Origin of the sequence: Achromobacter sp. ACRQX (assembly GCF_022346505.1) — a bacterium.
GTDB classification, from domain to species: domain Bacteria; phylum Pseudomonadota; class Gammaproteobacteria; order Burkholderiales; family Burkholderiaceae_B; genus Achromobacter; species Achromobacter animicus.
This window is the reverse complement of the sequence record NZ_JAKRML010000025.1, coordinates 1-55,800: the sequence shown is the minus strand read 5'-3', so window position 1 is coordinate 55,800 and position 55,800 is coordinate 1. Positions and strand designations below refer to the sequence as shown.

The 55,800-nt window shown below is 67.0% G+C and carries 51 protein-coding genes (1 of these 51 only partly in view); 22 read left to right on the top strand and 29 right to left on the bottom strand.

All coding sequences use genetic code 11. The features are described from left to right. From MHZ91_RS20440 to MHZ91_RS28295, 3 genes are all read left to right on the top strand, one after another. Positions 1 to 276, top strand: the 3' portion of a protein-coding gene (locus tag MHZ91_RS20440; protein WP_239215414.1) for a bifunctional 4-hydroxy-2-oxoglutarate aldolase/2-dehydro-3-deoxy-phosphogluconate aldolase. It extends 375 nt beyond the left edge of the window; the window shows 276 of its 651 coding nt (coding positions 376-651); its start codon lies off the left edge, out of view; it ends in the stop codon at positions 274 to 276. Next, on the top strand, positions 269 to 1,201 hold the full coding sequence (locus MHZ91_RS20435; protein WP_239215413.1) for a sugar kinase: 933 nt from the start codon (positions 269 to 271) through the stop codon (positions 1,199 to 1,201). The genes MHZ91_RS20440 and MHZ91_RS20435 overlap by 8 nt, the downstream gene beginning before the upstream one ends. A gap of 256 nt (positions 1,202 to 1,457) precedes the next feature. Then, a complete protein-coding gene (locus tag MHZ91_RS28295; RefSeq protein WP_006226408.1) occupies positions 1,458 to 1,586 on the top strand; it encodes a hypothetical protein in 129 nt (42 codons plus the stop codon). A gap of 84 nt (positions 1,587 to 1,670) precedes the next feature. On the opposite strand, the gene MHZ91_RS20430 is transcribed toward MHZ91_RS28295, so the two are convergent. Further along, positions 1,671 to 2,636, bottom strand: a complete 966-nt coding sequence (locus tag MHZ91_RS20430) for a LysR family transcriptional regulator (RefSeq protein WP_175123229.1) — start codon at positions 2,634 to 2,636, stop codon at positions 1,671 to 1,673. 222 nt (positions 2,637 to 2,858) lie between these two features. On the opposite strand from MHZ91_RS20430, the gene MHZ91_RS20425 reads away from it, so the two are divergent. Continuing rightward, positions 2,859 to 3,794 (top strand): glycosyltransferase family A protein, encoded by a 936-nt coding sequence (locus MHZ91_RS20425; protein ID WP_175123228.1) that lies wholly within the window; start codon positions 2,859 to 2,861, stop codon positions 3,792 to 3,794. A 27-nt stretch (positions 3,795 to 3,821) separates the two neighbouring features. Here the strand turns inward: MHZ91_RS20425 and MHZ91_RS20420 are convergent, their stop codons facing one another. The 14 genes from MHZ91_RS20420 to MHZ91_RS20355 all read right to left on the bottom strand — a co-directional run bounded on the left by MHZ91_RS20420 (position 3,822) and on the right by MHZ91_RS20355 (position 21,155). Further along, a complete protein-coding gene (locus MHZ91_RS20420) occupies positions 3,822 to 4,559 on the bottom strand; it encodes an ABC transporter ATP-binding protein (protein WP_175138827.1) in 738 nt (245 codons plus the stop codon). Further along, positions 4,556 to 6,352 (bottom strand): ATP-binding cassette domain-containing protein, encoded by a 1,797-nt coding sequence (locus tag MHZ91_RS20415; RefSeq protein WP_175184094.1) that lies wholly within the window; start codon positions 6,350 to 6,352, stop codon positions 4,556 to 4,558. Before MHZ91_RS20415 ends, MHZ91_RS20420 begins: the two co-directional genes overlap by 4 nt. Next, entirely contained in the window at positions 6,349 to 7,389 is a 1,041-nt protein-coding gene (locus MHZ91_RS20410; RefSeq protein WP_175184095.1) for a branched-chain amino acid ABC transporter permease, read from the bottom strand. The genes MHZ91_RS20415 and MHZ91_RS20410 overlap by 4 nt, the downstream gene beginning before the upstream one ends. Positions 7,390 to 7,554: 165 nt before the next feature. Then, positions 7,555 to 8,706, bottom strand: a complete 1,152-nt coding sequence (locus MHZ91_RS20405; RefSeq protein WP_239215412.1) for an ABC transporter substrate-binding protein — start codon at positions 8,704 to 8,706, stop codon at positions 7,555 to 7,557. Positions 8,707 to 8,872: 166 nt separating this feature from the next. Continuing rightward, positions 8,873 to 9,601: an SDR family NAD(P)-dependent oxidoreductase gene (locus tag MHZ91_RS20400; RefSeq protein ID WP_175184097.1), complete on the bottom strand. Its 729-nt coding sequence runs from the start codon at positions 9,599 to 9,601 to the stop codon at positions 8,873 to 8,875. 37 nt (positions 9,602 to 9,638) lie between these two features. After that, positions 9,639 to 10,424, bottom strand: coding sequence for a cyclase family protein (locus tag MHZ91_RS20395; protein ID WP_152383539.1), 786 nt, complete (start codon positions 10,422 to 10,424; stop codon positions 9,639 to 9,641). Between the two features lie 49 nt (positions 10,425 to 10,473). Further along, a complete protein-coding gene (locus MHZ91_RS20390) occupies positions 10,474 to 11,721 on the bottom strand; it encodes an SDR family NAD(P)-dependent oxidoreductase (RefSeq protein WP_239215411.1) in 1,248 nt (415 codons plus the stop codon). Then, entirely contained in the window at positions 11,718 to 12,887 is a 1,170-nt protein-coding gene (locus tag MHZ91_RS20385) for a thiolase family protein (RefSeq protein WP_175138821.1), read from the bottom strand. The genes MHZ91_RS20390 and MHZ91_RS20385 overlap by 4 nt, the downstream gene beginning before the upstream one ends. Further along, the gene (locus tag MHZ91_RS20380) at positions 12,884 to 14,524 is read right to left on the bottom strand and encodes an AMP-binding protein (protein WP_239215409.1); all 1,641 of its coding nucleotides are present in this window, start codon (positions 14,522 to 14,524) and stop codon (positions 12,884 to 12,886) included. Before MHZ91_RS20380 ends, MHZ91_RS20385 begins: the two co-directional genes overlap by 4 nt. A gap of 9 nt (positions 14,525 to 14,533) precedes the next feature. Next, the gene (locus MHZ91_RS20375; RefSeq protein ID WP_239215407.1) at positions 14,534 to 15,025 is read right to left on the bottom strand and encodes an aromatic-ring-hydroxylating dioxygenase subunit beta; all 492 of its coding nucleotides are present in this window, start codon (positions 15,023 to 15,025) and stop codon (positions 14,534 to 14,536) included. Beyond that, positions 15,022 to 16,341 (bottom strand): aromatic ring-hydroxylating dioxygenase subunit alpha, encoded by a 1,320-nt coding sequence (locus MHZ91_RS20370; RefSeq protein ID WP_239215405.1) that lies wholly within the window; start codon positions 16,339 to 16,341, stop codon positions 15,022 to 15,024. The genes MHZ91_RS20375 and MHZ91_RS20370 overlap by 4 nt, the downstream gene beginning before the upstream one ends. 19 nt (positions 16,342 to 16,360) lie before the next feature. Then, on the bottom strand, positions 16,361 to 17,338 hold the full coding sequence (locus tag MHZ91_RS20365; RefSeq protein WP_239215403.1) for a PDR/VanB family oxidoreductase: 978 nt from the start codon (positions 17,336 to 17,338) through the stop codon (positions 16,361 to 16,363). 27 nt (positions 17,339 to 17,365) lie between these two features. Further along, the gene (locus MHZ91_RS20360; RefSeq protein ID WP_239215401.1) at positions 17,366 to 18,910 is read right to left on the bottom strand and encodes an indolepyruvate oxidoreductase subunit beta family protein; all 1,545 of its coding nucleotides are present in this window, start codon (positions 18,908 to 18,910) and stop codon (positions 17,366 to 17,368) included. Positions 18,911 to 18,923: 13 nt separating this feature from the next. Next, entirely contained in the window at positions 18,924 to 21,155 is a 2,232-nt protein-coding gene (locus tag MHZ91_RS20355; RefSeq protein ID WP_239215400.1) for an indolepyruvate ferredoxin oxidoreductase subunit alpha, read from the bottom strand. A 369-nt stretch (positions 21,156 to 21,524) separates the two neighbouring features. Between MHZ91_RS20355 and MHZ91_RS20350 the strand changes: the two genes are divergently transcribed. The 6 genes from MHZ91_RS20350 (at position 21,525) to MHZ91_RS20325 (ending at position 27,727) form a co-directional block, all read left to right on the top strand. Beyond that, on the top strand, positions 21,525 to 22,022 hold the full coding sequence (locus tag MHZ91_RS20350; RefSeq protein WP_056569521.1) for a MarR family winged helix-turn-helix transcriptional regulator: 498 nt from the start codon (positions 21,525 to 21,527) through the stop codon (positions 22,020 to 22,022). A 187-nt stretch (positions 22,023 to 22,209) separates the two neighbouring features. After that, positions 22,210 to 23,781, top strand: a complete 1,572-nt coding sequence (locus MHZ91_RS20345) for an ABC transporter substrate-binding protein (RefSeq protein ID WP_175138817.1) — start codon at positions 22,210 to 22,212, stop codon at positions 23,779 to 23,781. 58 nt (positions 23,782 to 23,839) lie between these two features. Beyond that, on the top strand, positions 23,840 to 24,826 hold the full coding sequence (locus MHZ91_RS20340; protein WP_105237526.1) for an ABC transporter permease: 987 nt from the start codon (positions 23,840 to 23,842) through the stop codon (positions 24,824 to 24,826). Beyond that, positions 24,826 to 25,740, top strand: coding sequence for an ABC transporter permease (locus tag MHZ91_RS20335; protein ID WP_175123213.1), 915 nt, complete (start codon positions 24,826 to 24,828; stop codon positions 25,738 to 25,740). Before MHZ91_RS20340 ends, MHZ91_RS20335 begins: the two co-directional genes overlap by 1 nt. An 8-nt stretch (positions 25,741 to 25,748) precedes the next feature. Then, on the top strand, positions 25,749 to 26,735 hold the full coding sequence (locus MHZ91_RS20330; RefSeq protein WP_056568892.1) for an ABC transporter ATP-binding protein: 987 nt from the start codon (positions 25,749 to 25,751) through the stop codon (positions 26,733 to 26,735). Continuing rightward, positions 26,732 to 27,727 (top strand): ABC transporter ATP-binding protein, encoded by a 996-nt coding sequence (locus MHZ91_RS20325; protein ID WP_239215399.1) that lies wholly within the window; start codon positions 26,732 to 26,734, stop codon positions 27,725 to 27,727. The genes MHZ91_RS20330 and MHZ91_RS20325 overlap by 4 nt, the downstream gene beginning before the upstream one ends. Before the next feature lie 49 nt (positions 27,728 to 27,776). Here MHZ91_RS20325 and MHZ91_RS20320 read toward each other — a convergent pair whose 3' ends face one another. Then, positions 27,777 to 28,298, bottom strand: a complete 522-nt coding sequence (locus tag MHZ91_RS20320; RefSeq protein ID WP_175138814.1) for a hypothetical protein — start codon at positions 28,296 to 28,298, stop codon at positions 27,777 to 27,779. Between the two features lie 221 nt (positions 28,299 to 28,519). Here MHZ91_RS20320 and MHZ91_RS20315 point away from each other — a divergent pair, with 221 nt between their 5' ends. The 4 genes from MHZ91_RS20315 (at position 28,520) to MHZ91_RS20300 (ending at position 32,444) form a co-directional block, all read left to right on the top strand. Further along, complete coding sequence (locus MHZ91_RS20315; protein WP_175138813.1) at positions 28,520 to 29,440, top strand: DMT family transporter; 921 nt, start codon at positions 28,520 to 28,522, stop codon at positions 29,438 to 29,440. A gap of 115 nt (positions 29,441 to 29,555) precedes the next feature. Next, positions 29,556 to 31,229 (top strand): energy-dependent translational throttle protein EttA, encoded by a 1,674-nt coding sequence (ettA, locus tag MHZ91_RS20310; RefSeq protein ID WP_175123208.1) that lies wholly within the window; start codon positions 29,556 to 29,558, stop codon positions 31,227 to 31,229. A 265-nt stretch (positions 31,230 to 31,494) separates the two neighbouring features. Then, complete coding sequence (locus MHZ91_RS20305) at positions 31,495 to 32,028, top strand: isochorismatase family protein (protein ID WP_239215398.1); 534 nt, start codon at positions 31,495 to 31,497, stop codon at positions 32,026 to 32,028. 191 nt (positions 32,029 to 32,219) lie between these two features. Beyond that, positions 32,220 to 32,444, top strand: coding sequence for a glycine zipper 2TM domain-containing protein (locus tag MHZ91_RS20300; protein ID WP_056321146.1), 225 nt, complete (start codon positions 32,220 to 32,222; stop codon positions 32,442 to 32,444). Positions 32,445 to 32,534: 90 nt separating this feature from the next. Here the strand turns inward: MHZ91_RS20300 and minE are convergent, their stop codons facing one another. The 4 genes from minE to MHZ91_RS20280 all read right to left on the bottom strand — a co-directional run bounded on the left by minE (position 32,535) and on the right by MHZ91_RS20280 (position 36,637). Beyond that, positions 32,535 to 32,792, bottom strand: coding sequence for a cell division topological specificity factor MinE (gene minE, locus MHZ91_RS20295; protein ID WP_006217654.1), 258 nt, complete (start codon positions 32,790 to 32,792; stop codon positions 32,535 to 32,537). 3 nt (positions 32,793 to 32,795) lie between these two features. Then, a complete protein-coding gene (gene minD / locus MHZ91_RS20290) occupies positions 32,796 to 33,611 on the bottom strand; it encodes a septum site-determining protein MinD (protein ID WP_008158705.1) in 816 nt (271 codons plus the stop codon). Between the two features lie 142 nt (positions 33,612 to 33,753). Then, entirely contained in the window at positions 33,754 to 34,710 is a 957-nt protein-coding gene (minC, locus tag MHZ91_RS20285; protein ID WP_239215397.1) for a septum site-determining protein MinC, read from the bottom strand. A 160-nt stretch (positions 34,711 to 34,870) separates the two neighbouring features. Continuing rightward, a complete protein-coding gene (locus MHZ91_RS20280; RefSeq protein ID WP_175123206.1) occupies positions 34,871 to 36,637 on the bottom strand; it encodes a glutamine--tRNA ligase/YqeY domain fusion protein in 1,767 nt (588 codons plus the stop codon). Positions 36,638 to 36,773: 136 nt separating this feature from the next. Between MHZ91_RS20280 and MHZ91_RS20275 the strand changes: the two genes are divergently transcribed. Beyond that, entirely contained in the window at positions 36,774 to 38,117 is a 1,344-nt protein-coding gene (locus MHZ91_RS20275) for a cytochrome ubiquinol oxidase subunit I (RefSeq protein WP_239215396.1), read from the top strand. Next, complete coding sequence (locus tag MHZ91_RS20270; RefSeq protein WP_239215395.1) at positions 38,114 to 39,169, top strand: cytochrome d ubiquinol oxidase subunit II; 1,056 nt, start codon at positions 38,114 to 38,116, stop codon at positions 39,167 to 39,169. Before MHZ91_RS20275 ends, MHZ91_RS20270 begins: the two co-directional genes overlap by 4 nt. Before the next feature lie 65 nt (positions 39,170 to 39,234). On the opposite strand, the gene recQ is transcribed toward MHZ91_RS20270, so the two are convergent. Together recQ and MHZ91_RS20260 are read right to left on the bottom strand one after the other, a co-directional pair. After that, positions 39,235 to 41,064 carry a DNA helicase RecQ gene (gene recQ / locus MHZ91_RS20265; protein WP_175123203.1) on the bottom strand — a complete coding sequence of 610 codons (1,830 nt, stop codon included), beginning with the start codon at positions 41,062 to 41,064 and terminating at the stop codon, positions 39,235 to 39,237. A 92-nt stretch (positions 41,065 to 41,156) separates the two neighbouring features. Further along, positions 41,157 to 42,494, bottom strand: coding sequence for a fimbrial protein (locus tag MHZ91_RS20260; RefSeq protein ID WP_239215394.1), 1,338 nt, complete (start codon positions 42,492 to 42,494; stop codon positions 41,157 to 41,159). A 219-nt stretch (positions 42,495 to 42,713) separates the two neighbouring features. Between MHZ91_RS20260 and MHZ91_RS20255 the strand changes: the two genes are divergently transcribed. From MHZ91_RS20255 to MHZ91_RS20235, 5 genes are all read left to right on the top strand, one after another. Further along, a complete protein-coding gene (locus tag MHZ91_RS20255; protein WP_008158717.1) occupies positions 42,714 to 43,415 on the top strand; it encodes a response regulator in 702 nt (233 codons plus the stop codon). Then, positions 43,415 to 45,004 (top strand): sensor histidine kinase KdpD, encoded by a 1,590-nt coding sequence (locus tag MHZ91_RS20250; protein WP_239215393.1) that lies wholly within the window; start codon positions 43,415 to 43,417, stop codon positions 45,002 to 45,004. The genes MHZ91_RS20255 and MHZ91_RS20250 overlap by 1 nt, the downstream gene beginning before the upstream one ends. 129 nt (positions 45,005 to 45,133) lie before the next feature. Beyond that, positions 45,134 to 46,210 carry a Holliday junction branch migration DNA helicase RuvB gene (gene ruvB / locus MHZ91_RS20245; RefSeq protein ID WP_175123201.1) on the top strand — a complete coding sequence of 359 codons (1,077 nt, stop codon included), beginning with the start codon at positions 45,134 to 45,136 and terminating at the stop codon, positions 46,208 to 46,210. 103 nt (positions 46,211 to 46,313) lie between these two features. Beyond that, positions 46,314 to 47,279 carry a threo-3-hydroxy-L-aspartate ammonia-lyase gene (locus MHZ91_RS20240; RefSeq protein WP_239215392.1) on the top strand — a complete coding sequence of 322 codons (966 nt, stop codon included), beginning with the start codon at positions 46,314 to 46,316 and terminating at the stop codon, positions 47,277 to 47,279. Positions 47,280 to 47,383: 104 nt separating this feature from the next. Next, the gene (locus MHZ91_RS20235) at positions 47,384 to 48,310 is read left to right on the top strand and encodes a complex I NDUFA9 subunit family protein (RefSeq protein WP_175123199.1); all 927 of its coding nucleotides are present in this window, start codon (positions 47,384 to 47,386) and stop codon (positions 48,308 to 48,310) included. 9 nt (positions 48,311 to 48,319) lie between these two features. Here the strand turns inward: MHZ91_RS20235 and ruvA are convergent, their stop codons facing one another. From ruvA to MHZ91_RS20205, 6 genes are all read right to left on the bottom strand, one after another. After that, the gene (ruvA, locus tag MHZ91_RS20230) at positions 48,320 to 48,892 is read right to left on the bottom strand and encodes a Holliday junction branch migration protein RuvA (RefSeq protein ID WP_239215391.1); all 573 of its coding nucleotides are present in this window, start codon (positions 48,890 to 48,892) and stop codon (positions 48,320 to 48,322) included. Between the two features lie 128 nt (positions 48,893 to 49,020). Then, positions 49,021 to 49,569: a crossover junction endodeoxyribonuclease RuvC gene (gene ruvC, locus MHZ91_RS20225; protein ID WP_142050713.1), complete on the bottom strand. Its 549-nt coding sequence runs from the start codon at positions 49,567 to 49,569 to the stop codon at positions 49,021 to 49,023. Then, entirely contained in the window at positions 49,569 to 51,158 is a 1,590-nt protein-coding gene (gene purH, locus MHZ91_RS20220) for a bifunctional phosphoribosylaminoimidazolecarboxamide formyltransferase/IMP cyclohydrolase (protein ID WP_239215390.1), read from the bottom strand. Before purH ends, ruvC begins: the two co-directional genes overlap by 1 nt. A 101-nt stretch (positions 51,159 to 51,259) precedes the next feature. Then, the gene (locus tag MHZ91_RS20215) at positions 51,260 to 51,499 is read right to left on the bottom strand and encodes a helix-turn-helix domain-containing protein (protein WP_006217670.1); all 240 of its coding nucleotides are present in this window, start codon (positions 51,497 to 51,499) and stop codon (positions 51,260 to 51,262) included. 36 nt (positions 51,500 to 51,535) lie between these two features. Continuing rightward, positions 51,536 to 52,561, bottom strand: a complete 1,026-nt coding sequence (gene dusB, locus MHZ91_RS20210) for a tRNA dihydrouridine synthase DusB (protein WP_175184421.1) — start codon at positions 52,559 to 52,561, stop codon at positions 51,536 to 51,538. Positions 52,562 to 52,677: 116 nt separating this feature from the next. Next, entirely contained in the window at positions 52,678 to 53,859 is a 1,182-nt protein-coding gene (locus MHZ91_RS20205) for a UbiH/UbiF/VisC/COQ6 family ubiquinone biosynthesis hydroxylase (RefSeq protein ID WP_239215389.1), read from the bottom strand. A 78-nt stretch (positions 53,860 to 53,937) separates the two neighbouring features. On the opposite strand from MHZ91_RS20205, the gene MHZ91_RS20200 reads away from it, so the two are divergent. Then, positions 53,938 to 54,402 carry an NINE protein gene (locus MHZ91_RS20200; RefSeq protein WP_239215388.1) on the top strand — a complete coding sequence of 155 codons (465 nt, stop codon included), beginning with the start codon at positions 53,938 to 53,940 and terminating at the stop codon, positions 54,400 to 54,402. Positions 54,403 to 54,420: 18 nt separating this feature from the next. On the opposite strand, the gene MHZ91_RS20195 is transcribed toward MHZ91_RS20200, so the two are convergent. Further along, positions 54,421 to 55,734: an aminopeptidase P N-terminal domain-containing protein gene (locus MHZ91_RS20195; protein ID WP_239215441.1), complete on the bottom strand. Its 1,314-nt coding sequence runs from the start codon at positions 55,732 to 55,734 to the stop codon at positions 54,421 to 54,423. Positions 55,735 to 55,800 lie beyond the last annotated feature (66 nt).

Genomic DNA, 55,800 nt, shown 5'->3' with positions numbered 1-55,800 from the left:
CTGGCCGCGCGCCGCGCCGGCGTGGACGTGGTGAAGGTGTTCCCGGCGGACACCGGCGGCCCCAAGCACCTGGCCGCGCTGAAGTCGGTGTACCCGGACACGATCTTCTGCCCCACGGGCGGCATCACGCAGGAAAACATGGGCACGTACTTCGCGGCCGGCGCCGGCCTGGTCGGCATCGGCAGCAACCTCTACGACAAGGCCGCCTTCGCGTCGCGCGACACCGCCGCGCTGGTGGCGCAGATCACCCGGACCCGCGAGGCCGCTCATGGCTGACTTCGACATCGTCGCGCTGGGCGAGCCGCTGGTCGAGCTGAACCAGACGCATGAAGGCCAACGGCAATACCTGCAGGGTTTCGGCGGCGACACCTCCAACGCGGTGATCGCAGCCGCCCGCCAGGGCGCGCGCTGCGCATACCTGACCCGGGTCGGCAATGACGCCTTCGGCAAGCAGTTTCTGGACCTGTGGCAGAACGAGGGCGTCGACACGTCCGGCGTAGAGGTCGACGATGACGCGCACACCGGCCTGTACTTCGTGCAGCACGGACCTGACGGCCATGCTTTCATCTATCTGCGGCGCGGCTCGGCCGCCAGCCTGATGACGCCGGCCAGTCTGGACGCGGGCCTGATCGAACGAACGCGTTTCCTGCACGTGTCGGGCATCAGCATGGCCATCAGCACTACCGCCTGCGACACGGTCTTCGCCGCCATCGAGCGCGCGCATGCCGCTGGCGCGCAGGTCAGCCTGGATTCCAATCTGCGGTTGCGCCTGTGGCCCGTGGACCGCGCCCGCGCCATCCTGCGCGAAGCCATGCGCACGGCGGACGTGTTCCTGCCCAGCATGGACGACTTGCAGCACCTGACCGGCAACGACGACCCGGAGCGCACGCTGGACTGGATCCGCGACGGCGGCGCGCCGGGCGTGGTGGTGCTGAAGCTGGGCAAGGACGGTTCCATCATCGACGACGGCCGCAGCCGCACGGTGATGCCGGCGCTGCGCGTGCAAGCGGTGGACGCGACCGGCGCGGGCGACTGCTTTGCCGGCAGCCTGCTGGCGCGGCGTTGCCAGGGCGATGCCTGGGAAGACGCCGTGCGTTATGCCAATGCGGCGGCGGCGCTGTCCACGCTGGGCTACGGCGCGGTCGATCCGCTGCCGCGGGCGGAGCAGGTGTGGGAACGGCTGAAGGAAACGTCGGGCTGAGCGCGGCAGGGCGGCGGTGCAGCGGGCTGAGACGGACCGCGATCCAGCCATATTGCGCCGCGCCTTGGCGTATCCGCCGCCGATTTGTCCCTGGTTGTCTCAGGCGGTGCGTAAGCCCCGGTTGGCACCCTTGAAATCCGCCCATTGGCGTCCGATTTGGATTTCAGGCTAAAATGCCAAGTTATCCGAATTTTTTCCGCCAGTCCGGTTTCCGGTTGTGCGGGCCACTTTCCGCAAATTCAACAGGAGAATCAACATGGCTGAACGCAAACGCGTGCGTCGTAACACCCTGGAACGCCGTTGCCTGGGCAAGGCTTTCAAGCGCTTGTTCGTCAAGTCGCCCAAGGGCGTGTTCAAGATGCTGGAAAAGATCAAGCGCGTCTAAATGATGCGTTCGGCCGGCAGGTCTCGGACCTGCTTGGCCTGATCAAAGAAAAACCGCAAGGCGCGAGCCCTGCGGTTTTTTTCGTCAGGCCTGCGGGGCCCCGAGCTTGGGCCGGATGAAATCCATGAACGCGCGGGTCTTGGCCGGCTGGATGCTGGAAGGGAAAACCACATAGATCGAGATCGGATCCACCGACCAGCCCGGCAACACGCGCCGCAGCGAGTTGCGCTGGATGATCGGTTCCAGCGCCAGGCAATGCGGCATGCGCGTGATGGCCAGGTCCAGGCCGGCCAGCGTGCCCGCGATGCTCATGTTGTTGGCGGCCAGATGTCCGTGCACGGCCACGCGCTGCGAAATCGCGCCGTTATTCAGCGTCCAGTACGAATGGGCTTCGTCGATGGTCGTGCGCAGGCACTGGTGCTGCGACAGATCGGCCGGCGTCTGCGGCTCGCCATGACGCGCAATATAGCTGTCGGACGCGTACAGATGCGTTTCCAGCGAAACCAGCTCGTGCACCACGGCGCCCTCGATGGCGCGATGCGGCGTGCCGTTGCCATTGCCGTTGTCGGCGGAGGCGCCCGGATAGTCGGCTTCGCGGCCGAACCGCAGCACGATGTCGAACGGCGTGCCCTGTGCGTCGGAGGCCGTCATCATGCTCAGGTCAAATTCGCATTCCACTTCGGGATAGCGATCGGTGAAATCGCTGATGGTCTCGGGCAGCAGCCAGATGGCCAGGCTGTACGGCATGGAGACGCGCAGATTGCCCGACGGACCGCCCGACAATGACAGCAGTTGCTCGTGCGCCAGCCGGGCTTCGTCGATGAGGCCCTGGCACCGGCGCATGTAGGCCGCGCCCGCGTCGGTCAGATCCAGCCGACGCGTGTTGCGGTTGATGAGCCGCAGCCCGATCGCGCGTTCCAGTTCGTTGATCCGGCGCGACAGCGTCGACGTCGGCATGTCCAGCGCGCGCGCGGCCTGGCTGAAGCTCTTGCGCTTGGCAACCTCCACGAACAAGGCGATGTCATTGAGCTGGACGGTCGAGGCTTCCATAGGCGTTCCGAATTGGGCCGCCCGAGTTTACGCCACGATGCCCTGCGGCCAATGCCCCGCGCAGCGCACGGCATCAAAAAAAACCGCACGGTTTGTCAGATTTGATTGCAAATTCCAAAGCCGTGGAATCGGTTCCCCGAGGCATATCCCCTACACTTCAGGCGAAATCATAAGAACCAAGACCGCAGCGGTTTCTGGAAGATCGCAAGGGGCACAGCAGGCATGACCGATACGCCGATTTTTTTCACCGTTCTGACGCCGACCTACAACCGGGCAGGAACCCTGCACCGCGTCTACGAATCGCTCTGCCAGCAGACTTTCCGGGATTTTGAATGGGTGGTGGTGGACGACGGCTCCACCGACAACACGCACGAGTCCATCCTGCATTGGCAATCGCTGGCGGATTTTCCGATCCGCTATGTCTGGCAGAACAATCAGCACAAGAAGACCGCCTTCAATCGTGGCGTGCGCGAGGCGCGCGGCCAGATGATCGTGGGCCTGGATAGCGACGACGAAATGCCGCCGGACGCGCTGGCCATTTTCCATGAGGCCTGGAACGCAATTCCGCCCGCACGCCGCGACTCGTATTTCGCCATTACCGGGCTGTGCGCGCGGCCCGACGGCACCATCGTCGGCGACCGTTATCCGCAGGACGTGTTCGACAGCACCGCCGTCGACGTGTATTTCCGCTACCGCATCAAGGGCGAGAAATTCGGCTGTATGCGCACGGATATCCTGCGCAAATACCCGTTTCCCGAGGACGTGGCGGGCTTCGTGCCCGAAAGCCTGGTGTGGTGGGCGGTGGCGCGTGCGGGCTATCTCAGCCGCTTCATCAACCGCGTAGTGCGCACCTATCACGACACGCCCGGTGGCCTGAGCCAGGGCGCGGTGTCCGTCAGCAACAACGCCCAGGGCTTGTACCTGCTGGCCTGGGACATGTTGCAGCATCACCTGGAATTCTTCCGCTACCGCCCGCGCGAATTCATGATGGCGGCGGCGCGCTACACGCGTTTTCGCCTGCACCTGAAGCATTCCGGCGTGCCGACGGCCGTGCAGGCCTACCGGCTGACCCATCCGGTCGCGACGTTTCTCGTGGCCGTCATGTACCCGCTGGGGTATGCGCTGTACCGCCGCGATCGGCGTCGCGGCGTGGCCTGACCCAGCCGGCCGACCCGGCAGCCTGCGTCACGCAGGCGCGCCGTGCCCCAGTCCCAGATAGACCTCCACGACGCGCGGATCCTGCGCCACCTCGGCCGCCGGACCTTCCAGCGTCACCGTTCCGGTTTCCAGCACATAGGCGTAATCGGCCACCTGCAGCGCGGCGCGCGCGTTCTGTTCGATCAAGAGGATGGACACGCCCATCTCGCGCAGCCGCGCGACGATGCGGAACACTTCGCGCACGATGCGCGGCGCCAGCCCCAGGCTGGGTTCGTCCAGCATCAGCAGGCGGGGTTTGGCCATCAGCGCGCGGCCGACGGCCAGCATCTGGCGCTCGCCGCCGGATAGCGTGCCGGCCAATTGCGCGCGCCGTTCTTGCAGCCGGGGAAACAGTTCAAAGACCTCGGCCAGCGTCTGGTCCTGGTCGCGCAGGCCACGGCGATAGCGGTCGAAGGCGCCTAGCATGAGGTTGTCCTCGACCGTCATTTCCGCGAAAAGCTCGCGTTTTTCGGGCACCAGGTTCATGCCCGCGGCGACCATCTCCTCGATCTCGGCGTGCTCCTGCGCCTTACCGCCGAAGGTGATGCCGCCCTGCGATGGCAGCACGCCCATGATGGCCGACAGCAGCGTGGTCTTGCCCGCGCCGTTGGGACCGATCACGGTCACGATCTGGCCTTCGCCCACTTCCAGGCTGACGCCGGAGACCGCCTCGACCTTGTCGTAGGCCACGCGCAGGTCGCGCACTTGCAGCAGTTTCGCGCTCATTCTTCCACTCCGCCCAGATACGCTTCAAGCACCGCGGGATTCTGCTGGATCTCGGACGGCAGGCCTTCGGCGATCTTTTCGCCGAAGTCCATGACGACCACGCGATCCACCAGCCCCATCACGAAATCCATGTCGTGTTCGACAAGCAGGATGGCCATGCCCTCGGCGCGCAGGCGCTTGAGCAGCTCGGCCAGCTCGCATTTCTCTTGATAGCGCAGGCCGGCCGCGGGTTCGTCCAGCAGCAGGATGCACGGGTCGGACGCCAGCGCGCGCGCGATCTCCAGGATGCGCTGCTGGCCCAGCGCCAGCGAGCCCGCCTCGTCATGCAGATGCTTGCCCAGCCCCACGCGCTCGACCTGGCGCGCGGCTTCGGCCAGCAGGCGCGCCTCTTCGGGCCGGTCCAGCCGCCAGGCGGCCGGCAGCACGCCGCGATGCCCGCGCAGGTGCGCGCCGATGGCCACGTTCTCCAGCACGCTCATGCGGCCCAACAGGCGCACGTGCTGGAACGTGCGCGACAGGCCCAGGCGCGCAATCTTGCGCGCACCCACGCCGGCCACCGGCTGGCCCAGCAGCGTCACCTGTCCCGACGTCGGCGTGTCCACGCCCGAGATCTGGTTGAACATCGTGCTCTTGCCCGCGCCATTCGGGCCGATCAGCGCCAGCACTTCGCCCGCGCGGATCTCCAGGTTCATGGCGTTGTTGGCCACCAGGCCGCCGAACTTGCGCGTCACGTCCACGGCTTTCAGCACCACCTCGCCGCGCGGCGGCATGGTGCGCCGGGGCAGCGGTTCGGCCGTCATGTCGACATGGCGCGGCTTGCGCTTGACGGGCACCCAGCGCGTCAGCACCGGCCACAGGCCGCTGCGGGCGCGGTGCAGCAGCAGCACCATGCCGAAGCCGAAGACGATCACTTCGAAGTTGCCGGTCTGGCCCAGCACCTTGGGCAGCAGGTCCTGCAGCCATTGCTTGAGCACCGTGAAGACGCCCGCGCCGACCAGCGCGCCCCACACCTGTCCGGCGCCGCCGATGACGGTCATGAACAGGTATTCGATGCCCATCTGCAGGCCGAAGGGGTTGGGGTTCACGAAGCGCTGCATGTGCGCGTACAGCCACCCCGACGCGCAGGCCTGCAGCGCCGCGATGACGAAGATCACCATGCGCGAGCGCGCCGTGTCCACGCCCATCGATTCGGCCATTACGCGCCCGCCCTTGAGCGCGCGGATGGCGCGGCCTTCGCGCGAGTCCAGCAGGTTCTGCGTAGACCACACGGCGACCAGCAGGAAAGCCCAGATCAGGTAGTAGATGTTGCCGCCCTGGTTGAGCGTCCAGCCGAACAGGCTGATGGCCGGAATGTCCGGGATGCCGGTGTGGCCGCCCAGCCCTTCGACCGAGCCGAAGACGAAGTACAGCGACAGCCCCCAGGCGATGGTGCCCAGCGGCAGGAAGTGGCCGGACAGCTTCAGCGTGATCGCGCCCAACAGGTAGGCCAGCGCCAGCGTCAGCGCCAGGCCGGCCAGCAGCGTGAGCCAGGGCGATGCGCCCAGCCAGCCGAGCCACGACGGCAGCGTGTCCGCGCGGGTGGTGAGCAGCGCCGTCGTGTAGGCTCCCACGCCCACGAAGGCAGCCTGGCCGAAGCTGGTCAGGCCGCCGACGCCGGTCAGCAGCACCAGGCCCAGCGCGACCAGCGCATACAGGCCGATGTAGTTCAGCAGAGTCACGTAAAACGGCGGCAGCACCAGTGGGCCGAGCGCCAGCAGGGCCAGGAAGGCGAAGAGGATGTGGCGCGGGGTCATTCGTCTTCTTCCTCGACGTGATGGCTGTTGAGTGAACGCCAGAGCAGCACGGGGATGATCAGCGTGAACACGATGATTTCCTTGTAGGCGCTGGCCCAGAACGACGAGAAGGCTTCGATCAGCCCGACCAGCACGGCGCCCGCCGCGGCGAGCGGATAGCTCACCAGCCCGCCGATGATGGCGCCCACAAAGCCTTTCAGGCTGACCATGAAGCCCGAATCGAAATACATGGTGGTGATGGGCGCGATCAGGATGCCCGACACGGTGCCGATCAACGCGGCCAGAAAGAACGTGGCCTTGCCCGCGAACACGGGCGAGATGCCCATCAGGCGCGCGCCGATGCGGTTGAACGCCGCGGCGCGCAGCGCCTTGCCGTACATCGAGCGTTCAAAGAACTGGTACAGCACGACGATCAGCACCACTGACACCGCCACCACCCACAGCGCCTGGCTGTTCACGTTGACCGGGCCGAGCGTCATGCTGGCGTCGCTGAACGGCGCGGTGCGCGCGCCTTCCGCGCCGAACGCCAGCAGGCCCAGGCCGACCAGCGCCAGGTGGACCGCGATCGAGACGATCAGCAGCACCAGCGTCGAGGCCGACGCGATCGGCTGGTAGAACAGGCGATAAAGCTGCGGACCCATCGGCACCAGCAACAGCAGCGTCAGCAGCGCCTGCACCGCCATCGGCAGTTGTGCGAGCGGCAGGCGGTACAGCAGCAGCGCCAGCGCCAGCGGATAGATCACCTTGGCGGCCATGCGCCAGTGGGTGCGGCCGCGCGCGGGGCGCTTGCGGCGCGCCATCAGATCGGCGATGACCTCGGCCAGCGCGAACGCGAGCAGCAGCCACACCAGCAGGATGGGCTTGCCGGCCTGCATGGCGGCCATGGTGAGCGCGCCAAAGGCGACGAACTCGCCCTGCGGGATGAACAGGACGCGGGTGACGGTGAAGACGAGCAGGATGGACAACGCCAGGAGCGCGTAGATGGCGCCATTGGTGATGCCGTCCTGCCCGAGTATCAAGGCAATCTGAGCATTCATGCGAAATTCCAAAAAGCGGATGTCCCCCCCGAAGCGCTGCGCGCTTCCCCCCAGGGGGCATGCCTGCGGACCGGCGGAGCCCGGATCCGCGGCATCCCGATGGGACGCGCAGAGCCTGCTTTCTGGCGACGCCCGCAGCGCATGTGAGCGAGGGGGGAGATCCTTTTACTTGACTAGCGTCCAGTTGCCGTCCTTGACGGTGATGAGCTCGCGGCCGCGTTCGTCAAAGCCGCTGTGGTCGGCGGCGCTCATGTTGTAGACGCCTTGCGTGCCCACCAGCTCCTTGGTCTGTTCCAGCGCGTCGCGCAGGGCGCTGCGGAACTCCTTGGTGCCCGGCTTGCCGGCCTTCTCGGCGATCGGCACGGCCTTTTCCAGCAGCAGGCCGGCGTCATAGACGTTGGCGCCGAAGGTGGCGGGCTTGGAGCCGTTCAGCTTTTCGTAGGCGGCGATGTACTCGGTGGCCACCTTCTTGGACGGGTTGCTGTCCGGCATTTCCGGCAGCACCAGCATCAGGCTGGCGGCCAGCACCGTGCCTTCAACCTTCTTGCCGCCCAGCTTCAGGAAGTCGGGCAGCGCGGCGCCGTGGGTCTGGTAGAACTTGCCCTTGTAGCCCTGATCGAACAGCGTCGTCTGCGGCAGCACGCTGGCAGCGCCAGGGGCGGCGACCAGCACGGCGTCGGGCTTGGCGGCCAGGATCTTCAGCGCCTGGCCGGTGACCGAGCTGTCAAAGCGCAGGTAGCGTTCGTTGGCGGCGATCTTGATGCCCTTTTCCGCGGCCAGGCCCGAGAACACCTTGTACCAATTCTCGCCATAGGGATCGTTCAGGCCGATGAAGCCGACCGTCTTGATGCCGGTCTTGGCCATGTGGTCCACCAGCGCGCGCGCGATGATGTCGTCGTTCTGCGTGGTCTTGAACACCCACTTCTTCTGGTCGTTCATCGGCAACACCACCGCGGCGGTGCCCACCGGCGCCAGCATCGGCACGCCGGCCTCGGCCGCGAACTGGATCACGCCCATGGCGTTGGGCGAGCCCGACGGCCCGATCAGCGCATCCACGTTCTGCTCCGAGATCAGCTTCTTGAAGGCCGTGACCGAGTTCGTGGAATCGCTGGCGTCGTCCAGCGAGATGTATTCCACGGTCAGGTCGCCGATCTTCTTGGGCAGCAGCGGCACCGTGTTCTTCTGCGGAATCCCGACCAGCGCGGTGGGGCCGGTGGACGAGGTGACCACGCCGACCTTGACTTGCGCCAGGGCGGGCAGGGCGAACAGGGCGGCGACGGCGGCGGCAGCGGCCAGGGGGAGTTTCTTCGACAGCATGGCAAAACCTCCGGGGTAGGGAGCAGAGTGGGAGTGCGGCTGGAAAGCGGAGAAAACGGGAACTGCGGGAATACTTGTTGCTTAAACTTTCTTACGTTCAAGGATCAGCACTGTAGACCCGGGTCCCGGTGCTTACCTATCCGTCAAAACCCGAAGCGCGGGGCGGTCAGATGGTGATGGAGCTGACGCTGGCGCCGCCGCAGACGAACAGCGTCTGGCCGGTGACGAAGCTGTTGGCGGGATCCGCGAAGAACATCACGGCGCGCGCCACGTCGTCCGAGCGGCCCAGGCGCTTGACCGGAATGCCCTCGGCAAGCTGGCGTTCGCGTTCGCTGCCGGCCTCGATCACCTCGTAGAACATGTCGGTCTGGATCGGGCCGGGCGCCACCACGTTGACGGTGATGCCGTATGGCGCCAGTTCCAGCGACCAGGTGCGGGCCATGCCCACCATGCCGGCCTTGGTGGCCGAATAGGCGGTGCGCGTGGGCAGGCCCAGCGCGCCGCGCGACGACATCATCACGATGCGGCCGAACCTGCGTTCCTGCATGCCCGGCAGGGCGGCCTGCACCAGGCTGATGGCGGCGCCCAGATGGATCTGCGTCAGACCATGCAGCTCTTCCTGCGTGACCTGCGGCAGCAGATTCGGCCAGATCACGCCGGCGTTGTGGATAACGTGGCTGATCGGGAATTGGGCGGCGGCTTCGGCACCCGCCTGCGCGGTCGCGGTGGCGTCCAGCAGGTCGACCTGCACGTTGTGCAGGCGCGGATGCGAGAAGTCCGCGGCGCGGCGCGCCATCGAGATCACCTCGTAGCCCGCATCCAGCATGCTGCGGCAGATTTCCGCCCCGATGCCGGCGCTGCCGCCGGTCACGATGGCCACATGGGTTTGCGTCATGGTTCCCCCTTGATTTATTGGTATGGTCCGGCCGCGATCAGGCCGTGGGCGCCAGCGCCAGCACGCGCAGCGGACTGCCCGAGCCGCTGCGGATCTTGAGCGGCGCCGAGAAGATCACCGCGCCGGTGGCCGGCAGCTGGTCCAGGTTGGTCAGGCACTGCAGGCCGTAGCGGTTGTTGCCGTGCATGTAGTAGTGGCAGGGGTAGGGCGGATCCAGGTGCTGGGCTTGTCCCGCATCCGTGCCTACCGACTCGGTGCCGAACCCGTGCACGTCGCGCTCCTTGATGAGCCAGGGCACGACCTCGGCATCCGGGCCGGGCGAATGCGCGCCGTCGGCCTGCATGTTCAGGTAGTCGGCGGGCTTGGCGCGCTTGGACCAGTCGGTGCGCATCAGCACCCACGACCTTGCGGGGATGCGGCCGTGCTGTTCTTCCCATTTCTTGACGAAGTCGATGGTCAGCAAAAAGTCCGGATTGCCGGCCGCTTCGGCGGAACAGTCGATCACGCAGGCGCTGGCGATGAAGGCGTCGATGGGAATCGTGTCCACCGTGTTGTCCGGCTGGTCCTTGCCCGTGACCCAGTGCGCGGGGGCGTCGAAGTGCGTGCCGGTGTGTTCCGAGCACGAGAAGTTGTTCCAGTACCAGGCCGGCCCGCGCTCGTCGTAGCGCGAGATTTCCTCGATCCGGAACGGCCACGCCTGGCCGAACTCCGGCGGCAGCACGATGGTGGGAAACTCCGGCGTCAGCGTCTCGGTCAGGTCCACCAGGCGAATGCGGCCGGAGACCAGCTCGGTCATGAATTGGGCAAGAATGGGTTGACTCACGGTGCTCTCCTGTTGGTGCTTGTTGGGGGACGACGCGCGGGGCAGGCGGTCAGCCGCCCGCGCCCAGCTCCCGTTCCAGTCCCTTCGGGTTCTCGGCCAGCCGCGCGCGGAATTCCTGCGCAACGTCGCCCACGTACACGTCTTCGATACCGTCCTTCAACGCGCGCACAATCGCGGCGGCGATCGCAGCCGGCGCCACGCGCGGCGGCGGCGTACGTTGCTCCCATTCGTGATCGACCGGGCCGGGAAACACGTTCACCACCCGCACGCCCGCGCCACGCATTTCGGCGCGCAGGCATTGCGCCAGCGATAGCGCGGCGGCCTTGGACGCGGACCACATGCCGCGCGATGGCAAGTTCATGTGCGCGTAGATTGACAGTACGTTGACCCACGCGGCGGCGTTGTTCACGCCGTCGGCGGCGCGGCCGCACAGCGCGGGGCCGAAGCTCTGCGCCAGCCGCATCAGGCCCAGTACGTTGACGTCCATCGCGTCGCGCGCGGTGTTCACGTCCTTGCGGCTAAGCAGTCCGCCTTCGCGCTCCAGGTCCGCCGTGTTCACCAGGATCTCGACTTTGCCGCCAATCGACGCGGCCACACGCTCGACGGAATCGGTGTCGGTCACGTCCAGCGTCACCGCCTGCACGCGCGGATCGGCCTCCAGCGCGTCAAACGCGGCGTCACGCTTCCACGCCTGCGGATCGCCCAGAAAGATCATCGGACTGCCCGCGTCCAGCAGCGCGCGCGCCACGGCCTGACCGACGGCCGACTTGCCGTCGGTGACCAGCACGCGGCGGAATTTCGGATCGCACGAGGTCTCGCGAAGTGTCTTGTCGTCTTCCATGTTCGGCGTATTCCTTTCGGGCAGGGCAATCATCACGGCCTGGCCGCTGCGGTCCAGTTTCAACGCGAGGCGTACGCGGCCGCCGTCGGCGCAGTCCTGGTGGACGTGCGCCACGACGGACGGACCGGCGTCCATCCGCACCGTGCCCACGCGCCAGGGCAGGCGTTCGCGGAAATACAGGTCGTTGCTGTGATGGAGCGTGGTGCTGACCAGCAGCACGCCGATCGGATCGGCGGGCCGCCACGGCAGGTGTTCCGACAGGCAATGGCCGCAGACTTCGCGCGGCGGGTACTGCACCGTGCCGCACTCGGCGCAGGTCTGCAGATCGAAGCGCCCTTCGGCGGCGGCAGCGGTCAGCCCCAGCGCGCTGCGGCTGCGCGAGCCCGGCGGCAGCGTGGGCTGCCGGGTGCGCGCGACGGGATTCTTGCGAGGCGGCTTGGCCAGCGGCTCGGTCATGCGTCGCTCCTTGCCAGAATCGCCGCGGCCGTGCACAGCCCGCGGTCGTAATTGATCATGCCGAAGCCGCTCACCATGCCCAGCTTCGCATCGCTGACCTGCGTGCCGCCGGCCGTGCCGGTCAACTGGCGCAGCGCCTCGACCATGCCCAGATAGCCGCCGGCTGCGCCGGCCTGGCCGACCGACAACTGGCCGCCATTGGTGTTGAACGGAAAGCTGCCGTCCACGGTAAAGGTGTTGTCCCGCACGAATTGCGGCGCGGCGCCTTTTTTGCAGAAGCCCAGGTCTTCCATCTGCATCAGGTTGATGACGGGATAGTCGTCGTAGGCCTGCAGGAAATCCATGTCGGCCGGCGCGGCGTTGGCCTGCCCGTACAACTCGTCCACGTCCATGGTCCAGCCGCCCCGCGTCTGGATCGGATCGTCGATCCAGGCGTTGTGGCGCTCGATGGTCGACAGGATGCGCGCGTAAGGCAGCTTCAGCGCGCGGGCGCGGTCCTCGCTCATGACCAGGAATGCGTCGGCCCCGGCGCACGGCATGACGCAATCGAACAGGTGGATCGGCTCGGTGATGACGCGCGCGCCCAGATACTGCGCCAGCGTCAGCGGCTTTTTCATCAGCGCGTGCGGATAGCGCAGGGCGTTGTCGCGCTGGGCCACGCAGAGCTTGCCGAAGTCTTCGCGCGTGGCGCCCGTCTCGCGCATGTAGTTGGCGGTCAGCAGGGCAAAGCTGGCGTTCGGGCCGCCCGCGCCGTACGGGTAGACGGCGTCCTGCGCAAAGCGCGAGAACTGGCTGACCGTGTTGCGGAACGAGTCCACGTGGTTCGTGTCGCCGGCCAGGCAAGCCACGATGTTGGCGTCGCCCGCCTGCACGGCGCGCGCCGCACGGCGCAGCGCGGCCACGCCGCTCGCGCCGCCCATCGGAATGTGATCGAGCCAGCGCGGCGTCATGCCCAGGTGCTGGACCAGACCGACCGCGGTGTCGGGCGCGAGCGTGAAGCTGGACACGCACAGGCCATCGACGTCGGTCTTGGCCAACCCGGACTGCCGGATCAGCGCGCCCAGCGCGCGGCCCAGCCACCAGTGCGCGGCGTGCGTGGAATAGCGTTCGTACGGAATCGTGACGGGCAGGGCCGCCACCACGCCGTCGTAGCCCAGGCGGCTCATCGGTGGGCCCCTTCGGCCGGACGCTTCTTCAGATGGCAGGTGTCCACGCAGCGCGCCGTGCCCGGCAAGCCGGGCGCCAGCGCCTTCATCTCGCCGCGCTGGATCTTGTTGGTGGTGGTGAGCGGCAGGCTGTCCACGAACGCGACATAGCCGGGCGCCTTGTAGTAGGCCAGCTGCGACAGCGACCATTGCACGATGCTGCGCGCGGCCTCGGCCATCGCATCCGCGTCGGCGGGTGCGGACTCGGGCACCACGCACGCCAGCACTTCGTCGCCGCGCACCGGATCCGGCACGGCGGCCACCGCCACGGCCTTGACCAGCGGATGCTGCATCAGCACGCTTTCCACTTCCACGGCCGAGATGTTCTCGCCGCTGCGGCGGATCACGTTCTTCTTGCGGTCCACGAAGCGCAGCGCGCCGTCGGCCTCGCGGCGCACGATGTCGCCGGTGTGGAACCAGCCGCCTTCCCAGGCTTCGTCGGTGGCGGCCTTGTCCTTCAGGTAGCCGGCAAAGAAGCCATAGCGCGGATCTTCCCCTGCGTGGCGCACCAGCAGTTCGCCGGGTTCGCCGATGGCGGCCGGTTCGCCCGCGTCGGTCACGATGCGCACCTCCACGTCAGCTTCCTCGCTGCCGAAGCTGCTGGTGCCGACGTGGCGCGGTTCCTGATTGGCGATGATGACGGCGCCCGCGCCGGTCTCGGTCATGGCCCAGGCTTCCAGCAGCGGAAAGCCGAAGCGCGCCTCGAAGGGCGCATGCAGCTTGCGGTCCACGCCCGCGCCGAAGCCGAAGCGGATGGCCGGCTGCAGATCCTGCGGGGTGGGCTCGGCCTTCATCAGAATGGCGGGCATGACGCCCAGATAGTGCAGTACGGTGGCGCGCGATTCGCGCACGCTGTCCCACCACGAGCGCGGGTGGAAGCGGTCCAGCGGAATCAGGCAGCCGCCCGTCAGCACCATCGCCATCGCCGAATACGCCATGGCGTTCATGTGCACCAGCGGCAGCGGCGTCAGCATGCGTTCCTGTCCCGGCCGCAACGCGGCAAGCCCGCCAATGCGTGCGTACCAGCCGCCCGCGTGCAGGAAATAGCGGTTGGGCAGGATGCAGCCTTTCGGCCGGCCGGTCGTGCCGGACGTGTAGAGCAGCGCGCACTCGGTCAGTTCCGACAGCGCTGTGCCTTGCAATGGCGCCGGGAACGGCGCGGCGGGCGGCGCATCGTCCGGCCCCATCACGCGCAGCTCGCGGCCCGCGCGTTGCGCGGCGGCCAGCAGGTCCGCGTGGCGCCCAGGCAGGGCGACCGCCAGCGCGATCTCGGAGTGGCCAGCCAGGTACTCCAGTTCGGCGGCGCGCAGGTCCGGGTTGATCGGCACGACCGACACCCCCAGCGCGTTCAGCGCGAACCAGTGCAGGAAGAAGGCGGGCCGGTTCTCCAGCAGTAGGCCCGCGCGGTGTCCATGGCCGTAGCCCGCGGCGGCATATGCGGCGCGCAGCGTCTCAATGGCGTCGGCCGCTGCGGCGTAGGTCAGTTCCCCCGCAGCGATGCCATAGGCCGCGGCGGTTTCGGGCAGGATGCACAGGAACGGCTGGCCGCCGTGGCGGGAGGCGGTGTTGGCAAATGCCTGGTGGACGGTGGCGGTCACGGTCCGCTCCTACATGAACAGTTGGATGTTGCCGAACGCAGCGTCGCAGTTGACGAGGTCCACGCGTTTCAAGCGAATGCGCAGCGCGCCGTCCTGCTCCACCAGGTGATGTGTCGCCCAGCCCGCATACAGCGTCTGCGCGTCCTGCCGCGTCTCGACGTAATGGAAGGCGGTGCGCACCACGTGGCGTCCCTCGGCGGGCGCGGCCTCGGGATGGTCATGTTCGACGGTAGGCGCCTGCAGCAGATGATGGCAGCGGCTCTTGGGCTGCTGCGAAAACGTGCGCTGGCCCGCCAGCCGCTCCACACGCACGCGCAGTAGCAGCTTGTCTTCATACATCAGCGACGCATGCAGCTTCGCATCGGTCTGGCCGTGCGCCAGCGGCATCCAGTAGTGGCCGTCCTCGGTGTATAGGTCCAGCCAGTCCTCAAAGCGCAGCTCATCCAGCAGGCGCGCCTCGGCGTAGACAAAATCGATCAACTCGCGGTCGCTTGCGCTCATACCGACTCCGGTCCGGTCATGTAGCGGCCCCATGCGCGATATTGGTTGCGCATCTGCCATTCGTTGGTGCCATTGGTGACGACGTTCTTCTGGTCCGCTTCGCCGGGCGCGTAGAGCCGCCCCACGTTCACCCAGTCCCGCGCACGCGAATGCAGGCCGTCCTGCGCGCGTTCGTACATTTCGAGGTCGTCGTGGCCGACCACGGACGTCGGCGCATTGATGAGCCGGTTGTACATGAGGGTGCGTTCCAGCAGCAGGTCCGGCGCGCCCACCAGGCGGAAGGTCCAGGACTCCACCAGCGTACGGTCGGCGGCAATCGGCTTGAAGATCCGCAGCGTCTGGATCGGACCCTTGACCATGATGTTGGGGAAGTAGACGGTGTTGTGGCGCACGTCGCCCAGGATCTGCTTGGCGCGGTCCTCGCCATAAGCCTCGACCATCGACTCCCAGTAGCCCGGAATGCCCGAGTACGACGCATGGATCGAGTCCGACACGCCCGTATGCCCGTGGCCGTTTTCCCAGACGCGGATCCCCATGTTCTCGAAGAACTCGTACGGCGAGATGAACGGCGCGAACAGTTCCACCGCCATCGGCTTGGGTGTGCCTTCGGGCGCCTGTTCCCAGACCTTGACGGCCGTGCCCGCCGACGATTCGTGCGCAACCATTGGATGGCAGGTGTCGGTCTGGTTGTCGACCAGCATCTTCCAGTTGCAGCGGTGCATGTAGCGCAGCACGCCGCCCGCGACTTCCAGGCGGCCTTCCGGCGACCGGTCCACCATGTTGTCCAGCGTGGAAAGCGAGTCACCGAAGAATTCCTCGAACGACTGGCCCTCGGGATTCAGGCGGCAGAACACAAAACCGCGATGGTTGCGCACGTCTTTGACGGCGGCCATGCCCTGGCTGGCTTCGCAGTTTTCGAGGCCGGTGTTTTCGTAGCCCTTTTTCAGCGGGATCGACAGCAGGCTGCCGTCGGTCTTGAAGGTCCAGGCGTGATAAGGGCAGCGAAAGAACTTGCCCGTGTTGCCGCAGGCCTCGCCCGCGACCATGGTGCCCTTGTGCGGGCAGCGGTTGTGCAGCACGCGCACCGTCTTGTCGCTGTGGCGCACCATCACCACGGGCTGGTTGCCGACGGTGGTGGTGACGTAGTCGCCCGAATTGGGCACCTGGCTGTCGTGGCCGACGAAGACCCAGGTGTTGGCGTACAGGCGCTCCATTTCCAGGTCGAACAGTTCCTGGTCAATGAAAAGGTCCTTGTGCACCTCGGTGTCGCGGAGCAGCGCGCGGATGGCGTCGGGATTGTCGCGGTATTTGGCCATGATGGCTTCCTCGTCGGGCTTACAGGTCCAGCACCAGGCGCGCGGACTTGGCGCGCGAGATGCAGATCTGGATGATCTTGCCGCTGGCCTTTTCGGTATCGGACAGGTAGTAGTCGCGGTGATCGGGCTCGCCTTCCAGCACGGTGGCTTGGCAGACGCCGCATTCGCCGCGCTTGCAGTCGTACATCGGGTCGCAGCCTTCGTCTTCCATGACCTCGACGATGGTCTTGTCGGCGGGAATCGTCAGCACGCGGCCGGACTGGCGCAGTTCGACCTCGAAGGCCTGGTCGCCGGCCTGCGCGGCGGCCGTGGTGAAGAGTTCGAAATGGATGTGGGCGTCGGGCCAGTGGCGCGCGTGCGCGCCCTGGATGACGGCGTCGATCAGGCCCTTCGGGCCACAGACATACAGGTGCTGGCGCGGGTTGGACGCGGCAAGCAGCGCCTGCAGATCGAACCGGCTGGACGGATCGTCGTCGGCGTGCAGCGTCAGGTCGTCGCCCGCCAGCGCCTGCAGTTCAGGCAGGAACGCAAGCTGGTCCTTGCTGCGGCCGCAGTAGTGCAGATGGAAGGCGCGGCCGGCTGACTTGAGCGCGGCGGCCATGGACGCGATGGGCGTGATGCCGATGCCGCCTGCGATCAGCACGACCGGCTCATCGCCCGCGGGGGATTCATGCAGCGGAAAGTCGTTCTTGGGGCCTTCCACGGTCAGGACGTCGCCCTCGGCCAGCGCGTGCATGTGGCGCGATCCGCCCTGACTGGGGTCTTCCAGCCGCACGCCCAGGCGATATTCCGCCGGCTCGGCAAAGCGGCCGGCTTCGGGCGCCAACTGCACCAGCGAATAGCAGCGCGGATCGCGCAGGCCCGGCACCGTCACCTTCAGGTGTGCACCGGGGCCAAACGCGGGCAACGTGCCTCCGTCTTCGCGCGCCAGCCGGAACGAGCGGATCAGCGGTGATTCCTGCCGGACTTCCCGGACGATCAGTTTGAGTGTCTGCACGATGTCTGTCTCTTTCTGGTGTCGGCCTCAGGCGGCCAGTTTTTCTGCGATCTGGCGTTCCATGGGCTCGCACTTCACGTTGGCGAGCGCGGTGTCGCGCAACGCGCGCAGCGCGTCGGCGGCATCGGGGCGGCCAACCAGCTGGTCGGCGGCCGCGATGAGCTGCCGGTACTTGCCGCCGCCGCGCACATGGGTGTCGCTGTAGCCCTTGACCAGGCGGCGGCAGTTGACGGTTTCGACGGCCAACGCGTAGTCGCGCGGGGCCAGCCGCGCCACCAGCGCCAGCCACGATTCCAGCGATTCGCTTTCGATCTGATGACGCAGCGTGCTGCGGCGGAAGCGCCGCATGCCGGCCAGCGTGTACAGCATCAGGAATCCGCCCAGCGTGCCGCTGCGCAGGCGGCGGCCCTTGCCGAGCCGGCGTTCGACGAAGCCGCCGAAGGCCTTGGAGTTTTCCAGCCAGCGGCCCAGCCGCACCGGCAACGTGCCGCAGATTTCTTCCAGCCGGGGATGCATGAATTCGGTCGTGTCGACGAGCTGGCCGGCGCGCGCGCCGACTTCCGTGCGCACGCGGTCAAAGCGCGTGCCGCGGGTCTTGAGGTCCGCCACGCGGATCACGTCGTCGTAGGCCATGGCGGTGGCCACGTAACGCGCCGCGGCGCAGGTCAGCGCCCATTGGTGCGCGTCGCCGCCGTGCTGCGCATCCAGGTCGCGGATGGCCTTCATGCGGCGCAGGTAGTCTTCGGCGTAGGGCAGATCCTGGAATTCGATCTGGCGGCGCACGCCGGCGGTCAGCATGGGCTGGGCACAGGCGGGGAAATCGCGCCGGATGGCGTCCAGCAACGCCTGCGCGCGCGGGCTGGCGGCGCGCTCGGGTACGTCCGGAACAGGGCGCGTCAGGTCGATGGCGGCAGGCTGCCCGGGCGCCGAGTTGACCGACTCGAAACCCAGCGCAAAGGCGCGCAGGCTGGCGTCCACGCCCAGGCCCGCGCGGCGCACGGTGGCCTCGAAATCGTCACGGGTGAAGGGCAGGGCGCCGCTGCCGGCCACCGCTCCGAACAGGCTGGCGCTGATGACGCTGCCGGCGCGGTCGGCCAGGTCCTGCAGATCAAAGCACAGGAAACGCCGGGCCGCCGCGCGGCCCGCTTCCAGCACCTTGTTGGGATCGGCGATGCCGTTGCCAGGCGCGGACTTTTCGCTGACCGCAAAACTGCGGTGCGACGACGCGATCAACACCGTGCGGTCGGGCGTCACGAGGCCGCGCTGGATGGCCCGGCCGCCTTCCATCAGTTCGGCCGCCACCACCAGGTCCACGTCGCCCGGCGTCGGCATCAGCGCCAGCGCGGGTTGGCGGCCGGCGCGCTGCACATCGGCCTCGGGCAGCAGTTCCAGGTAGTAGATCGTGGCGCCCGTGCGCTGCGCCACGCCGGGCACCGAGGTGGTCTGCGCCCACCAGCCGGCGTGCTCGGCCATGTCGACGATCCAGTCGGCCAGCACGCCGCCGCCCTGGCCGCCCATGGCCAGGATCGCGATCTTGATGGGGTTGCCTTGCTGCATCGCCGCCGCGTTCATGTTGCTGGGTTCCTCAAAGCGCGCTTTGCGCCAGACGCGCCGCGCGGCGCCGTTGCAGGAAGCCGATCACCGCGCCGCGCATGCGCGCCAGGAAGCGGTCGGCGCCGGTCGGGTTGTGGATGATGTCGGCACGGTAGAACGACGGACACAGCACGGCCGCGTGCGCGACCTCGCCACAGTTGCCGCAGCCCACGCAGCTGCTTTCCACGTGCGCGACCGGGTCTTCCTTGAGCGGATCGCCGCTGTCCTTGACCGTCAATGACGGACACCCGGAGAGCCGGATACAGGCGTGATCGCCGGTACAGACGTCGGGATCCACGCCAAAGCGTTCCTTCACGACCCGCTTGCCTTCCTTGACCGCCTTGTTGAACAGGGGTTTGACGCGCCGCTGCTTGTTCAGCATGCATTCGGACTGCGCGATGATGACCTTCGGGCCCTTGATGTCGGTGGTCAGCGCCTCTTCGATGGTGGCGCGCACCTTGGCCACGTCGTAGGTGCGGTCCAGCGTGCGCACCCACTTCACGCCCACCCCGCGCACGGCCTGGTCGATCGGGTTGTTGGTCGAGCGATCGGGGTTGTCGGCGCGCGAGGACAGGATGTCCTGTCCGCCGGTAGCCGACGCGTAGAAGTTGTCCACGATGACGATGACGCCGTCGTACTTGTTGAACACCGCGTTGCCAATGCCCGACGCCAGCCCGTTATGCCAGAAGCCGCCGTCGCCCATGATCGAGATGGGCCGCTTGGCGGCCGGCACGTTGAAGGCGGCCGCGCTGGAAGCGCCCAGGCCGTAGCCCATCGTCGTGGCGCCCAGGTTGAAGGGCGGCAGGATGGAAAAGAGATGGCAGCCGATGTCGCACGAAATGTGGTGCTGGCCCAGCGTTTCCTGCGCCAGCGTCAGCGCGGAAAAGATGGGCCGCTCCGGACAGCCCGTACAGAAGCCCGCGGGCCGCGGCGGCACAACGGCCGCCAGGCCTTCGACGTGCTTGTGGAAGGTGATGGGCTGTTCGGCGGGACGGGCGGGCTTGGGCCGCGAGACTTCGGTGATGGTGAGCTGGGGCTCGGGCTGCACTTCTGCCTGCGCATCCACCGCTACCGCCGGATGCGTCTGCAGCGATGCCGGCCGGTTGCGCTTGAGGAATTCCCGCAGGCCATCGCGCATGACCTGGGTCGTGTATTCGCCCGCCATCGGCAGCACGTCCTTGCCGGACAACTGCGTGCTCACACCGGCGCGGCGCAGCACCGCGTGCAGGTTCTGCTCGATGTAGTCCGGCTGGCCTTCTTCCAGCAGCAGCACCGCGCGCTTGCCGCGGCAGAAGTCGATGACCTCGTCCTCGATGACGGGGTAGGTCACGTTCATCACGTACAGCGGGATGCGGCTGTTGCCGAAGTTGTCGGCCAGGCCCAGCAACTGCAGTGCGCGAATCACGCCGTTGTACAGGCCGCCCTGCAGGATCAGGCCGATGTCGTCCTGGTCGCCGTCAAAGTGCTCGTTGAGCTGGTTTTCCTTGATGTAGCGGATGGCGGCCGGCCAGCGCTCCTTGATCTTTTCCTGCTCGTGCAGGAACGAGGCCGGCGGCAGCACGATGCGGCTGGTGTCGCGCGCCGGGCTTGCCAGCGCCTCGGCCAGGCTGAACGCCGGGCGCTTGTTTTCCTTGGCGATGAAGCGGCCATGCACATGACAGCCGCGGATGCGCAGTTGCAGCATCACGGGCGTCTTGCTGGCTTCCGACAGCGCAAAGCCGTCTTCCACCGCCTTGACCATGCTTTCCAGGTTAGGGCGCGGGTCCAGCAGCCAGATCTGCGACTTCATGGCGAACGCGTGCGAGCGTTCCTGCATGATCGACGAGCCTTCGCCGTAGTCTTCGCCCACGATGACGAGCGCACCGCCGGTGACGCCGCCCGAGGCCAGGTTGGCCAGCGCGTCGGAGGCGACGTTGGTGCCCACCGTGGATTTCCACGTCACGGCGCCACGGATCGGGTACATGACGGAGGCGGCCAGCGTGGCTGCGGCAGTGGCTTCCGAGGCGCTCGCCTCAAAGTGCACGCCCAGTTCCTGCAGGATGTCGTTGGCGTCGGCCAGCACGTCCATCAGATGCGAGATGGGCGAGCCCTGATAGCCGGCGACGTAGCCCACGCCGGATTGCAGCAGCGCCTTCGTGACGGCAAGAATCCCTTCGCCGCGAAATTCCTCGCCCGCGCCGATGCGCAGTTGCTGGACTTCTTTCTTGAAAGACCTTTCCGCCATCTTGGATCCCTTTCGCGGACCCCGTCGGGATCCTTAATCCGTGCTGCCGTGCAGCATCGTCTTGCCACGAAAACATCGCCTGAAAAATACTTTAGGAGTCAACGTTTTAGCTGTCAATAAAAAAGATGAAATTTCATGGAAATTAAAAAATATCACGCAAAAACAAGGGTGTATATACTGGTTGTTCTCTAGGTTTTTGACGGATTGAGGGCGCTGCAATGGTGCAAAAACGGGTTGCGATTTGGGGTATACCCTGTGCTGCGCAACAGCATTGCGGTACATCATGGCGCACGGCTGCGCCGTCGTGGTGCAATGCGCTTTTCGGCAACGGGGCAGGCCTTCGAAATGGGTGCGTGGGAGCAAACCAACATGCAGGCAGATAAGCCACGGGGCACGCGCGCCGCCGCAACGGGCCCGCGGTTCGTCGACGGCTACCTGGCCTATCTGCTTGCGCAGGCCAGTCAGCGCATCTCGGCGGAATTCCATCAACAGGTCAAAGCCGCAGGCCTGTCCGTAACCGAATGGCGCGTGCTCGCCAGCTTGCAAGGCAGCGCCGGCGAAACCATCGGCAGCCTGGCCGTGCTGGCCATCACCAAGCAGCCCACGCTCAGCAAGGTCGTGCAGCGCATGGAGGCCGACGGTCTGGTGGCCCGCACGGGCGTGCGAGCCGACCGCCGCCAGACGCGGGTTTGCATCACGGCCAAGGGCTCCAACCTCATCGGCGGCCTGTGCGATCAGGCTTTGCAGCACCAGAAGGCGGTGCTGGCGCCCTTCGGCGAAGAAAAGGCCGCGCTGCTGATCGACATGCTGGACGTGCTGATGACCGAACACGTTCCCCTGGAACTTCCCATCGACCCGGACGAATAACGCCGTCCGTTGCAAGCGCGCACTCGAACGTCGTTTGGTCCGATTATTTTGTTACATGCTTATGCGTCCCCGGTTGTTGTTCCCCAGTGAAAACAATCGCCGGTACGCGCAAACCCTGAATTGACGCGGGTCTTGTGGGTAGGCACACTCGCGCCGGTATTCAGACTACTGTCAGGAGTTGACACTTATGCGCCGCACTTTGATTGCTATCGCGATCGCCGCCGCCGTGGCAGTGCCCTCGATCGGGCAAGCCAAGACCTTCCGCTGGGCCGCCCAGGGCGACATCCTCACGTTCGATCCGCACTCGCAGAACGAAGGCATGACGATCGCCGCCAACAGCTACATCTACGAGCCCCTGGTCGACTACGACAAGTCCTTCAAGGTGTCGCCGCGCCTGGCCACCGAATGGGAGCAGGTGTCGCCCACGCTGTACCGCTTCAAGCTGCGCCCCAACGTCAAGTTCCATGACGGCGCCGCGTTCACGGCGGACGACGTCGTGTTCTCGATCCACCGCGCCATGGCGCCCACGTCGAACTACAAGGCCTACACCACCGGCATCAAGGAAGCGCGCAAGATCGACGACCTGACCGTCGAGATCGAAACCTCGGCGCCCAACCCCGTGCTGCTGCGCCAGCTGACCAACGTGTTCATCATGAACAAGGCCTGGTCCGAAAAGAACAACATCGCCAAGCCGCAGGACTTCGTCAACAAGGAAGAAACCTACGGCGCGCGCAACACCAACGGCACCGGTCCCTACAAGCTCAAGAGCCGCGAAGTCGACGTGCGCACGGTCTTCGAGGAAAACAAGGACTGGTGGAACAAGGCCGGCAAGGTCGGCAACGTGACCGAAGTCGTCTTCACGCCGATCAAGCAGAACGCCACGCGCACCGCCGCGCTGTTGTCCGGCGAGATCGACTTCGTGCTGGATCCGGCCGCGCAAGACCTGGACCGCCTGCGACAGTCGCAGAAGGTCGTCGAGGGCAACGAATACCGCACCATCTACCTGGGCCTGGACCAGAAGCGTCCGGAGCTGCAGTACTCCAACATCAAGGGCAAGAACCCCTTCCAGGACGTGCGCGTGCGCGAAGCGCTGTACCGCGCCATCGACGTGGACGCCATCAAGCGCGCCGTGATGCGCGGCCTGTCGGCGCCCACCGGCACGATGATCGCGCCGCAGGTCCATGGCTGGGCCGAGTCCGTGCACAAGCGCGTGCCCTACGACCCCGAAAAGGCCCGCGCCCTGCTCAAGGAAGCCGGCTACGACGGCACGCTGAACTTCACGCTGGACTGCCCGAACAACCGCTACATCAACGACGAAGCCATCTGTCAGGCCGTCGTGGGCATGTGGGCCAAGGTCGGCGTCAAGGCCACCATGAACGCCATGCCGCGCTCCACGTACTTCCCGAAGGTGCAGTCGTTCGACACCAGCGCCTACCTGTTCGGCTGGGGCGTGCCCACGTTCGACGCCATGTACACGCTGCAGAACCTGATCCGCACCAAGGGTGAGGGCGCCGACGGCATGTACAACCTGGGCAACTACAGCAACAAGGAACTCGACGTCATCATCGATCGGATCAAGACCGAGACCGATGAGAAGAAGCGCGACGCCGACATCATCACCGTGCTGGAAGGGCACGCCAAGGACTTCGGGCATATCCCGCTGCACGACCAGGTCATCCCCTGGGCCATGCGCAAGAACGTCACGGTCATCCACCGTGCCGACAATCGCCTCGTTGCCGATTGGGTCAAGGTTGACTGATCCAGGCTAACCAGACGGCGGGACCTACCCGGTTCCGCCGTCTTGCTTTTTTTCGCCTATGTTCGCTTTCATACTGCGTCGCCTGTTGCAGGCCGTAGCGGTGATGCTCACCGTCGCGCTACTGGCCTTTGTGCTTTTCCAATACGTCGGCGACCCCGTCACCATCATGCTGGGGCAGGACGCCACCGATGCCGAGCGCATCGAACTGCGTGAACGCCTGGGCCTAAACGAGCCCGCCATCGTTCAATTCGGCCATTTCGTGGCCAACGCCGTGCAGGGCAATTTCGGCATCTCCCTGCGCCAGAGCGAACCCGTTTCCACCCTGCTGAAGTCCCGTTTGCCCGCCACCCTCGAGCTGTCCATGGTGGCCGCGTTGCTGGCGCTCGTCGTGGGCGTGCCGCTGGGCGTGTACACGGCGCTCAAGCGCAACAGCCTGGTTTCCCAGATGCTGCTGGCCGGCTCGCTGCTGGGCGTGTCGCTGCCGACCTTCCTGATCGGCATCCTGCTGATCCTGGTGTTCTCGGTGCAACTGGGCTGGCTGCCCAGCTACGGGCGCGGCGATACCGTCAGCCTGGGCTGGTGGACGTCGGGCCTGTTCACCGCCACGGGCTGGAAGCACCTCATCCTGCCGTCCATCACGCTGTCGCTCTTCCAGATGACGCTGGTGCTGCGGCTGGTGCGCTCCGAAATGCTGGAGGTCCTGCGCTCGGACTACATCAAGTTCGCGCGCGCCCGGGGTCTGAAGCGCCGCGCCATCCACTTTGGCCACGCGCTCAAGAACACGATGGTGCCCGTCATCACCATCACCGGCCTGCAGTTGGGCGGCATCATCGCCTTTGCCATCGTGACCGAGACCGTGTTCCAGTGGCCGGGCATGGGCCTGCTCTTCATCCAGGCGGTCCAATTCGCCGACGTGCCGGTGATGGCCGCGTACCTGTGCCTGATCGCGCTGGTGTTCGTGGTCATCAACCTGATCGTCGATCTTCTGTATTTCGTCGTGGACCCGCGGCTGCGTTCCGGGCTGACTCGCGGGGGGGCTCACTGATGCGCGCCGTACTTAAACGCTGGTGGGACAGCGACATTGCCTGGGCCTGGCGCCGGGCGCCCGTGGCCATCGTCGCCACGCTGCTGCTTGCAGCCCTGTTGATCGGTTCCTTCGGAGCCGGCTGGGTCGCGCCGCACAACCCGTTCGACCTGACCAAGGTCGAACTGCTGGACGCGCTGCTGCCGCCGGCCTGGGAACCCAACGGGCAGGCCACGTACCTGCTGGGCACCGACAGTCAGGGCCGCGATCTGTATTCGGCCATCCTGTACGGCACGCGCGTGTCGCTGTTGATCGGCCTGGCCTCGGTGCTGCTGTCGATGGTGATCGGCATCGTGCTGGGCTTGATCTCCGGTTATGCCGGCGGCCGCATCGACGCGTTCATCATGCGTGTTGCCGACGTGCAGCTCTCGTTCCCCGCCATCCTGATCGCGCTCCTGATCGACGGCGTGGCGCGGGCGGCAGTGCCGCGCGAGCTGCACGAGATCATCGCTTTTCCGGTGCTGATCGGCGCTATCGCGCTGGCCGGCTGGCCGCAGTACGCGCGCACGGTGCGCGGCTCGACGCTGGTGGAAAAGAACCGTGAATACGTGCAGGCCGCCCGCGTGATCGGCGTCGCCTCGCCCGTCATCATGTTCCGCCACGTGCTGCCCAACGTGCTGGGTCCGGTGCTGGTGCTGGCCACGGTCCACCTGGCCACCGCCATCATCACCGAGGCGACGCTGTCGTTCCTGGGGGTGGGGGTGCCGCCGACCGCGCCGTCGCTGGGCACGCTGATCCGGATCGGCAACGATTTCCTGTTTTCCGGAGAGTGGTGGATCACCATTTTCCCGGGCGCGGCGCTGGTGCTGCTTGTGCTGTCGGTCAACCTGCTGGGTGACTGGCTGCGCGACGCACTGAACCCGCGGCTGAACTGAGGTAAACCATGAGCGCATTACTTGAAGTCCGCAACCTGCGCGTGGAGTTTCCCACGCGCCGCGGCACGCTACGCGCCCTGGACGACGTGTCCTTTTCCATCCAGGCTGGCGAAGTCCTGGGCGTGGTGGGCGAATCCGGCGCCGGCAAGTCGCTGACCGGCGCCTCCATCATCGGCCTGCTCGAACCCCCGGGCCGCATCGCGGCCGGCGAGATCCTGCTGGCCGGCCGTCGCATCGACAACCTGCCCGACGAACAGATGCGCCGCGTGCGCGGCCGCGAGATCGGCGCGGTGTTCCAGGACCCGCTGACGTCGCTGAATCCGCTGTACACGGTGGGCCGGCAACTGGCTGAAACCATCGTCACCCACCTGGACATGACCTGGTCGCAGGCGCGCAACCGCGCGGTCGAGCTGCTGGCGTCCACCGGCATTCCCGCCGCGCGCGAGCGCATCGACCACTACCCGCACCAGTTCTCCGGCGGCATGCGCCAGCGCGTCGTGATTGCGCTGGCCCTGGCCGCCGAGCCGAAACTGGTGGTGGCCGACGAACCCACCACCGCGCTGGACGTGTCGATCCAGGCGCAGATCATCGAACTGCTCAAACGCCTGTGCCGCGAAAACGGCACGGCGGTCATGTTGATCACGCACGACATGGGCGTCATCGCCGAGACCGCCGACCGCGTGGCGGTGATGTACGCCGGCCGCGTGGCCGAGATCGGGCCGGTGGCCGACGTGATCCACAAACCGCGCCATCCCTATACGTCGGGACTGATGGGGTCCATTCCCACGCTGGAAGGCCACACCGAACGGCTGGTGCAGATCGACGGCAGCATGCCGCGCCTGAACGCCATCCCGCCGGGCTGTGCGTTCAATCCCCGCTGCGGCCAGCGCCTGCCGCGCTGCGCGCACGACCGCCCGGAGTTGATGCCCGCGGGCACGTCGCGCGCGGCCTGTTGGCTGCATGACAAAGGCAATACGTTGGAGGTGGCCGCATGAGCACGCCCTTGGTTCAAGTAAAGAACGCGGCGCGCTGGTTTGACGTATCGCCGCCCTGGCTGGAGCGCACGCTGGCGCGCAAGCCCAAAGTGATGCTGCGTGCGGTGGACGGCGTGTCGTTCGACATCGCCCGCGGCGAAACGCTGGCGCTGGTGGGTGAATCCGGCTGTGGAAAATCCACGGTCGCGCGCATGCTGGTCGGGCTGTATGGCCTGACGCGCGGCGACATCCACTTCGACGGCCAGCCGCTGTCGCGCATGTCCGAACCCGGCGGGCGCGCCTTGCGCAAGCGCCTGCAGATGATCTTCCAGGATCCCTATGCCAGCCTGAATCCGCGCTGGCGCGTGGGCCGCATCATCGCCGAGCCGATGCTGACGCATACGCAGATGTCGCCCGCGGACCGCGTGGCGCGCGTGGGCGAACTGCTGCGGCAAGTGGGCCTGGATCCCGCGGACCAGAGCCGCTATCCGCACCAGTTCTCGGGCGGGCAGCGTCAGCGCATCTCGATCGCGCGCGCGCTGGCGGTCAATCCGGAATTCCTGGTGTGCGACGAGCCCACCTCGGCGCTGGACGTGTCCGTGCAGGCGCAGGTGCTGAACCTGATGAAGGACCTGCAGCGCAAGCTGGGGTTGACGTATCTGTTCATCTCGCACAACCTGGCCGTCGTGCACCATGTGGCGGATCGCGTGGGCGTGATGTACCTGGGCCGCATGGTGGAAGTGGCGCCGCGTGACGAACTCTTCGCGCGGCCGCGGCATCCTTACACGCGGATGCTGCTCGAGGCGATTCCGGACATCAACGGCGCGGGCAAGCCGCGCACGGCGGTGGCGGGCGAGGTGCCCAATCCCCTGAATCCCCCGTCCGGCTGCACCTTTCATCCGCGCTGCCCGCACGCCAACGACCGTTGCAAGGCCGAAGCGCCGGTCGCGAAGCTGGCGGGGGTGTCGATCGTGGCGTGCCACGCGGTCGAGGAAGGCCGGATCACCGTGTGATTCTGTAGACGCCGTGGACCGGGCGCCTGCCCGGGCCGCGGCGCGCCGCTCAATGGCGGTGGTTGTGGTTGTGGACGTCGTCGTACGGCGTGTCGTCGTCTTCGTCGTCCGCGCCGTCGTCTTCTTCGTCTTCCTCGTCGGGATCCGGTTGCGGTTCCTCGGTCAGGGCAAAGGGCAGCACGTCTTCCAGGTTGTCGGACCAGGCGGATTCTTCACCGTCGTGGTCCAGCTTGATGAAGCGCTCGCCGTCGTTCAGCGAGATCTGGATCGCCCACAGGTACAGACAGTCGTAGGTGTCGTCATCGGACTGCGGCAAGCCGCCGCGGTTGCCGAGCAGGCGCGCGCCCGGCCCGCCCATCTGCACGTGGGTCTGTTCCTCGTCCGTCTCGGCCTTCTCGTCCATTGGGACGCCGTAGGTCACCCATTCGGTGCCTTCATCGCCCAGCACCACTTCCGCCAGCACGGGTTTGCCCAGATAGGCGCTGAGTGCATCCGCGGTCTTGGCCAGCATGTCCAGTTCGGGTGCGCTGAAATGGGTCAAGGAAGCGGGAGGAGTGGCAGAGGCGGACATGAAGGTTCCTGGGCGCGATGAGGCCGCGACGGCACGGCAGATACGTCAGGCGCTATTGTCGCGCGAACCGCGCTGCGGTGCATCGGGCGCTTGGATTACGAAGAAACGCGGGCGGTGTTCAGATGGCGTGCCGGGGCGGCAACATATCAGTGACGTATACAGCGGGTCGGACGGAGCCTACACTGGCCTGCTTTTCGTCTTTCTGCCTTCCCGTTTCATCCATGCGCTCCGACGCCCCGCAGCTCCCCCTCCGATTTTTCCTGTTTCCGCTTCTGGCCGCCCTGATCTGGTCGGTCAACATGATCGTCACCAAGATGGCCGCGGGCGTTATCGCGCCGGCGGCCATCGGCTTTTATCGCTGGGCGCTGGCGGGCATCGTCCTGACCCCGTTTGCGCTGCCCGGTGTCTGGGCGCAACGCCGCCAGGTGCTGGCGCACCTGCCGAAATTCGCCGTGCTGGGCGGACTGGGCATGGCGCTGTACCAAGGCCTGGCGTACGTGGCGGCCGCGTCCACCACCGCCACCAACATGGGCTTCATCACCGCGATGATCCCGCTCATGACCATCGCCGTCATGGCGGTCATCATGCGCGAGCGCCCCACGGCCATGGCGGTGCTGGGCAGCCTGGTGTCGCTGGCCGGGCTGGCGCTGCTGATCGGCGAGGGCGACCCGGCCCGGCTGCTGTCCGTGGGCGCCAACCACGGCGACGTGCTGATGGGGCTGGGCGCGCTGGCCTATGCGCTCTATGGCGTGCTGCTGCGCCGGTGGGCGCTGCCCGTGGGGCCGTGGCAGTCGCTGTACGTGCAGGTCGCGTTCGGCATTCTGTTCCAGCTTCCCGCCTTTCTGATGGCGGCGCCGTCGCCGCTCAATGCCGCCAACGTACCGCTGGTGCTGTATGCGGCGGTGTTTCCGTCGCTGTTTGCGCCGTATCTGTGGATGCAGGGCGTGCGCCACCTGGGCCCCAACCGCGCCAGCATCTTCCTGAACGTCATGCCGGTGTTCACCGTGGCCATCGCGGCGCTGTTCCTCGATGAAAAGCCGCATCTGTTTCATATCGCGGGCGGTGCGCTGGCGCTGGCCGGCGTGATGCTGGCGCAGATGCGTACGCCGGGTCTGCCGGGCCGGGCCGAGAAGGCCAACTGAAGGCGGGCAAAGGCCCGGATCAAGGCGAGATGGGGCCGGATCACGGCTGCCGCACGCCGGTCAGGGATCCGGCCTACAATCAACGGTTTCTCAGCTATATCTCACCTACGAGCCCATGGCCCAATACGTCTACACCATGAACCGCGTCGGCAAGATCGTGCCGCCCAAGCGGCAGATCCTGCGCGATATCTCCCTTTCGTTTTTTCCTGGCGCCAAGATCGGCGTGCTGGGCCTGAACGGCTCGGGCAAGTCGACGCTGCTGAAGATCATGGCGGGCGTCGACCGCGAGATCGAAGGCGAAGCCGTGCCCATGCCGGGCCTGAACATCGGCTACCTGCCGCAGGAACCGCAGCTCAACCCCGAGCACACGGTCCGCCAGGCGGTTGAAGAAGGCCTGGGCGCCGTCGTCACCGCCAAGAAGCGCCTGGACGAGGTCTACGCCGCGTACGCCGAACCCGACGCCGACTTCGACGCGCTGGCCGCTGAACAGGCCGAACTCGAAGCCATCATCGCCGCCGCCGCCTCCAGCGGCGCGGACGACATCGAACACCAGATGGAAATCGCCGCCGACGCGCTGCGCCTGCCGCCCTGGGATGCCACCGTCGGCAACCTGTCCGGTGGTGAAAAGCGCCGCGTGGCCCTGTGCCGCCTGCTGCTGTCCAAGCCCGACATGCTGCTGCTGGACGAACCCACCAACCACCTGGACGCCGAAAGCGTGGAGTGGCTGGAGCAGTTCCTGCACAAGTTCCCCGGCACCGTCGTCGGCGTGACCCACGATCGCTACTTCCTGGACAACGCGGCCGAATGGATCCTGGAACTGGACCGCGGCTACGGCATTCCCTGGAAGGGCAACTACAGCTCGTGGCTGGAACAGAAGGAAGACCGCCTCAAGCAGGAAGAGTCCTCCGAATCGGCGCGCCAGAAGACCATCAAGAAAGAACTGGAGTGGGTGCGCCAGAACCCGAAGGGCCGCCAAGCCAAGGCCAAGGCGCGTCTGGCCCGTTTCGAGGAACTGTCCTCGTACGAATACCAGAAGCGCAACGAAACCCAGGAAATCTTCATTCCGGTGGGCGAGCGCCTGGGCAACGAGGTCATCGAATTCAATAACGTCAGCAAGGCTTACGGCGACCGTCTGCTGATCGACAACCTCAGCTTCAAAGTGCCGCCGGGCGCCATCGTCGGCATCATCGGCGCGAACGGCGCCGGTAAGTCCACGCTGTTCCGCATGATCGCCGGCCGCGAGCAGCCGGATTCGGGCGAAGTCAAGATCGGGCAGACCGTGAAGCTCGCCTTCGTCGACCAGTCGCGCGACGCGCTGGAAGACAAGAAGACGGTGTTCGACGCCGTGTCTGATGGCGCCGACATCCTGACCGTCGGCAAGTTCGAGATGTCGTCGCGCGCCTACCTGGGCCGCTTCAACTTCAAGGGCGGCGACCAGAACAAGGTCGTGGGCCAGCTCTCGGGCGGCGAACGCGGCCGCCTGCACATGGCCAAGACGCTGATCGCCGGCGGCAACGTCCTGCTGCTTGACGAACCGTCCAACGACCTCGACGTCGAAACCCTGCGCGCCCTGGAAGATGCGCTGCTCGAGTTCCCCGGCAGCGTCATGGTCATCAGCCACGATCGCTGGTTCCTTGACCGTATCGCCACGCACATCATGGCCTTCGAAGGCGATTCGCAGGTCGTGTTCTTCGACGGCAACTATCAGGAATACGAAGCCGACAAGAAGCGCCGCCTGGGCGAAGAGGGCGCCAAGCCCAAGCGTCTGCGGTACAAGGCATTGAAGTAAACAACCGATTCCTCTGGTGTCCGACACCAGCCGAATGCCAAGAATCCCGGCCCAGCGCCGGGATTCTTTTTTGGTGTCAGACACCCGATTCAGTCCTACATTTTGCGGGGGTGTCAGACACCCGAATCAGTCCTACATTTTGCAGTGGTGTCAGACACCAGAATCAGTCCTACGTTTGGATCCTCTGAGATGTCAGACATCGGCCCGCGCGACATCACCGCCCCACAGCGTTATGCTGACCCCTTGCCCCCAGGAGTCCCCCACCATGCTGCTGTCCGCCTCCGATTCCACCCTGTTGATTGTCGACATGCAGGGCCGCCTGATGCCTGTCATCCACGAAGGCGACGCCGTGCTGAACGCCGCGCACAAGCTGGCGCAGGCGGCGCGGTTGCTCGATGTACCTGTCGTGGCCACCGAGCACCACAGCAAGATGCTGGGCGTCACCGTGGACCCGTTGCGCGAGCTGGTGCAGGCCACGTTCCAGAAGATGCACTTTTCGTCAGCGCGCGAACCAGGTTTCGACGACTGGCTGCCCGCCTCGCGCAAGACGGTGCTGGTGGCCGGCTGCGAGGCGCATATCTGCGTGCTGCAAACCGTGATCGGTCTGGTGCACCTTGGCTACAAGACGGTGCTTGTCGCGGATGCGGCCGGATCGCGCAAGCCGTCGGACCATCATGCCGCGCTGCGCCGCGCGCGCGCTCATGGCGCGGAGATCGTCACGACAGAGATGGCGATTTTCGAGTGGATGGAGACGTGCGAGCACCCGCGCTTCCGCGACGTGTTACGTCTGGTCAAATAGCCGCCGGCCCTTGCAACATCGTTCCCAGGGGAGTGCAAAAGTTCGCTCTCCCTTTGACACAATTCCTGGGTAAACCTAACACCGTGTCCCCGGATAATTTGCGATCCTGAAAGCTCTAAACCCCTAAAGGTCCGCTCGCTCGCATTTTGATTCTCCGGTGCGGCCCCGGGTAAAAGAATAGGAGCTACATCATGAAAATCGCATCGCTTTCCAAGATCTGTGCCGCTGTGGCGCTGGCTGCCACCATGGCGGGTTGTTCATCGTGGGATGGCATGAGCCATCGCCAGAAGAGCACCGTGGGGGGCGCCGCACTCGGCGGCGTCGCGGGTGCGGTGATCACTAACGGCGGCGTGCTCGGCACGGTCGGCGGCGCGGCGATCGGCGGTGTGATCGGCGACCAGGTCGGCAAGCGTTAAGCCTTCCTCGTCCCAAAAAGCAACGCCCGGCAATGCCGGGCGTTTTTTATGCGCAACGCGCGCCGGCAAGGCCGGCGCACAGCAGAGACGTCACGTCTCGTTTTGCGGCATTTCGATCTTCACTTCCAACACTTCCAGCGTGTCCTGGCGTTCCAGGTGCACCTTGATGTCTTCAGGATTGATCTTCACGTACTTGGAGATGACCGCGATCAGTTCCTGCTGAAGCTGCGGCAGGTAATCGGGCGAATCCCCGCGGCCACGCTCGTGGGCAAGGATGATCTGCAACCGTTCTTTGGCGACGGACGCGGAGGTCTTCTTTTGACCGAGCAGAAACGACAGGAAGGACATCGCTTACTTGCCTCCGAACAGGCGTTTCAGGAAACCCGGCTTTTCGTAGTCGGTAAAGCGCAGGGCCTTGTCTTCGCCAAGGTAACGGCTGACGACGTCCTTGTAGGCTTCCGAGACGTCGGTGTCTTTCAGGTGAATGGCCGGCAGGCCCTGGTTCGACGCCTGCAGCACGGCTTCCGATTCGGGAATCACGCCGATGAGCTTGATGCGCAGGATGTCCTCGATGTCGGTCAGCGACAGCATCTCGCCGTCGGACACGCGCTTGGGGTTGTAGCGGGTCAGCAGCAGGTATTCCTTGACCGGCTCGTCGCCCTCGACCGCGCGCTTGGACTTGGCGGCCAGGATGCCCAGGATGCGGTCCGAGTCACGCACCGACGAGACTTCCGGGTTGGTCACCACCAGCGCGTCATCCGCAAAATACGCGGCCATCAGCGCGCCGGTTTCGATGCCGGCGGGCGAATCGCAGACGATGTAGTCGAAACCCATTTCCTTCAGGTCATTGATGACCTTTTCCACGCCTTCCTGCGTCAGCGCGTCTTTGTCGCGCGTTTGCGAGGCGGGCAGGATGAAAAGGTTTTCAAGCTGCTTGTCCTTGATGAGCGCTTGCTTGAGGGTCGCTTCGCCCTGGATCACATTGACGAAGTCATACACCACGCGACGCTCGCAACCCATGATGAGGTCGAGGTTGCGCAGGCCGACGTCGAAGTCGATGACAGCGGTCTTGTGGCCCCGCATCGCGAGGCCCGCGGAAAAACTGGCGCTCGTCGTGGTTTTGCCCACGCCGCCTTTGCCGGAAGTCACCACAACAATGCGTGTCATGACGATCAAACCCTTATGTTCGAATAAATCGCGTTATCGTAAAGCAAAAAGCCCGTGTAAGGCTTCTTACAGGATGTGTTGAGATTTGAGCGGGCCGCGGCCGCGCCGCCGTCTCGCAGGATGCCGCGCCCCGGGCGCGGCATCAGGCCTTCAGCGCTTCGATGCGCAGCGTGTCGCCATCCAGGCGGACCAGCGCAGGCTGGTTCTGCAGCGTGCCATCGAGCTTGTCTTCGACCACGCGGTAGACGCCCGCGACGGCCAGCAATTCCGCATCCAGATGCGTCGTGAAGATGCGTGCCGACGTGTCGCCGCGCGCGCCGGCCATGGCCTTGCCGCGCAACGGACCGTAAACGTGCACGTTGCCGTCGGCGATGACTTCGGCGCCCTGGCTGACCATGCCGATCACCACCAGATCCGTATGCCGTGCGTAAACGCGCTGGCCCGAGCGCAGCGGCCGCGTGACCACCAGCGCCGACGACGAGTGCGGGGCGGCGGCCGTCGGGCTGGGCGCGGACGTGGTGCTGCTGGCCGCGCGGGCGGGCAGGGGATCGGCGTCGGCTGCGGGCTTTTCGGCCTGCGTATCGGCCTGCGCTTCGGCCTTTGCATCGGCAACGTCAGCGGCCGCCGTCTTGTCCTGCGCCGCGGTATCGGCGGCAGACGTCTGCGCGGCAAGCGCCGACGTGTCGGTGGGTGCGGGCGCGATCTCGACGGCGGCGGCCGGCACGGACGGCACGGGCGTCGCGACGTCGTTCGGCGGCGCGGTGTCCACCACAGGGGCGGGTCGCGCGGCAGGCGTGGACAGTTCGACCGGGGTCAGGCCGGCATCGCGCGCGGCTTGCAAATTGGCGCCTTCGGCCACCACGCCGATCGGAGGCAGGTTGTGGCCGCGCAGCGACGCGACCAGCGCCGGCCAGTCGATCGTCTCCTCGACCCGGCTGGCGTCGATGACGACGGGCTCGTTTTCAAAGAAGCTGCCGGCATCCGCCATGCGCTTGGCCAGCGCTGCGTTCAGGCGGTCGGGATCGGCGCTATGCAAAACCACCCGGATGGCATACAGGGTGGCGCTCTTGAAGTCCAGGGCTAGGGATTCAGTGTTCATCTTGATTGTGGCTGGCGGTCCGGGCGGCGGAAAACGGCGCGCGCAACCGGCTGCGGGATGTCGGGGATGATAACCCGCCGGGGGCGGCCTGCGCCGGGCGCAGGGCGAAAGAAAAAGGCGCCACAAGGCGCCTTTTCCCGGTATTGCGCACGCGGGCGCGTCAGCCTTGCACCCACGAATCGCGCAGGGTCACGATGCGGTTCAGCACCGGCGCGTCGGGCGTCGAGTCCTTCAGGTCAGCCGTGAAGTAGCCCAGGCGCTCGAACTGCCAGGTCGCGCCCGGCGTGGCCACCGTGCCCGGTTCCAGCCAGGCCGTGACGGTCTGCTTGGAGTTGGGGTTCAGGCAGGCCAGGAAGTCCTTGTCGCCGCCGTCCGGACGCGGATCCGCGAACAGGCGGTCGTACAGGTGGATCTGCGCGGGCACCGCGTGCGCCGCGCTGACCCAGGTGATGTTGCCCTTGACCTTGACGCTGTCCGCGCCCGGGGTGCCGCTCTTGGTGTCGGGCAGGTATTCGGCCTGCACTTCGACGACCTCGCCGGCCTCGTTCTTGGTGAAGCCGGTGCAGCGCACGACATAGCCGTACTTCAGACGCACCGTGTTGCCCGGGAACAGGCGGAAATACTTCTTGGGCGCTTCCTCGCGGAAGTCGTCGCGCTCGATCCACAGCTCGCGCGACAGCGGGAACTCGCGCACGCCGGCTTCGGGGTCGTGCGGATTGCGCGGCGCGGTGCAGGTCTCGGTCTGGCCTTCCGGGTAGTTGGTGATGACCAGCTTGATCGGGTCCAGCACGGCCACCGAGCGGGCGGCGATGGGGTCCAGGTCGTCGCGCACGGCCTGTTCGAGCAGGCTGTAGTCGATGCGCGAATCGGACTTGGAGACGGCGGTGCGGTCGCAGAACAGGCGGATCGACGCGGGCGTGTAGCCGCGGCGGCGCAGGCCGAAGATGGTGGGCATGCGCGGGTCGTCCCAGCCGTCCACATGGCCTTCCTTCACCAGCTGCAGCAGCTTGCGCTTGCTGGTGACGACGTAGCTCAGGTTCAGGCGGGCAAATTCGTACTGGTGCGGCAGCGGCTGGGCCAGCTTGCCCAGTTCGGCCAGGCGCGTCAGGATCCAGTCGTAGAACGGGCGCTGATCTTCAAACTCAAGCGTGCAGACGCTGTGCGTGATGCCTTCCAGCGCGTCTTCCACCGGGTGCGCCCAGCTGTACATCGGGTAGATGCACCACTGGTCGCCGGTGCGATGGTGCGTGGCGTGGCGGACGCGATACATGACCGGGTCGCGCAGGTTGATGTTGGGCGACGCCATGTTGATCTTGGCGCGCAGCACCAGGCTGCCGTCCGGATGCTTGCCGTCGCGCATTTCGCGCAGCAGCGCGATGGACTCGGCGGCCGGGCGGTTGCGCCAGGGCGAATCCGTGCCGGGTTCGGTCAGCGTGCCGCGGTTGGCGCGGATTTCTTCCGCGCTCTGTTCGTCGACGTAGGCGTGGCCGGCTTCGACCAGGGCTTCGGCAAACTCATACATATAGCCGAAGTAGTCGCTGGCGAAGTACAGGTTCTCGCGGCCGTCGGCCTTCCAGTCAAAGCCCAGCCAGTGGACGGCCTCGATGATGGCGTCGACGTATTCCTGGTCTTCTTTCTCGGGGTTGGTGTCGTCGAAACGCAGGTGACAGACGCCGCCGAAGTCGCGCGCCAGGCCGAAGTTCACGCAGATGCTCTTGGCGTGGCCGATGTGCAGGTAGCCGTTGGGCTCCGGCGGAAAACGCGTGCGGATGCGCGCCGGGTCCGCGTCTCCCTGCTGCTGCATGGCCGCCGGGCCAGGCTTGCCCGCCCAGCGCTTGCCCTGGAAGCGGTTGGCTTCGAGGTCGTCTTGGACGATGTTGAGCAGGAAGTTTGATGCGGCGGGGGTCGGCGTCGGGGCGGTGGTCATTCTTGAAAGAATAGGAAAAAGCAGCGACAAAGCGTCAATTTTGCCACGTTCCGCAGCGCGGCCATTTTTGCCACGCCTTCAACCGGTTTCGATCGGCCCCCATAGTCATGTAACTGGCTCTACACTACGGGCCATTATGGATATCTCGACCCTATCCCTGGCCCGGGCGCAGTTTGTGGCCAGCCTTAGCTTCCTGGCGCTTTTCCTAGCCGTCTCTCTGGCGCTGGCCTGGGTGCTGCTGTTCTTCAAGATCCGGGCCCGGTGGTCCAGCCACGGTGGCTGGACGGCGGCCTACCGCTTCTGGGTCCGCATCTTTGCGCTGTCCTTCGTGTTGACGCTGGCCGCCAGCGTGCCCGTCCTGATCCAGATCGGCAGCCTGTGGGCGGGCCTGATGGACAAGATCGGCAACGTGGCCGGTCCGCTGCTGGGTTACGGCATCCTGTCCGTCTTCATCCTCAAGTCCTGTTTCCTGGGCGTCATGCTGTTCGGCCAGCGCCGCGTGTCCGATGGCGCGCACACGCTGGCCGTCCTGATGGTGGCGGCCGGGCAGCTCGTCGCCGTGTTCTGGGTGCTTGCCCTGCAATCGTGGATGCAGACGCCGGACGGCGCGCTGCTGGTCGACGGCCGCTACCAGGTCTATGACTGGCACAAGGTCGTGCTCAATCCCTCGGTCGGCTGGCGCATGGCCGTGGTGATGGTCGGCGCGGCGCTGGCCGCCTCGTTCCTCATGATGGGCGTGACCGCGCTGCAGGCGTTGCGGCGGCCGCTGGGCGAGGGCGAGCGCAGCGCGTTCAAGACGGCGCTGGTGGTGGCCGTGGTGGCCGCGTTCCTGCAGGTGCCCGTGGCGACCGGCGCGGGTCAGATGATGGCCAAGCTGCAACCGGCCAAGGCCGCGGCCGCGGCGGGCTTCTGGGAAAGCGGGCCCGTGCCGCAACTGGTGCTGTTCGGCTGGCCCGACGCGCGCGGGCACGTCAACGAAGGCGATCTCACAATCAACAACGCCGGCGGCATGTGGCTGCATCGCAATGCCGACGGCACCTACCAGGGCCTGGACAAATATTCGGGCATGCTGCCGCCGGTGGCGCTGACCTTCTGGTCGCTGCGCGTGGCCGTCGGTCTGGGGCTGCTGATGCTGGGCGTGGCGTGCGTGACCTTCCTGTGGACGTTCCGGCGCGGCATGGACCCGTCGGTCCTGCCGCCGTGGTGGCAGCGGGTCCTGTGCGGCATGATGTTCTCCGGCGGCATTGCCGTGGTGGCCGGCTGGTGGGTCTCCATCATCGGGCTGCAGCCTTTTGTCGTGAACGGCACCGTTACGCAATCCGAGGTCCTGGGCTCCGTGCCCTCCAGCACCGTGCTGTACGGGCTGGCCGGCTACGGACTGCTGTACGCGCTGCTGCTGGCCGCGTTCGCCGGCATGCTGTTCCATGCGGCGCGCTACGGCGTCGTGCCTGTGCGCAAGCTGAGCGGAGGTGCGCCATGATCGCCATGCTGGCTGCGTCGCAAGGCCTGAGCCCCGACGATCCTTCGTTCTGGATGCCGCTCGCCTTCATGGCGCTGCTGTTTGTCGTGATTGCCGCGGGCATGGTCCTGGACGGCTTCGACCTCGGCGTGGGCATCCTGCTGCAGATCGCGCCGGAACACGAGCGCGGGCGCATGATGAGCCTGCTCAGCCCGTGGCGCGACGCCAACGAGTTCTGGCTGCTGCTGGGCATGGGGCTGTTTGCGGCGGCTTTCCCGTTCGCCTGGGGCGCCGTGCTGGGCAAACTTTATGGGCCGCTGACGTTCATGGTGCTGGGCGTGGTGCTGCGCAGCGTCGCCTTCGAATTCCGCATCCGCGCCCGCAACGAAATGAAGCCGCGCTGGATCTTCGCATTCTGGATCGGCTCGGTCATCACCGCGTTCGGCCAGGGCACGCTGCTTGGCCGCATCGCCACGGGCTACCAGTCCGACGCGGGTTATGGCTGGTTTGCGATGTTCGTGGGCCTGTGTGCGGTGGCCGCGTACGTGTTGCTGGGCGCGTCGTGGCTGGTCATGCGTGTCGAGGGCGACCTGCAGCGCCGCGCGGCCAACTGGGCGCGCCACGCCATCCGCTGGACCGCCGTGGGCATGGTGTCGATCGCGGTCACGCTGGGCCTGGCCAACGCCGGCATCTTCTACAAGTGGAGCAACATTGCCCACCTGAGCCTTGCGGCGTCGGTGTGGGTGCTGATGCTGGCCGGCTTCGTGGCCGCGGAAATGCTGCTGGCGCGGCTGCCGGGCCGCGCCGACCGCTTCAGCTGGCTGCCTTTCGTGCTGACGGTGGCGCTGTTTCTGCTGATGCTGAGCGGACTGGCGTACAGCCTGTTCCCGTACCTGATCCTGGACGACATGACGCTGTGGGACGGCGCGGGCGCGCTAGGCTCGATGCGGCTCGTGATGGCGGGCGCCGTCGTGGGGATTCCGATGGTGCTGGTGTTCAACATCCTGGCGTACCGGTCGGTCTTCGGCAAGGAGCGCCGCCCCGTGCCGCTGCTGCCGCCGCCGTCGTACTAAGCGATTCAAGGCGGGGCGGATTGCCGGACCGGCATTCCGCCCGGGCTTCTGGTGCTGTCCGGGCGCTACAGCACCGGCCGCGCCACCCGCTGCAGGATTTCTTCGCCGTAGGCTTCCAGCTTGCGGGCCCCCACGCCGTTGATGTGGCTCAGTTCGTCCATGGACTCGGGCTGCGCCAGCGCGATCTCGCGCAGCGTGGCGTCGTGGAAGATCACGTAGGCAGGCACGCCGTGGCTCTTGGCGACTTCGCCGCGCCAGGCGCGCAGTGCCTCGAACACGGGCTGCAGTTCGGCCGGCAGGTCGATCGCCGCCGCCTTGGGCCGTCCGCTGCCCGTCTTGCCGGAACGCGGCTTCTTTTCGGATTCGCGCCGCAGCATGAGCTGGTGCTCGCCCTTGAGCACCGCGCGGCTGCCTTCGGTCAGGGCCAGCGTGCCGAAGCCTTCGTTGTCCACGGTCAGCAGGCCCTGCGCCAACAGTTGGCGCAGCACACCGCGCCACGCGGTGTCGGAGAGGTCGGCGCCCACGCCGAACACGCTGAGCGACTCGTGGCCATGCTGCTTGGTGCGGTCGGTGACCTTGCCGCGCAGGATGTCGATAATGTGGCCGGCGCCGTAGCGCTGGCCGCGTTCTTTCCAGAGCCGGTACACGGCTGACAGCACTTTCTGCGCCGCCACCGTGCCGTCCCACGCCTGCGGCGGATCCAGACAGACGTCGCAATTGCCGCAGGCGGTGATCTGCTGCCCAAAGTAAGCCAGCAGCCGCACGCGCCGGCATTCCACCGTTTCGCACAGGCCCAGCATGGCGTCGAGCTGCTGGCCCAGGCGCCGGCGATAGGATTCGTCGCCGGGCGATTCGTCGATCATGCGGCGCTGCTGCACCACGTCTTGCAGGCCATAGGCCAGCCAAGCCGTGGCGGGCAGGCCATCGCGGCCGGCGCGGCCGGTTTCCTGGTAGTAGCCTTCGACGGACTTGGGCAGGTCGATGTGGGCCACGAAGCGCACGTCGGGCTTGTCGATGCCCATGCCGAACGCAATGGTGGCAACCATGACCACGCCGTCCTCGCGCAGGAAACGGGACTGGTTTGCCGCCCGGATCTGGGGGCTGAGGCCCGCGTGGTACGGCATCGCATCGATGCCCTGATTGCACAGGAATTCGGCCGTTTCTTCGACCCGGGCGCGCGACAGGCAGTACACCACGCCGGATTCGCCTTCGTGCTCGGTGCGGATCATGTCCAGCAACTGCTTGCGCACCTCGTTCTTTTCGACGATGCGGTAGCGGATGTTGGGACGGTCGAAGCTCGAGACGAAATGGCGCGCTTCATCCAGGGACAGGCGCTGCGCGATCTCGGTGCGGGTGACGGCGGTGGCGGTGGCCGTGAGCGCGATGCGCGGCACGTCGGGCCAGCGCTCGTGGAGCATGGACAGGCCCAGGTATTCGGGCCGGAAGTCATGACCCCATTGCGACACGCAGTGCGCTTCGTCGATGGCGAACAGGGCGATGCGGCCGCGGTCCAGCAATTGCAGGCAGCGGTCGGTCAGCAGGCGTTCGGGGGCGACGTAGAGCAGGTCGAGCTCGCCATCCAGAAAAGCCTGTTCAACTTCGCGCGCCACCCGCCAATCCTGCGTGGAATTCAGGAACGCCGCGCGCACGCCCAGTTCGGTCAGCGCGTCGACCTGGTCCTGCATCAGCGCGATCAGGGGCGACACGACGATGCCGGTGCCTTCGCGCACCAGCGAGGGGATCTGGTAGCAGAGCGACTTGCCGCCGCCCGTGGGCATGAGAACGAGCGCGTCGCCGCCGCCGATCACCTGTTCGACAATGGCTTGCTGGTCGCCGCGGAAGGATTCGTAACCGAAAACGCGCTGCAACACGCCGAGGGCGCGCGCGTCAGACATGGGGGTAGGCCGGAAGCATCATGGCAGCGATTTTAAGCCCCAAATCCCGGCCGCCCGTTCCGGAGGGAGATTTTGGCCACGCTATCCGGCACTTACCAGCTGAGCCAGGTGCCGCGCATGAAGGTGTCGACCGGCATGCTCAGGTTGGCGCGCCAGCCGTAGTCGCCCGTCACGATGTCGCGGTCGGCGCCGACGGCCAGCTTGACCTTCGGAGCGACGAACATGCTGTGGGACAGGCCCACGCGCTGTTCGGCCAGGACCGAGCCTTCGCGCAGCCCGGAATACGTGCCGCTCAGCGTGCCCCAGCCGGACAACGGGACGCCCGCCGATACGGTATTGCGCGTCTGGGCCGTGGACGCGACGCCGTCGGAATAGGTGGACAGGTCGCCGTAGCCCGCACCGATCTGCTCGTTGGTGTAGCCCAGCGTCACCGTGTCGGCCACGTCGATGCTGTAGCCGAAGCGGTAGCGGTAGCCGCTGGCCGCATCGAAGGTGCTTTGCGTGGCGCCGGCCCGGAAGGTGCCGAATTCGCCGGCGTTGTACGTGGTGCCCACGCCGCGCGTGGTCAGGGACGGGGCGCTCTGCATCTGGCCTTCGACCGTCACCACCGGCGTCAGCCCGTAGCGCACGCTGCCGCTGCCGACGGACGCGCCGTAGTCCACGGCGCCGGACTTGGCGGCCGGGTCCATCAGGTTCAGTTTGCCCACCGATGACGAGTAGCCGAAGCTGCCCTCGGGCAACGTGGCGCCGCTGCCGCCCCAGTTGGCGATCTGCAGCCCGCCCACCGGCGCGCCGCTGCCCCACGCGGGCGCATTCGGATTGACGTTGCCCACGGTGAGGGAAGGGCCGACGGTGTTGTTGTAGACCCAGTTGCGGCTGCCGCCATAGCGCAGGCCATCCAGTCCGCCGACGGACGAGAACCAGGGGCGCGAGGGGCGCGAAACCCCGGAAATCACCACCACGGGTATTTTCGGGAGATCGCCGTCTTCCAGTGCAAACGAGTAGTCCGGGGGGATGTCGACGGCGGAAGCCGGCGTTGCCAGGGGATCGCAGGACAGCGGGACCGTCGGCGCGTTGCCCGTCAGGCCCATGCCGGTGCCGGGGATGAAGCCTTCGGCCGGGTCGTCAGCGCCATCGCGCACCGTGGTGTCCATGCCGGGTTCCGTCGCGTGCAGGTCGCACGGCGTCGGGTCCAGCGGCACGGCCCGATCTTCCAGCGACGGGGCGGGGCGCACCGGCAGAGATTGAACCGGCGAGAGCACGCCGATGCCGCGCGCCACGCGCGTGACGTCGCCCGCCGGGGGCGGCGTCCAAGTAAAAGGGGGCACGTCGGGCTCGTCACCAAAAGCGGGCGCCAGCGGCCAGGCCAGGCCCGCCGTCAGCGCCGCGTGCAACAGCCCTCTGCGCCAGGGGTTAGCTGTGGCGGCCATGGGGACAGTGTAGGGAGCACCCTGCCGGGCATCTGTAAACGATCTTTAGGAAAGTCCACGAAGGGCGGCAGGCGAAGCGACATTCTAGGGCCAGTTCGGGGGCGAGGGGACCCCCGTTGCAAAAAGCCCGACACATCATCCGTACATCGTGCAACGGGTATATTTCAGATGATTTCCCGCCCCTTGCGGGCGACGGCGACGCGCCGCACTATGACGCCCATGGACAATTCCCACACCAAGCTGCTGGTCGTCGACGACGATCCGGCGCTGCGCCAATTGCTGGCCGACTACCTGAACCGGCATGGCTACGACACTTTGCTTGCCCCGGACGCGACCGACCTTTCCTCGCGCATTACCCGTTACGCGCCCGATCTGCTGGTGCTCGACCGCATGCTGCCCGGCGGCGACGGCGCCGATGCCTGCCGCCGCCTGCGCGAGCAGGGCGAGGACATTCCCGTCATCCTGCTGACCGCGCGCGACGAAGCCGTGGACCGCATCATCGGCCTGGAGGCCGGCGCCGACGACTACGTCGGCAAGCCCTTCGATCCCCGCGAACTGCTGGCCCGCATCGAGGCCGTGCTGCGCCGCAAGCGCGGCCCGTCCGCGCTCACCAAGGACGCGCCGGTCTCGTTCGGCCCATTTGTGTTCGATCCGTCCACGCGTCAGCTGTCCCGCGACGGCACCGTCGTCAAGCTGACGGGCGGCGAGATCAACCTGCTTGAAGCCCTGGTGCGCAACGCCGGCAAGCCGCTGTCGCGCGAACGCCTGCTGGCGCTGGCCCGCGACGACGACGCCGGCGAGCGCAACGACCGCGCGATCGACATCGCGATCCTGCGCCTGCGCCGCGTCATCGAAGACGATCCCAAGCAGCCGCGCTGGATTCAGACCGTCTGGGGCATCGGCTACCGGTTCTCGCCCTGATGCGCTTTTCCCCCGGCATTCTGGTGCCCCGCTCGCTGCGGGCGCGGCTGATCCTGCTGATCCTGGGATCCGTCCTGCTGACGCAGGCCGCCACGTTGGTGACCGTGTCGTACTTCCGGCACAAGTTCATGGAAGACGTGGCCATCGGCTACATCGTCACCACCATCCGCACGCTGCGGGCCGCCGTGTCCCAGGTGCCGGCCGAAGACCGCGCCGATTTTGTGCGGGCCGCGTCGCAGAACCAGTGGCGGTTGTGGTCGCGTGTGCTGCCCGCCGAAGCCAAGCTGCAGCGCTTCAACGGCCGCCGTCCGCCACCGCCACGCGCCGCGCCGCGCCCGCCGCCTCCACCGCCGCCGTCCTCCCAGGATTCCCAATTTCACGGGCCGCCGCCGCCCCCGCCGCCCGAAGTCCGCGACGACGAGCGCGACACGCACGCCGCCCAGGCCGACGGGCGCGGCGACGCGCAGCGCACCGGCGACGGGGCCCGCGACCGCGAGGAGTCCAACCGCCGCTACAAGCCCGAGCCCGACGATATCCGCCGCGATCTGCGCGTGCTGGTTCAGCAACTCAACGAACGCCTGAACGACGGCACGCGCGTGGCGCTGTCGCGCGGCCCAACGCCGGAAATCTTCATCTCGCTGGCGCCCAACCCGGCCACCGAAGACGCGCCGCGGCTGCGCGAGTGGCTGGTCATTCCGCTGGAACGGCTGGACCCGCCCGTGGCCACGCCCTTCATCGCCGCTTGGCTTGGCGGTCTGGGCCTCCTGCTGCTCCTGGCCGTGGGCTTTTCGTGGCACATCACGCGGCCGATCACGCGCCTTGCCGATGCCGCGGACCAGTTGGCCGCCGGCCAGCCGCAGCGCGTGGAGCCCTCGGGGCCGCATGAAACCCGCGTGCTGGGCGAACGCTTCAATGCCATGCTGGACGCGCTGTCCGAGTCCGACTCGGTGCGGCGCACGCTGCTTTCCGGGCTGCCGCATGACTTGAAGGGCCCGCTGTCGCGCATGTGGCTGCGCGTTGAAATGGCCGACGATTCCACGCTGAAGGAAGGCCTGCGCACCGACCTGCGCGACATGCAGCACATGGTGGATCAGTTCATCGGCTTCGTGCGCGGCACCGACCCGGCGGCCTACCGCTATGCGCCCATCGTGCTGGCCGAATGGCTGACCGAGCGCGTGGGCGCCTGGCAGGGCGCCGGCACCGCCATCGGCCTGGACACCGCCCAGGATGCCAGCGGGGCGGTGGTGCAGGCCGACGCCGTGGCGTTGGGCCGTCTGCTGGACAACCTGATCGGCAACGCGCTGAACCACGGCGCGCCGCCGGTGGACATCGCGCTGCGCCGCGAAGAAGGGCACGCGGTGCTGGACGTGGCCGACCACGGCCCAGGCATCGTGCCCGAACGCCGCCTGGAGGCCTTGCGGCCGTTCAGCCGGCTGGACGACGCGCGCACCCGCACGGGCAGCGTGGGCCTGGGCCTGGCCCTGGCCGAGGCCATCGCGCGGGCGCACGGCGGATCGCTCGAACTGCGCGAGGCCGAATCCGGCGGCCTGTGCGTGCGCGTGCGTCTGCCGCTGTCGCAGGCCGCCTGACCGCAGGCCGCCTGATCGCAGGCCGCCTGATCGCAGGCCGCCTGCCCGGCGTGTCCTCGGGGCGGCCCCAGGGCGGGCCGGGCTACGGTACGATTCATCCTGCTTCGTCCTCTGCCCGTACCCCGCACCATGGCCATCCAGTCCGATTCGCTTTCCTCCCGTCCCGACGCCCCTCGCATCGTGGCGCCGCAGCCGGTGTCGCCCAACGAGGAGTCGATCGAACGCGCGTTGCGGCCCAAGGCGTTACAGGAGTACGTCGGGCAGCAGCGCGCCCGCGAACAGCTCGAGATCTTCATCGCCGCGGCCAAAAAGCGCGGCGAGGCCCTGGATCACGTCCTGCTCTTCGGCCCGCCGGGCCTGGGCAAGACCACGCTCGCGCACATCATCGCCCACGAAATGGGCGTGCAGTTGCGCCAGACCTCAGGCCCGGTCCTCGAACGCCCGGGCGACCTGGCCGCGCTGCTGACCAACCTGGAAAAGAACGACGTCCTCTTCATCGACGAAATCCATCGCCTGTCGCCCGTCGTCGAGGAAATCCTCTACCCCGCGCTGGAAGACTTCCAGATCGACATCCTGATCGGCGAAGGCCCGGCCGCGCGCAGCGTGAAGCTGGATCTGCAGCCCTTCACGCTGGTAGGCGCCACGACGCGTGCCGGCATGCTGACCAATCCGCTGCGCGACCGCTTCGGCATCGTCTCGCGGCTCGAGTTCTACAACGCTGCCGATCTCGGCCACATCGTGACGCGCAGCGCGGGCTTGTTGAACGCCGTCATCACGCCGGACGGCGCGGCCGAGGTGGCGCGCCGCGCGCGCGGCACGCCGCGTATCGCCAACCGGCTGCTGCGCCGGGTGCGCGATTACGCCGAGGTCAAGGCGGGCGGCACGATCGACGCCGACGTCGCGGGCCGTGCGCTTGCCATGCTGGAAGTCGATCCGCAAGGGCTGGACCTGATGGACAGGAAGCTGCTCGAAGCCATCGTCCACAAGTTCGATGGCGGCCCGGTCGGCGTGGACAGCCTGGCCGCTGCCATCGGCGAAGAGCGCGACACGATCGAGGACGTCATCGAGCCGTACCTTATCCAGCACGGCTACCTGCAACGCACGCCGCGCGGGCGCACCGCCACGCTGACCACGTGGCGCCACCTGGGCCTGGCGCCGCCTGCGGGCACCGCCACCGGCGGCAGCGGCGACCTCTTCGGCAAATAATCCGCGCCACGCGCCGTCATGCCAACGGGCGGCGCGCAAACCGCGCGACGGGTTTATGATCCGAGGGTTTCGTTTCCCCCTCGCGATCTAAGGACCTTATTCCATGCAGCCCGAATTGCCCTTCTATGATGACGTCGTGCGCGCCAGCGAGCGCCTGGCCGGCAACGCACACCGCACGCCCGTCCTGACCTCGGCCACCGCCGATGCCATCGCCGGCGCGTCGCTGTTCTTCAAGTGCGAGAACTTCCAGCGCATGGGCGCGTTCAAGTTCCGGGGCGGCTACAACGCCATCGCGCGCCTCACGCCCGAGCAGCGTGCCGCCGGCGTGGTGACGTTCTCGTCGGGCAATCACGCGCAGGCCATCGCGCTGGCCTCGAAGCTGCAAGGCGTTCAGGCCACGATCATCATGCCGCTGGACGCGCCCGCGGCCAAGCGCGCGGCCACGGAAGGCTACGGCGGCAAGATCGTCACGTACGACCGCTACACCGAAGACCGCGAGACCATCGCCCGTCGCATCCAGGCCGAAACCGGCGCCACGCTGATCCCGCCGTACGACCACGAGGACGTGATCGCGGGGCAGGGCACCGCCGCCAAGGAGCTGTTCGAGGAAGTCGGCGAACTGGACTACCTGTTCGTGTGCCTGGGCGGCGGCGGCCTGCTGTCGGGCTCGGCCCTGTCCGCCTTCGCGCTCAGCCCCCGCTGCCTGGTGTACGGCGTCGAGCCCGAAGCCGGCAACGACGGGCAGCAGTCCTTGCGCAAGGGTGAAATTGTCCGAATCCCCGCGCCCAAGACGCTGGCCGATGGCGCCGCCACCACGCACCTGGGCAACATCACGTTCCCCCTCATCCAGAAGTACGTGCGCGACATCGTCACGGTGACGGATGAACAGCTCGTCACGACCATGAAGTTCTTTGCCGAGCGCATGAAGATGGTCGTGGAACCCACGGGCTGCCTGGCCGCGGCGGCCGTCATGCAGAACGTGGTGCCGGTGCGCGGGGCCCGGGTCGGCGTCATCATCAGCGGCGGCAACGTCGACCTTCCGGCCTACGCCCGGCTGCTGGCGGGCTGACGCGCATCAAGCGGCGCGCGCGGCGTGCGCCCTGCGCGCGCTTGCGCCTGCCGACCTGGCAAGGCAGAATCGAACCTCGATCCTGACGAACCGGAGGCTACGCCATGCGTATCCTTGTCATTGGCGGCACGGGCTTCATCGGCCGCCACTTGGTAGCACGGCTTTGCGCGGACCCGCATCAGATCGTCGTGCCCACGCGGCTCATTGCACGCGGACGCGACCTGCAATTACTTCCCACCGTCACGCTGCTTCAGGCGGACATCCATGATGACGCCGCGCTCGACGGCATGGTCCGGGGCTGCGATGCCGTCGTGAATCTGGTGGGCATCCTGCATGGCAATCTGGGCCGGCCATATGGGTCGGACTTCGCGCGGGCCCACGTGCATCTGCCGCAGCGCATTGCGCAGGCCTGCGTGCGCCACGGCGTGCGTCGCCTGCTGCACGTCAGCGCGCTGGGCGCCGATTCCAGCGGCGACAGCATGTACCAGCGCTCCAAGGGCGACGGCGAGGCCGCCATCAAGGCGGCCTACCAAGACCGCGGCGATATCGGCTGGACCATCTTCCGCCCGTCGGTGCTTTTCGGCCCCGACGACAACTTCACCAATATGTTCGCGTCGCTGGCGCGCTGGCTGCCGGTATTGCCGCTGGCTGGCGCCAACGCGCGCATGCAGCCCATCTATGTGGGCGACGTGGTGACCGCCATGACGACGGCGCTGGCCGACTCGCATACCTGCGGCAAGACCTACGAACTGGGTGGACCGCAGGTCTACACGCTGGGCGAGATCGCGCGGCTGTGCGCCGCCTGGAGCGGCCATCCGCGTCCCGTCATCAGCATCCCGATGGGGGTGGGTCGCATGCAGGCCCGGCTGTTCGAATGCATGCCGGGCACGCCGCTGATGTCGCGCGACAATCTGGATTCCCTGCGCCGCGACAACGTATGCGGCGGGCCGATCGCCCCCGAGCTGCATGTGGTGCCCACGGGGCTGGAAGCCGTGGCGCCGCGCTACCTGCAGCACGGCAAGACGGCCTAGCGCGATTACTCAGCGCACCAGCGCCTTCAGCGCCTGCTTGATGCCGTCGGACACGCCCACGCCCTCGGGCAGCGTCTTCAGGGCCGACAGCGATTCCTTCTCGGAGTAGCCCAGCGCCAGCAGGGCATTCAGGATGTCGGACTGGTTGTCGTGCGTGACGTGCGCCGCGGCGCCAATGTCCGCGCCCAGCTTGCCGCGCATCTCCAGCAGCAGGCGTTCCGCGGTCTTCTTGCCGATACCCGGCACGCGGGTCAGACGGCCCGACTCCTGCAGCGTGATGGCCTGCGCCAGATCCGAGACCGACAAACCCGACAGCACCGACAGCGCGGTTCGCGCCCCGATCCCGCTGACCTTGATGAGCTCGCGGAACGCGCTGCGCTCGCCTGCCGACGCAAAGCCATACAGGATGTGCGCGTCTTCGCGCACGGTCAGGTGCGTGTAGAGCGTGACGCGCGCGCCCGTGTCGGGCAGCGAATACAGCGTGCTCATGGGCACGTCGATGTCATACCCGATTCCGCCCACGTCCACGCAGATCGTGGGGGGCAGTTTTTCGATCAGGGTTCCGGTGATTCTTCCGATCATGGTGAGAGGCCTGGCAATGGTGGAGCCGCGCAATGCGCGGCAGATGCGGGGATTCTATACGTGCGGGCGCGCGAGCGGGCGGGGCCGCGTAGGCGTGATGTGACGCAGCGAAAAAGGGAATGCGGGGATCAGCCGATCAGCCGGCCGTTGCGGATGCGGGTCTTGCCGCCCATGCGCAGCGCGCTGCCCAGGCGTTCCAGCTTGTCCTGCAGCGGACCCACGTGCGCGTGGCAGATCGCGCAGGCCAGCGCGTCGGCCGAGTCGGGGGCGGGCACGCCGTCCAGCGCCAAGAGATGCTGCACCATCATCTGCACCTGCTCTTTCGCCGCGCGGCCGGTGCCGACCACGGCTTTCTTGATCTGCAGGGCGGTGTATTCGTGCACGTCGAGCGAACTGTCGGCCAGCGCGCACAGCGCCGCGCCGCGCGCCTGCCCGAGCAGCAGGGTGGAAGCGGGATTGGTGTTCAGGAAGACGATTTCCAGCGCGGCCACGTCGGGTTGCGTGTCGCGGGCCACCTGGCGCAGATTGTCCAGGATGACCTTCAGGCGTTCGGACAGCGTCAGCGCCGGCGGGACCACGATGGTCCCGCTGGCCACGTAACGCAGCCGCGAGCCTTCGGCATCGATCACACCGAAGCCGGTGCGGCGCAGGCCGGGATCGATGCCGAGGACGCGCATCAGTGGCGGAAGTGGCGGGTGCCGGTCAGCACCATGGCGATGCCGTGCTCGTCGGCGGCGGCGATGACTTCGTCATCGCGCACGCTGCCGCCCGGCTGGATCACGCAGGTCGCGCCCGCCGCCACCACGACGTCCAGGCCGTCGCGGAACGGGAAGAACGCGTCGGACGCCACGGCCGAGCCCTTCAAGGTCAGGCCGGCGTTTTCCGCCTTGATCGAGGCGATGCGGGCCGAGTCGATGCGGCTCATCTGGCCGGCGCCCACGCCCAGCGTCATGCCGCCGCCCACGAACACGATGGCGTTGGACTTGACGTACTTGGCGACCTTCCAGGCGAACGACAGGTCGTTCATTTCCTGTTCGGTGGGCTGTCGCTTGGTGACGACCTTCAGGGCGTCGCGCGGCACGTTGTAGGCGTCCGGCGTCTGCACCAGCCAGCCGCCGCCCACGCGCTTGATGTCGAAGGCGTTCTGGCCCGTGCCCATCGGCACTTCCAGCACGCGCACGTTCTTCTTGGCGGCCAGGATGGCCAGCGCGGCGCCGTCGTAGGCCGGGGCCAGCAGCACTTCCAGGAATTGCGCGCTGACGGCTTCGGCGGTCGCGGCGTCAACCGGGCGGTTGAAGGCGATGATGCCGCCAAAGGCCGACGTCGGGTCGGTCTTGAAGGCTTGCTGGTACGCGCCCAGCGTGTCGGTGGCCACGGCCACGCCGCACGGATTGGCGTGCTTGACGATGACGCAGGCGGGCGCCTCGAAGCTGCGCGCGCATTCCCACGCCGCGTCGGCGTCGGCGATGTTGTTGTAGGACAGTTCCTTGCCCTGCAGCTGGCGGTAGTTGCCCAGCAGGCCCGCCGGACGCTGCGCGTCGACGTAGAAGGCGGCGCTTTGATGCGGGTTTTCGCCGTAGCGCAGGGCTTGTTCCTGCTTGACCTGCAGCGTCAGCGTGCCGGGCCATTCGTTGCGGGCGGGCACGGCTTCCTGCACGGGTTCGGCTTCGGTCAGGCTGGTCAGGTAGGCGGCGATGGCGCCGTCATACGAGGCCGTGTGGGCGTAGACCTTGGCGGCCAGCGCCAGGCGCAGGCCGTAGGAGGTCGAGCCGCCCTTGTCCATTTCGGCCAGGACGCGCGAGTAGTCGACCGGGTCGATCACGACCGTCACGCCGCCGGCTTCGGTGCCGTGGTTCTTGGCGGCAGCGCGCAGCATGGCGGGGCCGCCGATGTCGATGTTCTCGACGGCGTCGGCAAACGCGCAGTCGGGCTTGGCGACCGTCTCACGGAACGGGTACAGGTTGACCACCAGCATGTCGATGCGATCGATGCCAGCCGCCTTGATCGTGTCCATGTGCTCGGCGCTGTCGCGGCGGGCCAGCAGGCCGCCGTGGATCTTCGGGTGCAGCGTCTTCACGCGGCCGTCCAGGATCTCGGGCGAGCCGGTGTGGGCGGCCACTTCGGTGACGGTCAGGCCGGAATCGGCAAGCAGCTTGGCGGTGCCGCCGGTCGACAGCAGGCGCACGCCACGCGCGGCCAGGGCGCGGGCAAATTCAACGATGCCGGTCTTGTCGGACACCGAAAGCAGGGCGGTTTCGATTTTCATGATGGGACGGAGTGGGGCGGGGACGCCTTTCTCGTTCTGGTCGGATGGGAAATCTGGAGGGGGCGGCGGCGCCAAGCATGCGCCGCCCGCGCGGGGGAAAGCTAAACCTGGATATTGTGCGCCAGCAACTTCTTGCGCAGGGTGTTGCGGGTGATGCCCAGCATCTCGGACGCCCGGGACTGGTTGCCGCCCGACCGCTCCAACGCTACTTCAAGCACCGGGCGCTCCACGCAGCGCATGACCATGTCCCACATATCGTGGGGCTCGGACTCGCCCAAGTCTTCGAAATAGCGCTCCAGGCTGGCGCGCACGCATTCTTCCAGGACATCTTTCTTGCTCATTTGAGTACAGATATTTTTATGTTGGTGTTTAGGCGGTCATGCCGCCAATAGGGCTTCTGCGGCCGGCGCCGGGGTAGGGGCGCCGTCGCGTGAGAGCGTGTCGAACCAGTCCGCCACCGCCCGCCATTGGTCGCGGGTGTTGTCGATCAGGTTCATGCCGGCGCAGAACGAATCCGCGCCCGGCAGGCCGTCCACATACCAGCCTATGTGCTTGCGCGCGGTGCGTACGCCGGTGTGCTCGCCATAGAAACGGTAGTGGTCGTCGAGATGTTCGAGCAGCAGCTCGCGCATTTCCCTATAAGAGGGAGGGGCCAGTGTTTCGCCCGTGCGCAGGTAGTGGTCGATTTCGCGGAAGATCCACGGACGGCCCTGGGCCGCCCGGCCAATCATGACCGCGTCGGCGCCAGTGTAATCCAGGACATGCCGGGCTTTGGCGGGCGAGTCGATATCTCCGTTCGCAATCACGGGGATGCCGATTTCGGCCTTGACGGCGCGGATGGTGTCATATTCCGCCTCGCCCGTATAGAGGTCGGCCCGCGTGCGGCCGTGCAGCGTGAGGGCGGCAATGCCGGCGTTTTCAGCCAGCTTCGCGACGCGCAATGCATTGCGGCTGTTGCGATCCCACCCGGTGCGGGTCTTCAGGGTGACGGGCACGCCAAGTGGCGCGCAGGCGGCGACCACCGCGTCCAGGATGCGGACGATCAGGTCTTCATGGCGCAACAGCGCCGATCCCGACGCCACATTGCACACCTTCTTGACCGGACATCCCATGTTGATGTCGATGATCCGGGCGCCCTTGTTGGCGTTGAAGACGGCCGCCTCGGCCATCATGGCGGGGTCCGCCCCGGCGATCTGCACCGAAATGGGGGCGATCTCGCCGTCGTGGTTCAGGCGGCGCGACGTCTTGACGCTGTCCCAGAGTTTCGGGTTGCTGGCGGCCATCTCGGACACCGCGTAACCCGCCCCCAGCTTCTTGCAAAGCTGGCGGAAAGGACGATCCGTCACGCCCGCCATGGGCGCGACAAGAACGTTGTTGGGAAGGGTCCATTGGCCTATGCGCATGCTCACATTTTAACCGGCTCGATCGAACCCCCATTTTTGGGGCGAGAGGGCCTGGTAACAAACAGGGAATAACAGAGGGCGATCCCGCCCCTATGCGGGGCCGGATCGAAGGGAGGTCAGGCGCGGAAACCCTGCAGCAGGTGCTGCGCGAGCGGGGCGCGCAGCGGGGAGGCAAGGTCCATTCCCAAGAGCGCGGCGCCGCAGGCGTGTTCGACGGGCGCGAGGCGGGTGGCGAAGATGCGCGGCATGAAATCGGTGAGCCCGGCGGTGATGAAACGATCCAGATGGCGCGCGCTGGCGAATTCGGCGAGCGCGGGGCCGGGGTTTGAGCCGGCGTTGGCAGCGCGACTCGCCAGCCAGCCCGCCAGGGTCTGCGCCAGCCGCGCCGCATCGCGCAGGCCCAGGTTCAGACCCTGCCCCGCCACCGGGTGCAAGGTCTGGGCCGCGTTGCCGATGGCCGCCACGCGGCCGTGCACCTGTGCGCGGCGGGCGGACAGCGCCAGCGGGAAAACGTGGCGGGGCGCATGGCTGGACAGACGGCCCAGGCGTTCGCCGAAGGCCTGCGTCAGTGCGTGGGAAAACGCGGCGTTGTCCAGCGCCGCCAACTCGGCCGCGCGGTCCGGCGCGCTGCACCAGACGACCGAATAGGCGTCCGGCGTCTGCGGGTGCGGCAGCAGCGCCAGCGGGCCCTCGGACGTGAACCGTTCCCAGGCCCAGCCGCGCCGGGGCAGGGTGGCCTGCGCGGTGGTCAGCACGGCGTGCTGGTCGTAGTCGCGCCGCACATCCGTGGCGCCGGCGCCGTCGGATTGCACCGCAACGCCGCAAAGGATTTGTGTTTCGCCCTGCTGGATGCGCACGCCGTCGGCATCCTGGAGGCCGATCTGCGCCGGCGGACCGGCCAGCACGGTGACGCCGGACGCCGCGACGCATTCGTCCAGCTTGGCGTACAGCCCGGAATAGGCCACCACGCTGCCCAGTTGGGGCACGTTGAAATCGGTGTGCTGGATCAGCGTGCGGCCCAACCGGCCGCGCTGCGACACATGGATGTTGCGGATGTCGGCCGAGCGTTCGGGCCAGGCATGCAGCGACTCCAGCAGCACCCGGCTGCCGTGGTTCATGGCGAGCACGCGCGGATCTGCGGCCGGGATGGCCGCGGCCGGCGTGACGGGGACCGGTGCGCTGCCCGCGAGCAGGGCGATGCGCGCCGGATCGGGCGCCACGCGCGCCAGCATCAGGGCCAATACGCGGCCCACGGGGCCGGCGCCAAGAATCGCAATGTCGTAGGCGGAGGAAGTCATGCCCGGATTTTACTCGTCCACTACAATCGCGGCAGCCGCCGCAGCCCGGCGCCACGGCTCCCTTACCGGTTGATTGACATGACGCAGGCTCAGGCTTCCTCTTCGCTTTCCGCCGTATCCGCCCGCCGCCCCCGCAGCAAGGTTGTGGTGGGGCTGCTGGCCTGCCTGCTTGGCGCCTTCGGGGCGCATTGGTGGTATCTGGGCCGGCGCCACGCGTGGCTGGTCACCGCGTTCGCCGCCGTGTGCCTGTTCTGCGCATTCCGCTTCTACCCGGTCTGGTACGACAACCCCGCGTTCTTCCTGCTCTTCATCCCGATGATCGACGGCTTCATCGAAAGCGCCGTCTACTCGCTGATGCCGGACGAGAAATTCGATCGGCTCTGCAATCCGGGCTTGGACAAGGTGTCGTCGACAGGTTGGGGCCCGGTGCTGGTGGCGATCCTGGCCTGCCTGGTCGGCGCCATCGTCACCATGTTCGCTATCGCCATGGTCGTGGTCTACGTGTGGGTGGCCATGGGCTGGCTCGACGGCTACGTGCTGTAAGTCTTTTGCTCCGCCGCGCTATTCGCGCATCAGCGCCTCGATCTCGGTGGCCTGCACCGGGACGCCTCGGGTAATCAGTTCGCAGCCTTCGTCCGTGACCAGCGCGTCGTCCTCGGTGCGGATGCCGATATTCCAGTAGACCTCGGGCACGTCGTCCGCCGGGCGCACATAGATGCCCGGCTCGATCGTCAGCATCATCCCGGTTTCCAGCGTGCGCCACGGCCGCTCCGCGCCGGTTGCCGTGCCCGGCTGGCGGTAGTCGCCCACGTCGTGGACGTCCAGCCCCAGCCAGTGGCCGGTCCGGTGCATGTAGAAGCGGCTGTAGTCGCCCGATTCCAGCACGCCGTCCAGCGACCCCTTCAACAGTTTCAGATCGAGCATGCCTTGCGCCAGGACGCGCAAGGCGGCCTCGTGCGCGTCGTTGAAGGTGCGGCCCGGCGCGGTGGCCTGGGCCGCAGCATCCTGCGCCGCCACCGTCAGGTCGTACAGCGCGCGCTGCGGGCCGCTGTAGCGGCCGTTCGCCGGAAATGTGCGCGTGATGTCGCTGGCGTAGCTGTCGACCTCGCAGCCCGCATCGACCAGTACCAGATCGCCGTCGCGCAGCACCGCCTCGCCGGCCGGATAGTGCAGCACACAGGCGTTGGCTCCGGCGGCGACGATGCTGTTGTACGCCACCGACTGCGCGCCATGCCGGCGGAATTCATAGAGCAGCTCGGCTTCGATTTCGTACTCGCGCATGCCTGGCCGCGCAACGCGCATGGCCCGCGCGTGCGCGCCCGCCGATATCTTGGCCGCGCGCCGCATCGCCGCGATCTCCGAGGCGTCCTTGATCAGCCGCATGTCGGCCAACAGCGGACGCACGTCCTGCTGCCGCGTCGGCGGGGTGTGTCCGCCACGGCTCTTTTCCTGCGCGGCGGCCAGCCAGCGGCGCAGGCGGCCATCCGTGCGCTTGTCGCCGGCCAGCGGCGCGTACAGCGTGGGGTGGTCCAGCATCAGCGCGGGCACCAGCTCGTCCAGCGCGTCGATGGGGTGGGCGTCGTCAAAGCCGAAGTAGGCCGCGGCAGCCTCGGGGCCGAAGCGCTTGCCTTCCCAGAGTTCATGCTCGACATGGCGCGGCCGGCAGAACAGCACGGCCCGGTCGGTGGCGCCGGCAACCAGGACCAGCCACGCGTCCGGTTCGGTAAAGCCGGTCAGGTAAAAAAAGTCGCTGTCGTGCCGGAAGGGGTATTCCGCGTCGCGGTTGCGGATGGCTTCCTGCGCCGTCGCCAGGATCGCGATGCCGCCGCGCAGGAAAAGAGCCGTGGCGGACACACCCCGCCGACGCGGCAGCAGGACGTGCGTCCGCTGTTGGCCGACATGCGGCTGATCAAGGACGCCTCGGAGATCGCGGCGATGCGG

Bases quoted from the DNA above. Each gene is read 5' to 3' on its own strand.
- MHZ91_RS20435 (WP_239215413.1), top strand. From the start codon at position 269: ATGGCTGACTTCGACATCGTCGCGCTGGGCGAGCCGCTGGTCGAGCTG.
- MHZ91_RS28295 (WP_006226408.1), top strand. From the start codon at position 1,458: ATGGCTGAACGCAAACGCGTGCGTCGTAACACCCTGGAACGCCGTTGC.
- MHZ91_RS20430 (WP_175123229.1), bottom strand. From the start codon at position 2,636: ATGGAAGCCTCGACCGTCCAGCTCAATGACATCGCCTTGTTCGTGGAG.
- MHZ91_RS20425 (WP_175123228.1), top strand. From the start codon at position 2,859: ATGACCGATACGCCGATTTTTTTCACCGTTCTGACGCCGACCTACAAC.
- MHZ91_RS20420 (WP_175138827.1), bottom strand. From the start codon at position 4,559: ATGAGCGCGAAACTGCTGCAAGTGCGCGACCTGCGCGTGGCCTACGAC.
- MHZ91_RS20415 (WP_175184094.1), bottom strand. From the start codon at position 6,352: ATGACCCCGCGCCACATCCTCTTCGCCTTCCTGGCCCTGCTGGCGCTC.
- MHZ91_RS20410 (WP_175184095.1), bottom strand. From the start codon at position 7,389: ATGAATGCTCAGATTGCCTTGATACTCGGGCAGGACGGCATCACCAAT.
- MHZ91_RS20405 (WP_239215412.1), bottom strand. From the start codon at position 8,706: ATGCTGTCGAAGAAACTCCCCCTGGCCGCTGCCGCCGCCGTCGCCGCC.
- MHZ91_RS20400 (WP_175184097.1), bottom strand. From the start codon at position 9,601: ATGACGCAAACCCATGTGGCCATCGTGACCGGCGGCAGCGCCGGCATC.
- MHZ91_RS20390 (WP_239215411.1), bottom strand. From the start codon at position 11,721: ATGACCGAGCCGCTGGCCAAGCCGCCTCGCAAGAATCCCGTCGCGCGC.
- MHZ91_RS20385 (WP_175138821.1), bottom strand. From the start codon at position 12,887: ATGAGCCGCCTGGGCTACGACGGCGTGGTGGCGGCCCTGCCCGTCACG.
- MHZ91_RS20375 (WP_239215407.1), bottom strand. From the start codon at position 15,025: ATGAGCGCAAGCGACCGCGAGTTGATCGATTTTGTCTACGCCGAGGCG.
- MHZ91_RS20370 (WP_239215405.1), bottom strand. From the start codon at position 16,341: ATGGCCAAATACCGCGACAATCCCGACGCCATCCGCGCGCTGCTCCGC.
- MHZ91_RS20360 (WP_239215401.1), bottom strand. From the start codon at position 18,910: ATGAACGCGGCGGCGATGCAGCAAGGCAACCCCATCAAGATCGCGATC.
- MHZ91_RS20355 (WP_239215400.1), bottom strand. From the start codon at position 21,155: ATGGCGGAAAGGTCTTTCAAGAAAGAAGTCCAGCAACTGCGCATCGGC.
- MHZ91_RS20350 (WP_056569521.1), top strand. From the start codon at position 21,525: ATGCAGGCAGATAAGCCACGGGGCACGCGCGCCGCCGCAACGGGCCCG.
- MHZ91_RS20345 (WP_175138817.1), top strand. From the start codon at position 22,210: ATGCGCCGCACTTTGATTGCTATCGCGATCGCCGCCGCCGTGGCAGTG.
- MHZ91_RS20340 (WP_105237526.1), top strand. From the start codon at position 23,840: ATGTTCGCTTTCATACTGCGTCGCCTGTTGCAGGCCGTAGCGGTGATG.
- MHZ91_RS20335 (WP_175123213.1), top strand. From the start codon at position 24,826: ATGCGCGCCGTACTTAAACGCTGGTGGGACAGCGACATTGCCTGGGCC.
- MHZ91_RS20330 (WP_056568892.1), top strand. From the start codon at position 25,749: ATGAGCGCATTACTTGAAGTCCGCAACCTGCGCGTGGAGTTTCCCACG.
- MHZ91_RS20325 (WP_239215399.1), top strand. From the start codon at position 26,732: ATGAGCACGCCCTTGGTTCAAGTAAAGAACGCGGCGCGCTGGTTTGAC.
- MHZ91_RS20320 (WP_175138814.1), bottom strand. From the start codon at position 28,298: ATGTCCGCCTCTGCCACTCCTCCCGCTTCCTTGACCCATTTCAGCGCA.
- MHZ91_RS20315 (WP_175138813.1), top strand. From the start codon at position 28,520: ATGCGCTCCGACGCCCCGCAGCTCCCCCTCCGATTTTTCCTGTTTCCG.
- ettA (WP_175123208.1), top strand. From the start codon at position 29,556: ATGGCCCAATACGTCTACACCATGAACCGCGTCGGCAAGATCGTGCCG.
- MHZ91_RS20305 (WP_239215398.1), top strand. From the start codon at position 31,495: ATGCTGCTGTCCGCCTCCGATTCCACCCTGTTGATTGTCGACATGCAG.
- MHZ91_RS20300 (WP_056321146.1), top strand. From the start codon at position 32,220: ATGAAAATCGCATCGCTTTCCAAGATCTGTGCCGCTGTGGCGCTGGCT.
- minE (WP_006217654.1), bottom strand. From the start codon at position 32,792: ATGTCCTTCCTGTCGTTTCTGCTCGGTCAAAAGAAGACCTCCGCGTCC.
- minD (WP_008158705.1), bottom strand. From the start codon at position 33,611: ATGACACGCATTGTTGTGGTGACTTCCGGCAAAGGCGGCGTGGGCAAA.
- minC (WP_239215397.1), bottom strand. From the start codon at position 34,710: ATGAACACTGAATCCCTAGCCCTGGACTTCAAGAGCGCCACCCTGTAT.
- MHZ91_RS20280 (WP_175123206.1), bottom strand. From the start codon at position 36,637: ATGACCACCGCCCCGACGCCGACCCCCGCCGCATCAAACTTCCTGCTC.
- MHZ91_RS20275 (WP_239215396.1), top strand. From the start codon at position 36,774: ATGGATATCTCGACCCTATCCCTGGCCCGGGCGCAGTTTGTGGCCAGC.
- MHZ91_RS20270 (WP_239215395.1), top strand. From the start codon at position 38,114: ATGATCGCCATGCTGGCTGCGTCGCAAGGCCTGAGCCCCGACGATCCT.
- recQ (WP_175123203.1), bottom strand. From the start codon at position 41,064: ATGTCTGACGCGCGCGCCCTCGGCGTGTTGCAGCGCGTTTTCGGTTAC.
- MHZ91_RS20260 (WP_239215394.1), bottom strand. From the start codon at position 42,494: ATGGCCGCCACAGCTAACCCCTGGCGCAGAGGGCTGTTGCACGCGGCG.
- MHZ91_RS20255 (WP_008158717.1), top strand. From the start codon at position 42,714: ATGGACAATTCCCACACCAAGCTGCTGGTCGTCGACGACGATCCGGCG.
- MHZ91_RS20250 (WP_239215393.1), top strand. From the start codon at position 43,415: ATGCGCTTTTCCCCCGGCATTCTGGTGCCCCGCTCGCTGCGGGCGCGG.
- ruvB (WP_175123201.1), top strand. From the start codon at position 45,134: ATGGCCATCCAGTCCGATTCGCTTTCCTCCCGTCCCGACGCCCCTCGC.
- MHZ91_RS20240 (WP_239215392.1), top strand. From the start codon at position 46,314: ATGCAGCCCGAATTGCCCTTCTATGATGACGTCGTGCGCGCCAGCGAG.
- MHZ91_RS20235 (WP_175123199.1), top strand. From the start codon at position 47,384: ATGCGTATCCTTGTCATTGGCGGCACGGGCTTCATCGGCCGCCACTTG.
- ruvA (WP_239215391.1), bottom strand. From the start codon at position 48,892: ATGATCGGAAGAATCACCGGAACCCTGATCGAAAAACTGCCCCCCACG.
- ruvC (WP_142050713.1), bottom strand. From the start codon at position 49,569: ATGCGCGTCCTCGGCATCGATCCCGGCCTGCGCCGCACCGGCTTCGGT.
- purH (WP_239215390.1), bottom strand. From the start codon at position 51,158: ATGAAAATCGAAACCGCCCTGCTTTCGGTGTCCGACAAGACCGGCATC.
- MHZ91_RS20215 (WP_006217670.1), bottom strand. From the start codon at position 51,499: ATGAGCAAGAAAGATGTCCTGGAAGAATGCGTGCGCGCCAGCCTGGAG.
- dusB (WP_175184421.1), bottom strand. From the start codon at position 52,561: ATGCGCATAGGCCAATGGACCCTTCCCAACAACGTTCTTGTCGCGCCC.
- MHZ91_RS20205 (WP_239215389.1), bottom strand. From the start codon at position 53,859: ATGACTTCCTCCGCCTACGACATTGCGATTCTTGGCGCCGGCCCCGTG.
- MHZ91_RS20200 (WP_239215388.1), top strand. From the start codon at position 53,938: ATGACGCAGGCTCAGGCTTCCTCTTCGCTTTCCGCCGTATCCGCCCGC.